Below are 57,671 nucleotides of genomic sequence, written 5' to 3'. Positions count from 1 at the left end.
AAGCCGGAACGGACTACCGAGCAGAACGGTACGGCCCAGTAGCCACTTGTAGAACTTTCGCGGGTACTGATACGTTGCTAACAACTGATCGGTACCCGTAGATTGGGTTTTCGGACGTTTATCAATTTCAGAAATACATACTTCTCGCGCCCGCAATGAGACAGTTAAAAATCAGCAAGCAGATCACCAACCGCGAAAGCCAGTCGCTGGATAAATACCTCCAGGAAATTGGTAAAGTGGATCTGCTCACGCCCGATGAGGAGGTGACGCTGGCGCAGCGCATCAAGGAAGGCGACCAGCAAGCGTTGGAAAAGCTTACCAAAGCCAACCTGCGTTTCGTGGTATCGGTAGCTAAGCAATATCAGAACCAGGGCTTATCGCTGGGTGACTTGATCAACGAGGGCAACCTCGGCTTGATTAAAGCTGCTAAGCGTTTCGATGAAACCCGTGGTTTTAAGTTCATTTCTTACGCCGTATGGTGGATTCGCCAATCCATCTTGCAAGCCTTGGCTGAGCAGTCGCGCATCGTACGCTTGCCCCTCAACCGAGTAGGTTCGCTCAACAAGATCAGCAAGTCGTTTTCGGAACTAGAGCAGAAATTCGAGCGGGAACCCTCGCCTGAAGAAATTGCCGAAGTACTGGAACTCACCACTTCGGAAGTGGTAGATACCCTGAAAATTTCGGGTCGCCACGTGTCCGTTGACGCACCATTCGTGCAAGGCGAAGAAAACCGCCTACTCGACGTGCTGGAAAATGAAGACGAAGAGTCGCCGGACACCGGACTGATGAACGACTCGCTCCGCAAGGAAGTGCAGCGTGCCTTGAGCACCCTCACCAAGCGCGAAGCCGACGTTATTACGCTCTATTTCGGTTTGAACGGAGAGCACTCGCTCACGCTGGAAGAAATCGGGGAGAAGTTCAACCTTACTCGGGAGCGGGTTCGTCAGATCAAAGAAAAGGCCATTCGCCGTCTGCGCCACACTTCGCGCTCCAAAGCGCTGAAGCCTTACCTGGGGTAGTTATTTTTACCCCCATCACTGAAAACCCCGGCCCTAGCGTTGGGGTTTTTTGTTGGGGAATGCCAGCTTGTCGGCAATGAGTGAAAACTCGTCTGAGAGCTGACTTCGATACCGCAACCAGTTAGTTGAATCCGGCTGCTAGGTGTCACTCTGTTTTACTCGATTACCTTTGCCATCCTATTTCATCCTTTTACGGCACGGGCGCAAGCCTGCGCTACTTTTACCCTCATGGAGAATACCACCCCAGAACACATAAAGTGCTTGATTATCGGCTCCGGCCCGGCGGGGTATACGGCGGCCATCTACGCAGCCCGCGCCAATCTGGCCCCCGTAATGTACCAGGGGCTGCAACCCGGCGGCCAACTCACCATCACCAACGACGTAGAGAATTTTCCGGGTTACCCCGACGGTATTATGGGGCCGGAAATGATGGAGGATTTGAAAAAGCAGGCTGCCCGTTTCGGTACCGATATTCGCTATGGTATTGCCACGGCGGTTGACTTCTCGGGCCACCCGCACAAGGTGACCATTGATGAAAAGCTGGAGCTGACGGCGGATACGGTGATTATTGCCACTGGTGCCTCGGCTAAGTGGCTGGGGCTGCCATCGGAGCAGCGCCTAAATGGTTCGGGCGTATCAGCCTGCGCCGTATGCGACGGATTTTTCTACCGTGGCAAAGACGTGGTGATTGTGGGCGCTGGCGATACAGCGGCCGAAGAGGCTACTTACTTGGCCAACCTGTGCAGCAAAGTGTACATGATTGTGCGGAAGGGAGAGATGCGCGCCTCGAAAATCATGCAGAAGCGCGTAACCGACAACCCTAAGATTGAGGTGTTGTGGAACACGGTAACCGACGAAATCCTGGGCGAGCACGCCGTGGAAGCTGTGCGGGTGAAAAATGCCCTGACCCACGAAACCCGTGAGCTGGCCGTTGATGGTTTCTTCGTGGCTATCGGCCACGAGCCGAACTCCAAGATATTCCAGCCCTATTTGCACCACGATGAGCAGGGCTACCTGAAAACCCTACCCGGCACGGCCAAAACCAACGTGGATGGGGTATTTGCCTGCGGCGACGTGCAGGACTACACCTACCGCCAAGCTGTAACAGCGGCCGGCTCAGGCTGTATGGCTGCTCTGGATGCGGAGCGTTACTTAGCCGCTCTCGGCGACCATTAGAAGTGAAATAGTGAAATGGTGAGTTAGTGAATTTGCGATTCGATTTACGCTATATGCGCAGATTGCATCGTTACCTCACCAAACTCACCATTTCACCACCTCACTATCTCACCACCTTATTGTTTTGCACTTGCTGAATTTTGTGAAACACTGGCTGCTGCCGCTGCTACTGATCGGGCTGTTTATTGGCTTGCCCGGCCAGCTGCACGCCCAGCGTCGTCCGGTGCCGAAACCAAAGCCTGGTACTACCAAAAAACGGAGCGACTTTTTCCGCATCAAGTCGCCTATTATCCGCTACGTGCGGCCCGATACCACCATCCTGATTGAAACCCAGGAATTGCCTGATGATGGCTCCGACGCGGCCAAATCCATCTTCTTCAACCCAGCTAAAAAGCTTTCCATTGTCAGTGAGGATACGTCGTCGCTGAACGAAGGGGGGCAGCACATTGTGGAGGTGAAAGAGCAAGTGAAGATTGATTCTTCCTGGATTCAGGTGGCCGGGTATTATGCCATTTGGGACACGCATAACATCAACCCGTACCGCGTAGACGGGCGCCGCATCAAGGATACGCTCAACTTAAAGCTTACGGAGCCCGAGCGGCAGCGCTTTGCCAAAATGCCGCTGGTAAAGACGCCTATGACCTCGGACTTCGGCTTCCGAGGTTCCCGGTGGCACTATGGTGTGGACCTGGACTTGGAAACCGGCGACTCGGTGAAGGCTGCTTTCGACGGCGTAGTGCGCATCAGTAAGTGGGACGGTTCGGGCTACGGCAACTACCTGCTGGTGCGCCACTACAACGGCATTGAGACGCTGTATGGGCACATGCAGAAGGCGCTGGTAACGCCCGGTACCTTCGTGAAAGCCGGGCAGCTGATTGGATGGGGCGGGAGCACCGGCCGCAGCTCCGGCTCGCACTTGCACTTCGAGGTGCGCTACGAAGGCAACCCCATTGACCCGGAGCGGATGTACGACTTCCCGGATTACCGGCTCATTAAGGATAACTTCCAGATTACTTCCGCGCTGTTCAACTACTACAGCCGTTCGTTGAAATACCGGGGCGGCAGTGTGCCGGGCGCAGCCACTCGTAGCAGTAGTAGCCGCAGTCAGCCCTCAGCGGCGCGGCGGGTGGTTACGCACAAAATCCGGAGTGGAGATACGCTGTCGGAAATTGCTGATAAGTACGGGGTGTCACAGGCCCAGCTTCGGCGCCTGAACGGTGGTACGGCCGTGCTGCGTATCGGTCGGTCACTGCGGGTGAAGTAACTTCAACGCAATATCTCTGAATTGGTACATGGTTGGCCGTTCTTCATTCATGCTGAACAGCCAACCATGTACCAATTCAGGGACATTGCAATCAACAACGCAATCTGAATGAAACTTGATATTCTAGCCCTTGGGGCGCATCCGGATGATGTAGAGATGTCGGCGGCAGGTACGCTGGCCGCGGCCGTAGCGGCTGGCAAGAAGGTAGGTATCGTGGACTTTACGCGGGGGGAGCTAGGTACACGTGGTACCCCAGCCATTCGAGCGCAGGAGGCCGAAGCCGCCAGCCAGATTCTGGGCCTTAGCGCCCGCGAAAACCTGGGGCTACCCGATGGCTTCTTCCGCAACGACCGGGAGCATCAGCTGCCGCTAATTGCGGCTATCCGCCGCTATCAGCCCGAGGTAGTGCTTTGTAACGCCATTCATGACCGGCACCCCGACCATGGCCGCGGCGCGCAATTGGCTTCTGAGGCTTGCTTTCTGGCTGGCCTGCGCATGATCGAAACCCTCGGCGACGATGGCCAGCCGCAACCGGCTTGGCGTCCCAAGCACGTGTACCACTACATCCAGGACCGCCAGATTCCGGCCGATTTTGTGGTGGATGTCACCGCGCACTGGCCTACAAAATGGGCTTCCATTCAGGCCTACCAGACCCAGTTTTTCAACCCTAACAGTCAGGAGCCGGCCACCTACCTTTCAAGCCAGGAATTCAGCAACTTTATGGAGGCGCGCGCGCGCGAGTTCGGGCACTTGATAGGTGTGGAGTTCGGGGAAGGTTTCACGCGCGAACGAACTTTGGGCGTGCGCCAGATAACTGATTTTATCTAATAGTTCAGACAGCTGAAAGTGGTGTAATAAGCAAAAAGCCTGACCATCCGGTCAGGCTTTTTGCTTTGTAAGGACTGAATTTAGGCAAATTGAAAAGTCTAATTCTGTGTCAGTATTATATGGCTAAAAGCTTGCTGAGTGCCAATTTCAGTAAATATTGAAAAGTCTGATAAATGAATTATTTAATCAGGTAAACGCGCATTCTTGATGGTACTTCCAGCATCGATTCACGGTGACGCCTCTACTGGCGCGCCTTGGTTTGATAGCCAACCACTAAGACGCTACTCTTATGAAAAGCCAGCCTGCCCGTTTGCCGCTAAAACTGAAATTACTCTTCACTGCATTTCTAGCCGTTATGGTGCCCGTGTACTGGGCGAATTACGGGCCCACCAACTTCCTGTACTTCTGTGATATTTCGTTGCTGCTCTGTTTGATCAGCCTCTGGACGGAAAAGAAGCTGCCGGCTTCGATGGCTGCCGTTGGTATTCTGCTGCCGCAGGTGCTGTGGTGCGTTGACTTTCTGGGCGAGCTGTTTGGGGTGCACCTAGTCGGCATGACGTCGTACATGTTCGACCCTAACCGCTCGTTGTTTCTGCGTGGGCTGTCGTTCTTTCACGGCTGGTTGCCCTTCCTGCTGGTGTTTCTGGTGAAGCGCCTGGGCTACGACCGGCGCGCCCTCTGGGCCTGGACCGGGCTGGCGTGGGGGCTCTGCTTAGTGGCCTACTTCCTTCTGCCGCCTGCTGGCACCATCCTGCCCGACTCCAAGATTCCCGTCAACATCAACTACGTATTCGGCTTTGATGATGCCCGTCCGCAAACGTGGCTGCCCGCCCCGGTATACCTACTGGCCTGGATGGCTGCGCTATTTCTGGTAGCGTATCTGCCCACCCACTTGGTGTTGCGCAAATGGTTAGCTCCGCGCAAAGCCACTCCGGTACTGCCGGCCACTACCGCAGGCAAGCTGGTGTGGGAGTAGCGCAGACCATCGGTACTTTCCCGATGAACTACTATCTTGGAATGAAAATGCCGCGTTTCGTGGCCTGTATTATCCGGTTTAGTCTGATGTCTCTCCCCGGTCCTGAGCAGTTGCCCGATGCAACGCCGCCTGCCGCGCCCGGCCGCCGCAAGCGCCTAGCTGCCACCACTGCCACCCAACTGCTGCCGCTGTTCAAGCTGCTCGATACCATCCAGCCCCAGGTCGCCAGCGACTCGGTGTTTCACCTGCGGCGGCTGAAGATTCAGGCCCACTTAACCGAAGTGCGCCAGGAAATGCGGGCCGAGCGGCCTCGGCAGCAGGCGTTGCAGTTTGCCTTTCACGCCCTAACCGAGCTAGTGCGTGAGGAAGTGCGCGACATCAGCCGCGACGAGCTTCAGCAGGCCGCCAAGGAAGTGGTGCTGGCCACCCTCAAAAATGCGCCGGCCCTGCTCAACGCAGCCCATCAGGCGCGACTGTTGGTGTAGCTGCTTTCCTACCATGTGAGCCAGCCACGGACTTCACAAAAAGCAAACCGCTCGGCTAACTAGCCGGGCGGTTTGCTTTTTGTGGTTTATTATCGTGTGCCCAGCCGGTTGCGTTTCCAGGCCGAGGCAGTAGCGGCCGGCTCTGCGGAAGCTACGGCAGCGGGCTTCTTTTCGCTGACTAGCATGGCGCCTAACACGGCGGCCAACTTGGCCATGTCTTCGCTGAGAGGGGCGGGTTTGAGCGCATCAGCGGGGAAATGGTCCCGGATGAAGTTGGTGTCGAAGTGGCCGCTCACGAAAGCGGGGTGTTGCAGTACGTAGCGCCCAAAGGCCAGTGTGGTTTCGATGCCGGTAATCTGGTATTCCTCAATGGCCCGCAGCATGCGCGCTATGGCCTCTGTGCGGTCCTTGCCAAACGTGACCAGCTTGGCAATCATGGGGTCGTAGTAAATCGGGATTTCCATGCCCTGCTCGAAACCGTCGTCTACCCGTACGCCGGGGCCTTGGGGGCGTACGTAGGTGGTGAGGGTGCCAATGTCGGGTAGGAAGTTGTTCTGTGGGTCCTCGGCGTACACCCGTAGCTCCAGGGCGTGGCCGGTGATGGTAAGGTCGTCCTGGGTGAAGCTGAGCGGCTCGCCTTGCGCCACCTTAATTTGCTCTTTCACTAAATCCAGACCCGTAATCTGTTCGGTTACGGGGTGCTCCACCTGGAGCCGGGTGTTCATCTCCAGGAAGTAGAAATTGTGGTTCTCATCGAGCAGGAATTCCACGGTACCGGCACCGGTGTAGTCGCAGGCACGGGCCACATCCACGGCGCACTGGCCCATAGCGGCCCGCAGCTCGGGCGTGAGCACCGATGAGGGCGCCTCTTCAATTACCTTCTGGTGGCGGCGCTGAATGCTGCATTCCCGCTCAAACAGATGCACAATGTTGCCGTGCTCATCGCCCAGCACTTGTATTTCGATGTGGCGCGGTCCAGTCACGAACTTCTCAATAAACACCGCGCCGTCGCCAAAGGCCGAGGTAGCCTCGTTGATGGCCAACTGCATTTGCTCCTCAAACTCCTCTATGTTGTGCACTAGCCGCATGCCCTTACCACCCCCGCCGGCTGAGGCCTTAATCAGGATGGGAAAACCTACTTGCTGTGCAATCTGCTTGGCCTCGTTTACATCGGAAATGGCTTCGTCGGTGCCGGGTACCAACGGGATGTTGTAAGCTTTAACGGCTTGCTTAGCCGAAAGCTTGTCTCCCATAATGTCCATGGCTTCGGGCGAAGGACCCACGAAAATCAATCCGGCCTCTTTCACCATGCGGGCAAAACCGGCGTTTTCGCTTAAGAAGCCATAGCCGGGGTGAATGGCATCAACCTCCAACTGCCGGCAAACCTCCAGAATTTTGTCGCCGCGCAGGTAGCTTTGGGCGGAGGCCGGCGGGCCTACGCACACGGCCTCGTCGGCGTAGCGTACGTGCAAGGCGTTGCGGTCGGCCTCTGAGTAGATAGCCACGGTTTTGATGCCCATTTCCTTGGCGGAGCGCAGTACGCGCAGGGCAATTTCGCCGCGGTTGGCAACTAAGAGCTTGCTTATTTTCTTCATGGGGGAGGGATGGGACGGTTGTTAGTTGCTAGTTGTGGGGTGCCGGTTATTAATTAGCTACTCGTTTGAGTAACAACAGACGCCCCACGACTGATATTTCAGCCAAAGAAACGCCTTTCCGGCGGCTCCGTAAAGCTTGTTAGCTGGTTTGCTGAGTGAAGCAGGAAGTTGGAAGCCACGCGCTGAGCCACTACTTTTGCAGATTGCCATAACTTTGTACATTATCGGAGGGTTAAGTGCACGCTTAACGGCTCGTTTTCTTTTTCACTTTTAATCTGTTCCCGCGTGGATCTTTTCGAGAAAATTGCCGCCAACCGCGGTCCGCTGGGTATTCACTCACATTATGCACACGGCTATTTTGCTTTCCCTAAGCTGGAAGGCGAAATCAAGCCGCGCATGATTTTCCGCGGTAAGGAGGTACTCACCTGGAGCCTCAATAACTACCTGGGCTTAGCCAACCACCCCGAAGTGCGCAAAGCCGATGCCGACAGCGCGGCTGAGTACGGTATGGCCCTGCCTATGGGTGCCCGCATGATGTCGGGTAATTCCAATCTGCACGAGCAGTTGGAAAGCGAGCTGGCCGACTTCGTGCAGAAGCCGGACTGCATGCTGCTCAACTTTGGCTACCAGGGCGTGGTAAGCATCATTGATGCTATGGTGAACCGCCACGATGTAATTGTGTACGACGCCGAGTCGCACGCTTGCATCATTGATGGGGTACGGCTACACCAAGGCAAGCGCTTTGTATATCCGCACAACGACATGGGCAGCCTGGAGAAGCAGTTGCAGCGGGCCAAGCGCATCACCGACGAAACCGGCGGGGGTATCTTGGTTATCACCGAAGGCGTTTTCGGGATGTCGGGCAACATGGGCGACCTGCGCGGGGTGCTGGCTTTGAAAGAGAAATACGAGTTCCGTTTGTTCGTTGACGACGCCCACGGCTTCGGTACAATGGGCGCCACGGGGGCCGGAACTGGCGAAGAACAAGGCGTGCAGGATGGCATAGACCTATATTTTTCGACGTTTGCGAAGTCTATGGCCAGCATTGGTGCCTTCGTAGCGGGCCCTGAAAACGTAATTGAATATTTGCGCTATAATATGCGTAGCCAAATCTTCGCCAAAAGCCTCCCAATGCCGCTTGTAGTGGGCGCAATCAAGCGTTTGGAGCTACTCCGGACCCGTCCGGAGCTGAAAGACGACCTCTGGACCGTGGTACGGGCCCTGCAAAGTGGTTTGCGCGAAAAAGGCTTCAATATCGGTACTACTAAGTCGCCGGTGACGCCCGTGATGCTGCAAGGGCAAATATCCGATGCAACGCAAATAACCTTCGATTTACGCGAGAATCACGGTATTTTCTGCTCTATCGTGGTATATCCGGTGGTGCCGAAGGGCGTAATTATGCTCCGTCTCATCCCTACGGCCTCTCACACGCTTGCCGACGTAGCCCAGACCATTACGGCCTTTGAAGCAGTGGCTGATAAGCTTAGCAAGGGCCTTTACTCCAAAGCAGAGGTACCAGCCGGGCTCTAAGCATAGCCAAGACTGATAACAGGCAAGGTCAGGATTCCGAAAGGGTCCTGACCTTTGTTTTTTGTACTAAGCTAATAATTTGGGGGGAGTTCGCTGAGGGTAAATGCAAAAAAGTTCGGCGAAAATGTGCCTCTCGGGCTGAATTAGCCGTATTAGAAAAAAAAACGGGGACTTGCTTGTATTTGAAATCCCTGTATATTAGACCCCATCAAACCCATTGTTTCACTCCTCTCAACCCCATCAAACATGAGTAATTTCAGTGAACTAAAGGACCTCGTAATGGGCCTGGAAGGCGACTTCGAGAAGTTCTACGACAAGAAGAACTCGGCCGCTGGTACCCGCGTGCGTAAAGGCATGCAGGAACTGAAAAACCTGGCGCAGAGCATCCGTACCGAGGTTCAGAACGCTAAAAACAGCGCTGCTGAGGCTCCAGCTGCTAAAGCTGCACCAGCCAAAAAGGCTGCTGCTCCTGCTGCTGCTAAGAAAGCTGCTCCAGCAAAAAAGAAGTAATTACGAAGTCAGGCGGCTTTTCTGAAACCCCTGGCTTTCCTGATTGCCTAAAAAGGCCCTGCCGATACTATATCGACAGGGCCTTTTTCTGTTCTGGGGGGATAGGCAGAAACTATACTAGCTTAATCAGGAAGTAGTTTTTCTTGCCACGTTGGGCCACGAAATATTTATCCAGTAACAACGGCACGTCAAGCGCCATTTGGTCGGGGATTACTTTCACCCGGTTTAAGCTCACCCCACCGCCCTGAATCATTTTTTTCGCTTCGCCTTTGGAGGAAAAAACGACAGCATTGGTGGCTTCACTCAGTAGTGTAACGGCGTTCAGCTCGGGGAGCAGCGCGCGGGATACTTCCACGTGAGGCACGCCAGCAAACACGTCAAGCAAGGTCGCCTCGTCGAGGCTGCTTAGCTCGCCACCACCGAACAACACTTGGGAAGCCGCTAGGGCCGCTTCGTATGCTTCCTCGGAGTGCACCCGAATGGTTACGTCTTTGGCCAGGGCCTTCTGCAACACGCGCAGGTGCGGCGCCTGGGCGTGTTCGGCTTCCAGAGCTTCAATTTCCGCTTGCGGTAGTAGCGTGAACACCCGAATCAGACGCGGGGCATCGGCATCCTCGGCCCGCAGAAAGAACTGATAGAACTGGTACGGCGAGGTCATGGTGGAGTCGAGCCAGACGGTGCCAGTTTCGCTCTTGCCGTACTTGGTGCCGTCGGCTTTGGTGATGAGCTGGCCAGTGAGGGCGTAGGCTTTGCCCTCGCCGCCGCTCATGCGCCGGATTAGCTCGGTACCGGTGGTGATGTTACCCCACTGGTCAGAGGCGCCCATTTGCAGGGTAGTGCCCAATTCCTTATAGAGGTGAAAAAAGTCGTAGCCCTGGAGCAACTGGTAGCTGAACTCGGTGTAGCTCAGGCCCTCGGCGCCCGATTCTTCGTTGCCGCTGATGCGGCGCTTCACCGAATCCTTGGCCATCATGTAGTTCACGGTGAGGTGCTTGCCTACTTCGCGCAGGAATTGCAGAAAGCCGAACTCCTTGAACCAGTCGTAGTTGTTGACCACCCGGGCGCCGGTGGGGCTGTCGTTGAAGTCGAGGAACTTCTCCAGCTGGGCCTGAATACCGGCCTGGTTGCGGCGCAGGGCCTCTTCATCAAGTAGGTTACGCTCGGCCGACTTACCCGACGGGTCGCCAATCATGCCGGTGGCGCCGCCTACCAAAGCCAATGGGCGGTGCCCGGCGCGCTGCAAGTGTACCAGCAGCATAATAGTAGCCAAGTTGCCGATGTGCAACGACGAAGCCGTAGGGTCGAAGCCGATATAGCCGGTGATAGGGGCGTTTTGGCGTAGGTGTTCGTCGGTGCCCGGCATCATGTCGTGAAACATGCCGCGCCAGCGCAGTTCTTCTATTAAGTTCAAGTTGTGAAGTTGTGAAGTTGTGGAATCGTGACTGAACAGGCGGAGAGTACGTGGTCAACTCACGCATGAGAGGTGTAAAGGTAGAAAGGGCGGTGGTACATTTGTAGGTGGAGTGGCTGTGGTCTGCCGAATAGTGCACTCCCTAGTACTCTCAACTTCACCATTTCACCACTTCGCTCTTGACCCTCACCGCCGACGAAATTCTGAAGCAACTCCAGCAGCGGCAGTTTCAGCCCGTGTATTTTCTGCAAGGGGAGGAGCCGTACTATATCGACTTGGTAGCTGATATCTTGGAGAAAACTGTGCTTCAGGAGCACGAAAAGGGTTTCAACCAAGTGGTGCTGTACGGCAAGGATGCCGACGTAGCCACGATTCTGGGGCAGGCGAAGCGCTTCCCGATGATGGCCGAACGGTCGGTGGTGATTGTGAAGGAGGCGCAGGCTGTGGCCGACCTCGAAACTGAGAAGGCGTGGCCGTTTCTGGAGGCATACCTCAAGAACCCGCTGCAAAGCACGGTGCTGGTGTTTTGCTACAAGCACAAAACGCTAGATGCCCGCAAGAAGCTCGGTAAGCTGCTCACCGGCGATAAGAAAGAGCCCAGCCCGGCCGGTACGGTGCTCCTGACCAGCAAAAAGCTCTATGACAACCAGGTAGCGCCCTGGCTGACCAGCTACGTGCGCAGTAAGCAGCGCAACATCACGCCGCAGGCCACGGCCATGCTATCCGAGTACATTGGGGCCGAGCTGGGCCGGCTCACCAATGAGGTAGACAAGATGCTGCTCAACCTGGCGCCCAGCCAGCCCATCGACGAGGAGTTGGTGCAGCGCATGGTAGGTATCAGCAAGGAGTACAACATCTTCGAGCTGCAAAGCGCCCTTATCCGGCGCGACGTACTAAAGGCCAACCGGATACTGCTCTATTTCGAGGCCAACCCCAAGGCCAACCCACTAATTCCGAACCTGACGCTGCTGTTCAACTACTTTTCCCGGCTGCTGGCCTTACACCAATTAGCCAACCCCACCGAAGTGGACTGGAACCGCCTGAACCTGCGCAGCACTTTCGCCCGTAAAGACTACCAAACCGGCCTGAAGGTGTTCGACTTCTACAGGACTCGCAATATCGTGCACCTCATCCGCCGCGCCGACGCGCAGAGCAAAGGCATTGAATCGGGCTCGATGACCGACGGAGAGATTCTGCGGGAGCTGGTGTGGCTGATTCTGCACCCTGTGCCGCTGCACGCAGTGGTAGGGAGCTGAGAGAGTGAGAGTGAGAGTGAATGATGCTGAAACAGGAGGAGCCAAGGTGGCGGCTTCCTGGCTTATGGCGCCATACTTACTGTCACAGGCGGGGGCAAATCAAGTGGCTGGTGCGTGAGTCAGCAAAATTCCATTCAGTCTACTTGGTATAGTTTCCAGGAATTATGCATGCTTAATGCTCGAATTATACCAGTCACGACATTGCACTGCTTGGCCTTTATAACGGTAAAACAACCACTGATATTTGTATGCTGCAATTAGCCAAACAGCCAACGGCAGTTTCTACAACAACGCTTTTCCACGTTCCAGCCTCCTTTCCACAACCAACGCCGAAGGGTCGAAGAGTAATCTTCGGCCCTTTATTGTTATAATAGACTGGTGCGGAGCTAGATTGAGGTCCGAGGATATAATTGCCCGGTTCACCATAACCTCATGGCTTATCTGGTACACTTGTTGCAAACACATCAATAAACCCAGACAACTCCCATGAACGAAATTGAAGTAGCCTTCCGAGCCGCACTGCACGAAGAAAAATTTTCCACGGCGGCGGTGTTGCTGGCCCAAGTGGTGGAAGCGCGCTACGAGCAGCAACGACATTTAACGCCGGTGCAGATTCTGCGCTTGCAAGCTGGCTGCCATACGCTCCTAACGCAGCGCGCCGAAATAGGAGCTGTTGCACTCATTCAGGCAGCGACGGGTTATCTGCCACAACCGGTGCATTTCACTGTGTAGTAAGGAGCGTGTGGGAGAGTGAGGCTTTAGTTTTGATGGTGTAGAGCTGTTTAGCTGAGCAACACGGATGCTTTCTGGCTATTATGTTTCAATAAAAAGCAGGCCTTTTTTCTTAGCCGTTCGTTATAGATTTGCAAACAGGTGAAAGTCACCTGTTTTTTTTTCACAGTATGCATCATCTCATTTACAGCAGTTCCGCTACCGTCCCATTCACGGACGCCGCTTTGCAGGAGCTACTAACTACAGCCCGGGCAAACAACGAGCAACTGCAGGTAACAGGAGTCCTGCTTTATCACGAAGGTCAGTTCATGCAGTTGCTGGAAGGAGAAGCATCTGTAATAAAGAGCTTGTACCAGCTGATTGAGCAGGATACCCGGCATACCAGTATTTTCAAATTAGCCGACAAGCCGATTGAAGCACGTAGCTTTTCGGAGTGGGCTATGGCGTTCAAGCCAATCGATGCTGAAGCATTTGCGCAGCTGAAAGGATACCAGAGCCCCGATGCCCTCGATACGGCCCCGCAAGGCCTGAGCGGCGCCGATGCGCTGTTGCTCAACATCATGCGTACTTTTATGGTGTCGGAGGAGGAATAGAATGCGCTTGCTGTAACGTAGCGCTAAAACCATTTAGTCGCAGAGTGTTGGCTGGTTGGGGTTGCGGGCAAACTCGAACAGCGTGTAGAGCTGAGACGCCGTATTCCGGTCGACCGACAAAGACAGCCCGGCAATTTGCTCTTCGCTGAACCAACGCGCGCCTGCTGTTTCGGGCGTGTTTTCCAGCAAGCTCCCGCCTTCGATTTCGCAGTGCACAAAGGCCTTGTAAATGTACCAGGGCTGGGGCGGGTGCGGATGCTGCTTTTTGTCGAGGAGAGCCAGCAGGCGCACGGCGCGCACCACTAGGCCGGTTTCTTCGTGCGCCTCCTTCACGGCCACCTCAAACGGGGTGTAGCCCACGTCGGCCCAGCCACCGGGCAGTGCCCACCGGTTACCATCGATTTTCTCCTGTACCAGCAGAATTTCTTTCTGGCCCCGAAACAGCACGGCCCGCACATCTACCTTAGGGGTTTGGTAGCCGGTTTCAGAGGCAAATAGCTGAGTTAGTTTCTCTAGTGGTTCATCGGGTGCTAACTGCTGGAGCAGTTGTACGCTGATGGCCCGGATTTCTTCGTACCGCTCCACGTCGTAGGCAGTGGAAGGGTAGGCGAGGCCGGCTTGGGCCAAGGCTTGCAGGCGCTGGGCGTGCAGCAGCAGGGTAGAGGCAGTCATAAGGCAGCGTTAGCAGGAGTTGGGTGCAAGATAACGCGCGGATAGCGGCCCGCCGCCCTAGCAAGGTAGCGGGCCAGGAAACAAAAAGAAAAATTTCCGCGTTAGATAGAAAAATTTCTGTAGCTTCAACTCTGCAACCTACCGTACTGCCATGAGCACCATAGCCGCCCCCAAAGTGAAAGTAACCACCACGCTACCCGCACCGCTGCGCAAGAAGTGGGCCGCTTGGAGCCGGACGGGGCAGGATTCGTTTGCTTTGGTAATGGCCGCCCGCAAAGGACTGCCGGCCGCTACGGCCTTCGAGGTGGCCGATGCGTTTCAGTTGCAGGCCAGCCAGCTAGAGGCCATCTACGAGCTATCCACCAAAACGCTCCGCAGCTACACTCAGGAAAACCGCAACTTGAGCGCCTCTAGTAGCGAAAAGACATTCAAGATTATTGCGCTCTACGAAGCCGGGGTAGAAGTATTTGGTGATGCCGCCGCCTTTCTGCGTTGGCTCAGCAAACCCGCCCACGGCCTCGACGGCGAGTTGCCGCTGCGCCTGCTCGAAACCAGTGGCGGTATTGACCTAGTAGAAGAAGAGTTAACCCGCATTGCCTACGGCGACCTATCGTAACCGATGCAGGTATACCGCATCTGCCTGGCCAAGTACGCCGACGACCTGTTTGCCTCCGGCCGCCGGGCCCGCTGGAACACCCAAGATAAGTTTGTGATTTACACCGCCGCTTCCCGCGCCCTAGCCTGCCTCGAAAACGTGGTGCACCGCAGCGGCGAAGGCCTCAACGACCAGTTCCGGGTGCTCGTTATCGACATTCCCGACGATGTAGTGGTGGAAGATATACCAGCAATTCAACTGCCTGCTGACTGGGAAAAAGCCAGCCGCTACAGCGTCTGCCAGCCCCTCGGCGACGCGTGGTACGAGCGGCGTAGCGCGGCCGTGCTGCGGGTTCCTTCGTCCATTGTGCCCCAGGAGTTCAATTACATCCTGCACACCCGTCACCCCGATTTCAAGCGCATCAGTATTGTGGCGCGCGAAGAGTTTATGTTTGATGCGCGGATAAAGTCCGCGGATGTAGGATGAGCCTCTAGCCTACGCCATTCTGTACCGCAACCTGTCTCAATCCGTTTTCCTGAATCCAACTTTCCACCTTAATGCAAGTCCTCGACATTATTGCCTTATCCCCGCAAGAGACCTTTATTGTTGGATACCCAGAAGGTCTGGTGAAGGCCGGCACCTGGGAGTTGCGTGTAAACGGCGCAACAGTAGCAACAGTGGAGGTAACCGGCGAGGCAGAGTTGGAGGCTGGCCGCAAAGGCAAACTGACCCCGCCCCGCGCCCTGGTTTGTCGCGGCCCCGTAGACAAGCGTACCATCGACTTCACCCGCGACGAGGTGACACTTGTGCGGCTGGGCTAAGACTAGGCTACCAAACCGTTCCCAGTTCTCACGGTACCAGAAAATACCCCGGCATCTGAGAAAGCCGGGGTATTCTAAGGATGTTGGGTGTGCTGCCTACGTTGAATAGGCAGTTCCTTCACATAAGCCGCACTGACGGCCGTGATTCCGCCCGGTCGTGTACATGGCTGGTTCTAAGGCGAGCCTAGGTGTGGGAGTTATTTCACTACGGTGGCTTCTAGCTCTACGGTTAGACCGGCAAACAGGCCCCGCACTTCCAGTAGCGTAGTAGCTTGTTTGATACCGTGGCCGGCAATCCAGGCTTGATATACGTCGGTGCAGGTTGTGAAAAACTCCGTCACGGAGGTGGTGTATACATTCAGCCGCACAATACCTGAGCACTCGTATCCTGCCTCCCCGATGAGTTGCTCCAGGTTTTGGAAGGTTTGCAGTAGCTGGCTTCTCATGTCGGCGGTGCTGGGTTGGCCGTTGGCGTCGATGGCTACCTGCCCGGAGCAATAGAGGGTACCCGCAACTTGTTTCACTTCTACTGCCTGCACTGAATTGGTGTGTTCTCCCCATTTCCAGGGGTCAACGGTTTGCTTTTCCATCTGTTATTGAAGGTTAAGTCAAGAGGTTGGTTTCTTGACTCTGCAAACTTCGGGGCCGCCTCTGACAGCCTTATGTCAGACCTGCGGCGGGGTGCAAAAAAAATCGTGGGCCTGCCGCGCCAGTTCGCGCAGGTGCTCACGTAGCGCCAGCGGCTCATGCACAATAACGGCCCCCGCGTAGGGCAGCAGCCAGGTGGCCAGGTAAGACAGCGAGCCAATAAACAAAGTCATTTCCAGTTGGCCATCGGGCAAAGGCTGCTCGTGGGCCCAGCCGTACTGGTGCTTGGTATCGTGCAGGTGCTGGGCTAGGGCGGGCAGCAGGGCTGCCATCCGAAGGTGAAGTACCACTTTCTCTTTCTGCCGCCGCTGGGCCTCGGCCGTCCAATAGTCCTGCAAGGTTTCGGGGCGGGGAGTAAAGCCAGCGACGCTGACTTCCAACGCCTGAATCCGGTCGAGCCGAAAGTTGCGGAAAGCCTGCCGCAGCCGACAGTATGCCACTACGTGCCATTGCCGGCTCAGGTAGAGGCCAATAGGCTCCACTTCGCGCGTGGTAACCTCCCCGGTTTCGGCGGCGGCGTAGTACAGCTGCACCACCCGTTGCGTAGCCACGGCCAGTGCCAGCTGCTGGTAGGCACTCGGGCGGGCAGCCTGGGCGGGATGGGGAGGCAGTACCTGAATGTGCGGGGCCAGCGTAGCCAGATGGTCACGGTCGGAGCGCCGGAGGGCGGCTCGCACCTTGTCCATGGCGGCGCCGCTACGCTGTGCGGTAGGAGCGTCGGTGAGTTGGGCGGCCAACTTCTCGGCCGTGAGTAAGGCAAAGGCTTCGTCCCGCGTAAACATGACGGGCGGCAGCCGATAGCCTTCCAGCAGGGTATAGCCTTTTCCTTCCTGCGTAATCACCGGAATACCCGCCTGCTCCAGAGTCCGAATGTCGCGGTACACGGTGCGGGTGCTCACCGAAAAGCGCTGCGCCAGTTCGGTTGCCGTCAGCAGCCGTTTGGTTTGCAGCAGCGTGAGCAGAGCGACGAGCCGGGAAAGACGAGTTACTTCGGAGTCCATTAGTAGGGGCAGTAGATAAGCAAACGGAATACTCAGTATCGTTCCTCATTTCGAACGGAGCTTAAGTTGATAAGATACTCGCAAGCTTTGCGGAAACCATCATTTTCGTTGGGGCTATGCCGAAATACCATATGGTAGCCGCTGGCTTGGTGGGCTTCTAGCAGCCAATTGGACCCATCTAGTAGGCCTGGAACAGGTTTGCAACTAGGTAATTGCCAGAATTGAGCTTTTTGGAGTAACTGCTGAAATTCTTGGTATTGCTCCAAGGTGATAGAAATAGTGGTTTCCTCTCCGAAAACCTGTACGGCTCGGCGCTTACCCTCTGCGACTTCCGCAAGGAAAGCCGGGTCAGCCATTGTTTCTGCATAATACTTTCTTGCGTAAGCCTTTGCTTTAGCTGAACTATTTGCTGGTAAACTGTCTGGGTGTTGAACGCCTAAAATGTAAAACCCAGGAGACTTATCTAAAAGCTGTGTGCGAAGAGACGTGCCTGTAGAATCGTGGCAAAGAGTAAGCAAAACCGGCCGGTGGAAGGAGCGGAGCCAAAGAAAACGGAATATCTCGGCGCCCAAATAATAATTGGATAGTACAGGCGCATCGAAGTACGTAAGAGCGTAAGACGCATGTTCAAGTTCGTATGCGCAATTAGTGTATTGAATATCAAAGATGTTACGAGAGGCGGGCCACTCATTCTTGGGCACATACTTAGCATGTAGTGAATCTGCTGCCGGGAAGTAGAAGGTGGTAGTATCCCGCGGATGGCCCTGAGCGTCGGAAACGGCCGGGTTTTGCGGATAGGGCGAAGTTGACTTTGGCTGCGAACAGGATGCGCTAATAAGTAGGCTGGCAGATAGTAGGAGTAGATTGAAGTGGTGCATAACAACAAAGCGGATATAAAGGAAGGCAAGCTACCAATCCTGTTGGGCTTACACCAAACCGGCTTGTTAGCACGTTACGAAGATTGAAAAGGCCTTTTTGCCGCAACCCAACGGCATTTTTAACTACTTTTGGCTATTCCGGCCTTTCCAGGCCGCTTCCCGTAACGCCGAGCAATGAAGTTTATACCCCGGATTGCGCTGGTCGCCACCCTCAGCGCCACTGCCCCGCTTGCCGCCCACGCCCAGCAAACCCAGGTTTTCGCCTCCGACGAGCGTTCCTTCCAGGAGGGCCTCGAACTATTCGACCACGGCAAGTATGGCGCTGCCCAGCAGGCCTTTCAGCGCTACCTAGAGCTAACCCAGCGCCGTAATGGTGAGCTGGCCCCCGGCCGTACCGTCGATGCCGAGTACTACTACGCCGTGTCGGGCCTGTACCTGTTCCATCCCGACGCCGAGGACCGGATTCTGGCCTTTGCCTCGCAGAACCCGGCCCACCCCAAGGCCGCCGTGGCTTTCTTTGAACTGGGTAAGTTCTATTTCGACAAGAAAGACTACGCCAAGGCCACCGACTACCTGCAACGGGTAGGCGCCGATAATCTGTCGGGCGAGCAGCGGGCCGAGGCGGAGTTCAAGCTGGGCTATAGCTACTTCGCGCAGAAGGAGTTCGACAAGGCCAAGCTGCAATTCGACCGTAACAAACAGGGCCAGCACGAGTACCGCTACGCCAGCTCGTACTATGCCGGCTACCTAGCCTACCGTGCCGGCGACTACGCCGGAGCCCGCAAGGACTTGGCAGTAGCCGAGCAGAACGACGCCTACCGCCCCGTAGTGCCGGCCGTGATGAGCCAGATTTACTACAAGGAAAGCGACTTCGACGGCCTCATCACCTACGGCACCAACGCCCTGGCCCAAACTCCGCCGCCCCAGTCGGCCGACGAAATTCAGTTGCTGGTGGGCGATGCGTATTATCAGAAGCAGGATTTCAAATCGGCGGCTACCTATTTCGATAAGTATGCCGCGGGCCGCAAGAAGATCGAGCCGGCTGTGCAGTACAAAATTGGGTACGCCAATTACAAGCAGGGCGACTTCAAAGGCGCTATCGGCAGCTTCAAGACCGTGGCCATTCGCCGCGACTCGCTGGGGCAGAATGCGGCCTACCACATGGGCCTGAGTTACCTGCAAACCAACCAGAAGCAGCTGGCTTTGAACTCGTTTGATGCCGCCCGCAAGCTGGGCTACGACCGGAATATCAGCGAAAATGCCGCCCTCAAGTATGCGCAAGTGCAGTACGAGCTAGGCAACACGCCCGAGGTAATTGCGGCGCTGAAAGACTTCAACAAGAAGTTTCCGCGCTCCAAGAACCGAGCTACCGCCGACGACATCCTGAGCGAAAGTTTCCTGAATTCGTCGGACTACGTGCAGGCCCTCAACTACCTCGACAACCTCGACGACCGGAGCACCAAGCTCAACGGCACCTACCAGCGCGTGGCCTACTTGCAGGCCGCCACGCTCTACAACAACGCTCGCTATACTGAGGCCCTGCCGCTGCTCGATAAAAGTCTGAAATACCCGCAGGACGACGCCCTCCGCGCCGCCGCGCAGGTGCTGAAAGGCGAAATCTACAGCGTCGGTCAGAAGTACCCCGATGCCATTACGGCCTACACCGCCGCCGCCCGCACCGCCCGCCAAGGTGGTGTAGATGCCGACGAAAAGGACTTCGAGCAGAAGGCGCGCTACGGCCTCGGCTACGCCTACTATAACACCCAGCAGTATGAGCGGGCCCGGCCCCAGTTCCAGGCCTGGCTGCAAGACCCGGTAGCCAAGCCCGCCGACCCCAACTACTACGACGTGACCCTGCGCCTGGCCGATACCTACTACGTAGCCAAAAACTACCAGCAGGCCCTCGACCTCTACAACAAGGTAATTACGGCCAACGCTGCCGACAAGGACTACGCCTACTACCAGAAGAGCGTAGTGCTGGGCTTGCTGGGCCGCCGCGATGAAGCCAACAGCACCCTGAGCACGTTGCTCAAAACGTCGCCCACCTCGCGCTATGCCGATGATGCCGTGTACCAGCAGGCGCAGCTGGATTTCGAGGCGGGTAGCTTCCAGCCGGCCATTGATGGATTCAGCAAGTTGATTACCAACCGGCCTAATTCGGCGCTGCTGCCGCAGGCGTTGCAGAAGCGCGGGGTAGCCTACGCCAACCTGGAACAGTATGAAAAAGCCGTGGCCGATTTCAAGCAGGTGCTGAGTGCTTATCCCCGCACCAAGGCCGCCAGCAGCGCCATTTATAGCTTACAGGAAAGCCTGTCGGAGTTGGGGCGCACCGAGGAATTCGACCAGTACCTGGCGCAGTTCAAGCAGCAAAACCCCGATAATAAGGCCACTGAAAGCGTAGAATTCGAGGCGGCTAAATCGTTGTATCTCGCTGAGAAATACGCCCAAGCCATCCCACGGTTGGAGTCTTACTTGAAGCAGTATCCTGATAATTCACTGGCGGCCGATGGCCGGTATTTCCTGGCGGATGCGTTGCTGAAAACCGGTAAGAAAACCGAGGCGCTGCCCAAGCTCAAAGCCGTGGCGCAAGAAGGCAAATCGGAGTTTGTGAACCGGGCCGTGGGCCGGGTGGCGGAGTTGGAGTTTGAAAACAAGAACTACCCCGAGGCCATCAAATACTACACCCGTCTGCGCGAGGTGTCGCAGAACAAGCGCGAGGTAGCCAACGCCGGCCTCGGCCTGATGAAGAGCTACTACGAAAGCGCCGACTACGAAGGCACCCGCCGGGTAGCCGCCGAGTTGCAAACCCAGGCCGCTTCGCCCGCCGCTACTAACGCCGCACTGCTCTACCTAGGCAAAGCCAGCCTTAAAACTGGCAACCTCGACCAAGCCATTACCGAACTCAACACCGCCGCCACTACTGCCGCGGCCGATGAGAACGGGGCCGAAGCGCTGTACCTAGTAGCCGATGCGCTGTTCCAGCAGAAGAAGTACCCTGAAGCGCTGGATGCGGCCTACAAAACCAACGCCTCCAACTACGAGCTGTGGCAGGGCCGCGGCTTCCTGCTGATTGCCGACATCTACGCCGCGCAGGGCGAAACCTTCCAGGCCCGCGCTACGCTCAACTCCATCATCGACAACAAATTCCCAGTAGCAGAAATCATTGAGGGAGCCAAGCAACGGCTAGCGGCTCTGCCTGTTGAAGCCCCCGCCGGTGGCACTAAATCGACCACGCCGAAGCCTACTACCACCAAGCCCGGTAGCACTAAAACCACACCGACTACCAAAGGCAAAACTGCCGGCCGTAGTGGGTTGGTGCCATCTACCGAGCAGCCTTCTGATACCGTCACCAACCGCACCGATGGCCCGATTGGCAAGGAAGAGTAGGTAGGGGCTTGGTTGCTCCATTGAAAATAAGAAGCTGAATCACAAGAAATTGTCAAGGGTTGTTTAAACAACAGCCTGCATAGCATTCAAATCCCGAACTATGACGCTTCACCCGTCGAAATTGCTGGCGCTGGCTGGCCTGCTGGCCGCCGTGCCGGCAGCCGCTCAGGCGCAGCCCACCCGCCCAGGTACCCGTGGCAAGATTGAAGAGGCCGAAATTGAGATTGTAAAAGAGCGGGTCAACCAGCTACCGGAAGCGGCCCGCAACTTCGAGAAAATCAAGATCAGCCCGCCGGCCAAAACTGCCGGCAACGTCAACTACACCTACCCGGACTTCCGGCTGCCTGCCGATCTGCTTAACCCCTCGGTGCGGGTCCTCACCATTCGGCAGGAAGAGTTGGCGCCGCAGACGGGCAACTACCTGAAGGCGGGCGTCGGCAACTACGGCACGTTTCTGGGGCGGGCGCACCTGCACAACACCCGCAGCACTACGGCTTCGTACGGCATCGACCTGAACCATCTGTCGTCGGCGCGCGGGCCCATCGACAAACAGAACTCTGGCCAAAGCCGCACTACCCTCGACCTCAACGGCGAAACCTACAGCGGCACTACGGCGCTGGGCGCGAAGGTGGAGCTGGGCCGGGAGCGGTACAACTTCTACGGCTACAACCGCGACGTAGCACGCCTGCCCATTGCCGACACGCTCAAGCAAACCTTCAGCCGCGCCGGCATCAAGGTGTACGCCCGCAACCGCGCCACCGATGCGCAGGTGCAGTACGACGTGAGCCTGGGTTTCCGGCACTGGAACGACAATTTCAACGCCAAGGAAAACAACCTCTACGGCGAGGTGCGCACGGCTTATGTGCTAAGCGAAACCAGCAAAGTGAGCGTCAACGGTGACTTCTCGTTTATTTCCTTCGAGGATTCGCTGAAGTACAACCGGCCGTTTTTTCAGGTGACTCCGGCCTATGAGCTTACCCTAAACCGGCTGGCGGTTTCGGTGGGCGCGGCCATCGGCTACACCGGCGACACCATTCGGCAGGCGCCGCAGTTCAAGGTGTATCCGGCGGTGCGCGTGGGCTACACGGTTACGGAAGACAAGTTTGTGGTGTTTGCGGGCTTGGGCGGTGGTATCCAGCGCGTAACCATGTACGACCTAACCACCGAAAATCCGTGGCTGGCTCCCAACCAGCGCGTAGCCGATACCCGCCGCGGCCCAACGCTGTACCTCGGTTTCAATGCTACCCCGGCCCGCAACTTGGAACTCAACGCCCGCGTGACGCTGAGCAACGACCGGAATCTGTACTTCTACAACAACTCCCGGCGCGACTCCACTAAGTTTGACTTGGTGTACGATAAGAAGTCAACGCAGCTGTTTAACGCCCACGGCGAGGTTATCTACAACGCCGCAGAGAAAACCCGCATTGGCGTTAAGCTCGACTACAACGGCTATAATGTGAAGACCTTAAACGAGGCCTTCCACCGGCCCGCTTTCCAGTCGGTGCTCTTCGCTACGCACAACGTGTACGACAAGCTACTGCTCGGTGCTGAACTCTACACCTACAGCTCCAGCTACGGCTCGTCGTACCGCCGGGCAGCAGGCAGCACCTTGCTGACGAAGCGCGAATACGTGCGCCCCACCGACTCGGTAATCGACCTCAACCTGCGTGCCGATTACCGGATTATGGAAAAACTATCCATCTTTGCTATGGGTAATAACCTAATTGGTGGCCAGTACGAGCGGTTCCTGAACTATCCGGTGAAGGGAGCCAACGTGCTATTGGGCGCCACATACGACTTCTGATTTAGAGTGCTTAGTTGTTGATGCTTAGTGCTTAGTCCGTTCAGATGCCAACTGAAAGAACGGCCTTAGTACCAAACACCAAGTACGAAGCACTACGCACCAAGCACTACAAAATGCCGCTATCCGCTCATATCCGCACCCTGCTTCGGGACCACGACTGCGTAATTATTCCTGATTTTGGGGGGCTGATTGCCGATTACGCGCCGGCCCGGATTCATCCGGTGCGTCACACGCTGGCCCCGCCCTCAAAGCGAGTGGCCTTCAACCAGTCGTTGACCCGCAATGATGGGCTGCTGGTAGATGCGCTGTGCGTGCAATTGAACCTGAGTCCGGCACAGGCCCGGCAGATGATTCGGGAAGCCGTAACGCGGATGCAGCAGGAACTGGAGGCCAGCCAGCGCACCGAGCTAACGGGCGTAGGCATCTTCCGCCGGTCAGCCGGTCGGGGCTTGGAGTTTGAATACACCGGCACCGACAATTTGCTTACCACCAGCTTTGGGCTGCCCGAACTGGTAGCGCGCCCCGTGCGCGCCACTGATGCCCTACTTTCGCGCGAGCGGCAGCCGGCTGCGCCGCAACTGGCCGCTGGCCGTGTTACTCGTGCCGGGCGGGTGCTCCGCGGGGCCGTAACGGCCGTATTGGTGGGGCTGGTGTTTTCGGCCAACTACATGTTTGCCGACCAGCAGGGCTATCTGCCCGAAGCGCTACGCTTGCCTAGCTCCGAGCCAACACAACACGCCAGCCAGCCGGAACCAAACGCGCCGCGCATCAGCCGGCAGCAGGCGGCCCTGGCTACCACCGATAATTTCGAAACGGCGCGCCCCGAGCCTAAACTAATAGCTGCGGCTCCAGCGGTGGCAGTAGCCACGCCCGCTCCGGTAGCGAAGGCCGCTGCATCCGCGAAAACTGTACTGGATGGGCAGGGCAAGAAAGGAGTGGTTGCGAAACCAGCCGCCAAACCCGCTACGAAAGCGCCGGGCTGGGAAAAAGCCGCCGCCGGCAATGCAACCCCCGCCACCGCCGCCACGACAATTAAAAGCCGGACCGGCCGTTACTACGTCATTGCGGGCTCTTACACCACGATGGTAAATGCCGAGAAAGGCCGGCAGGCGTTGGTACGGCTCGGGCATCCAGCGCGCATTATCACGCCGCCTGCGGGTAGCCGTCAGTACAAACTGTCCGTGGCTGACTTCACCGACCGGACTTCGGCCGACCGGCAGGCTACTATTCTGCGCAAGCGGATGGGCAACACTCTTTGGGTTCTCAATTATTAAGTTGTTCGATTGTGGTTGTTAGTTGTCAGGCGTCTGCTTTGCATCTGGCTAACAACTAACAACGGACAACTAACAACTACCTGCACACCTAAGCATGACGTTTTTGTTTTCCCTGCTGCTTCAGATGCAAGTCGGCAGTGCCCCCGCCGCTGGTGCGGCTGCCGCTGATTCTACCGCCCAGGCTGCCGATGCTGCCGCCAACGCCGTAGCCGGCGACCTGTCCCTGATTGACTTGATTGTGAAAGGCGGCTGGATCATGGTTCCGCTGTTTTTGCTGTCGTTTGTGTCGCTATACATCATCATTGAGCGCTATATCACTATCCGCAAGGCGGCGGCCGTGCCAGAGTCGTTTATGCCTGGCATTCGCAACCTGATGGTGAAAGGAGACCTGCAAGGTGCTAAAATGTTGTGTGCTCAAACTGCCACGCCGTTGGCTCGCATGATTGAGAAAGGTATCCGCCGCATTGGGTTGCCGCTCAAAGACATTGAGGCCAGCGTGGAAAACGTAGGAAAAGTGGAAATTGCCCGCCTCGAAAAGAACATCAGCATATTGGGCATCATTGCTGGTATTGCGCCCATGTTGGGTTTCGTGGGTACCATTATCGGGGTAATTAAGATTTTCTATGCCATTTCCGCCACCGGCGACTTTGGTATTGCCCAGATTTCGGGTGGTTTGTACACCAAGATGGTAACGTCGGCTACTGGCCTCATTGTGGGTATCATTGCCCACATCGGCTACCACTGGCTCAGCATCATGGTAGAACGCCTCGTATTCCGGATGGAAAATTCGGCCATCGAGTTCATGGACATCTTGCAGGATAACTAATCTTGGCTGTTAGCTGCTGGCTAGTAGCTGTTAGCTTTTCGGTACAACAGTGCCGGTGGGCAAACAGAAAGCCAACAGTCAGCAGCTAACAGCCAACAGCCAAAAAATGAATCTAAGCCGTCGCCGTAAGCTTTCCTCGCACGTTGAGACCAGCTCGATGAACGACATCATGTTCTTCTTGATGCTGTTCTTCCTGATTGTGTCGACGATGGTGAACCCCAACATCATCAAGCTGATGCTGCCTAGTGCCAAAAGCAGCAAGCAGATGATGAAGCAGCCCATTACCATATCAGTGGACGGAGCCGGGCAGTATTTCATCGACCGGCAGCCTACCACGGCCCAGCAGTTGGAAAGTGAGCTACAGCGCCGTGTACAAGGGGCTGAAAGCCCTACGGCCGTGTTGCGGGTAGATGCCTCCCTGAACGTGCAAAAGCTGGTAGATATTCTGGAAATTGGCAACCGCCTCAAGATCAAAATGGTAATGGCCACCCAGGCGCAACAAGCTGCTGGCAAGTAATTTGTTAATTGTTCGATATGCTGATGTGCTGATTGATGTGTAATCCGTAATTACCTCAGCATATCAATTATCATCAAGTAGCAATTAATAAGTAGCCTATCAACCATGGAATACCGCGAAGAACACCGCAAAGAAGCCATTATCGGAACCGTGGCGTTGCATGGCTTGCTGGCACTGCTGTTCTTCCTGACCGTGTTTAAAGGCCCTGATCCGCCGCTTGATGCTATGGGCGGCGACGGGGTAGAGCTGAACTACGGCGTGGACGAAGCCGGCTCGGGCGACATTCAAAGCTTAGCTACAGCCAACGCCTCCCAAAACCGGGAAGACAGCCGCCCACCCGCCTCGAACCCTAATCCGCAGCCTACGCCGCCACAGCCCACGGCTCCCGCTTCACCACCCGCGCCGCAACAGGCCGCCCAGGAGCGTGTCATTACCAGCGAAGCCGAGGAAAGCCCCGTTACGGCCCCGCTCGTAACCAAGCCAGCGCCGGTAAGAGTGGAAAGAACCGAGCCTACTCCGGCCAAAGAGGAAGTTCGGGAGGCACCCAAGCCAGTGGAGCGCCCCCGCACCTTGTACACGCCTAAAGGCAGTGCCAATGGTGGCGGCAACGGCGTGAACGGGACCAGCAACGCTGCCACCGGCAACAACAATGGCGACCGGCCCGGCTCAGTAGGTGACCAAGGCGACCCGAATGGTTCTTTGGATGCCAAAGCGCTGTACGGCCAACCCGGTAGCGGCGGCAGTGGCAGCAGCCCTGGCTCGGGTGGTTTGGAAGGCATGAGCGGCTGGGCTTTCGTGAACCGTCCTAGCGCTCCGGCCATTGATAATACCTCGGGTTTCGTGCGTTTCCGTATCAAGGTGAGTGCCGATGGCGAGGTGGAAGCTGTGACTAAGGTATCCGGTAACGTATCGGCGGCGCAGGAAAAGGTCTGCCGAGACGCTCTGCAAAACGCCGAGTTCCGCCGTACCAACTCGGCTAACGGGGGTGCTTCGGGGTTCTACACGTTCCGCTTTACTGTTCGCTAGATTTCGCTATTTCAGGCCGCCGGTCGGATTTCTCCGGCCGGCGGCTTTCTTTTGCGCATGAATTACCAGGAAACGCTCGACTTTCTTTACAACCAGCTGCCCATGTTTCAGCGGGTGGGTGCGGCCGGCTACAAGCCCGGCTTGGGCACCACCGAGAAGCTGGCTGCTGCCATGGGCAACCCCGAGCGGCAGTTACGGTGCGTGCACGTAGCGGGCACCAATGGTAAAGGCAGCAGCTCGAATCTGCTGGCGGCCGTGCTTCAGGCCGCGGGCTACAAAGTAGGGCTGTACACCTCGCCGCACCTGCGCGAGTTTACGGAGCGCATCAAGGTGAACGGGCAGGACCTGGCGCCCGCCTATCTGGTGGAATGGGTGGCGCGTTGGCAGCCGTTGTTTGCTGAGGTGCAGCCGTCGTTTTTCGAGATGTGCGTGGCGCTGGCATTTTCCTACTTCGCCGAGGAGCAAGTAGACGTGGCCATTGTGGAAGTGGGCCTGGGCGGGCGGCTGGATTCCACCAACATCATCACGCCGCTGGTTTCTCTGATTACCAACATCAGCTTTGACCACCAAAACCTGCTGGGCGATACGCTGCCGCTGATAGCGACCGAAAAAGCTGGTATCATCAAGCCCGGTGTGCCCGCCATCATCAGCCAGACCCAGCCGGAAGTGGCAGCCGTATTTCAGCAAAAAGCCGCCGCCGAACAAGCCCCGTTGCTGTTCGCCGACCAACACTACCGCGCCGTGCAGGAAACCTCGCCGGCCCCCGATCAGGACACGCAGGTGCTCACAGTCCTGCGTGACGAGCAACAATTGCTCGAACAACTGGAGCTGGGTTTGGTAGGCGACTATCAGCAGCTGAATTTGCCGGGCGTGTTGGCCGTACTGGACGAACTGCGGCAACAAGGTTTTGTGGTGCCGGAGGCAGCCGTGCGGGAGGGGCTACGCAACGTGCGGCAGCTTACCGGCTTTCGGGGGCGCTGGACCATCCTAGGGCGTCGTCCGTTGGTAGTATGCGACACGGGGCATAACGAGGCCGGGTTGCGCTTTATAACCGCTCAGCTGGTCCGGCTACCGCGGCGGCGGCTGCACTTCGTGTTGGGTGTCGTCAATGACAAGGACGTGTCGAAAATGCTGCTGCTGCTGCCGACGGATGCTACGTACTACTTCTGCCAGGCCTCGATTCCGCGGGCGTTGCCGGCTGCTGAGCTGGCGGCGCAGGCGGCGGCAGTCGGGCTGCGTGGTGAAGCGTACGGGCCAGTTCCGGCGGCCGTGGCGGCGGCGCGGGCTGCCGCTACGGCCGAGGACGTAGTGTTCATTGGGGGCAGTACCTTTGTGGTTGCGGATCTGGATGAACTGTAAACCGACGGCTGTTTCTAGGCCATTGGCTGTTCAGTTAACTGCCTGACCGCACCAACGAAAATCGACAACGAAAAACGTACCCCTTGAGCAGAATCAAGCTAAAGCGTTTCGCGGAAAACGCAGAGCGCCCCGACATTGTAGAGCCCGGCAAATCGACCTACGAGCAACTGGGCGGCCACTGGCGGCCCGACTTCTTTGCCAACGACCACAGCATAACCTTGGAAGTGGGCTGCGGTAAAGGGGAGTACACGGTAGGGCTGGCGGCCCGCTACCCGGAGCGTAACTTTCTGGGGCTCGACATCAAAGGGGACCGAATTTGGCGGGGGAGTACCCGCGCCGAGGCATTGGGCTTGCGCAACGTGGGCTTTATCCGGATGCGGGCCTTAGATTTACTGAAGCAGTTTGCGCCCGGCGAGTTGAGCGAAATCTGGATAACGTTTCCCGACCCCCGGCCCCGCGACCGGGACATCAAGCGCCGCCTCACTGCTCCACGGTACCTCGATTTGTACCAGCAGCTTTTGCAGCCCGGCGGGCTGGTGCACCTGAAAACTGACAACGAGAGCCTGTTCGACTATACCCTGGAAACCCTGCAACAGCGCCCCGGCGTCACGATTCTGGCCTTCACCAAGGACCTGTATGCCACCCCCGAGTTGCTGCCCCACGCCGAGGACATCGAAACCAACTTCGAAAGCAAATACCGCGCGCTGGGCGTCCCCATCAAGTACGTGCAGTTCCAGCTAGGGTAATATAGGCTGTAGAGAAGCTTCCCATATCGTAGAACTGCTGGCGTATAACGCGGAACTCAGCAACGATACGCGAAGCACAGCTTCGCGCTACAGCCGCTGGAATGGCCGGATAAAAACAACGCCTCCTGCAGTTTGCAGGAGGCGTTGTTTGTTTATAACCAAGCTAGTGGCAGAAGCTACACCAGCTTATCGGGGGTGATGGGCAACTCGCGCACCCGTTTGCCGGTAGCGTTGAAAACGGCGTTGGCAATGGCTGGGGCTACGCCGATGGTGGCAATTTCGCCGATGCCTTTGGTGCCCAGCTGGTTGACGTAAGGGTCGGGCTGGTTGACGAAAAACACCTCTATGGCGGGAGAATCGGCGTGCACGGGCACGTGGTAGTCGGCCAGGTCTTTGGTGACGTAGCGGCCGAACCGGTCGTCGATGATGGCGTGCTCCATTAGGGCCATGCCGATGCCGCCCACGGCGCCGCCTTTCATTTGGTTGCCGGCGGTTTTCTCGTTGATAATGGTACCAGCATCGGCGCAACTAATCAGCTTGCTTACCCGCACCTCGCCAGTCAGCTCATGCACCCGTACCTCGGCAAAATGCACCGAAAACGAGTACATCGAGAATTTCTGGCCTTCACCGCTGGGCTTGGATTCCACCGTTACCGCCTTGCCACCGGCCTGCCGTACTAGGTCGGCGTAGGTGGCGCGGGCCGTGGAGTTACCGGCTAGGGTGAGGTGGTTGTCGGCAAAGGATACGTCCTCCTTTTTGGCCGTGGCAAAGGCGCCGTTGCTAGTAGCCGCCAGCTCACGCAGCTTGTCTTTCAGAGCCATGCAAACTTCTTGCACTGCTGGCCCCACGGTGTTTACAATGGCTGAACCACCTTGGGTAGGCGCCTGGGCGAAGTCGGAATTACCCCACTCGAAGCGAATTTTCTCGGGAGGTAGGCCCAGGGTGTCGGCGGCAATTTGGGTCATGGCTGTGCCGGTGCCGGGGCCAATGTCCGTCACGGCGCTTTGCAGCAGCACGGTACCGTCGGGTAGGAGCTGGGCGCTGGCTTTGGAGGAGCCCCGGTGCGCTCCGAAAGTGCCCACGCCCATACCGTAACCGATGAACCATTCCCCGTCGCGCAGGGAGCCGGGCTTGAGCTGGCGCTTGTTCCAGCCAACGCGTTGCGCGCCGGCTTGGTAGCACTCTTTCAGAAACTTGCTACTCCAAGGCCGGTTTTTCTCGGGGTCCTGGTCGGTGTAGTTGCGCAAGCGGAACTCCATTGGGTCAATGTTCAGCAGGAAGGCCATTTCATCCATGGCCGATTCCAAGGCAAACGCGCCGGTAGCCTCACCGGGGCCCCGCATCCAGATGGGGGAACCCACATCCAAGGCCGCCAGCCGGTAGCGGGTGGTCAGGTTCGGCGACTGGTACATCATCTTAGTCTGGCCCAGTGTTGCTTCAACGAATTCCTCGTAGGTGGAAGTCTGGCCGATGCTCTCGTGGGTGATGGCCGTGATTTTGCCGTCGGCGGTGGCGCTCATCCCGATTTTCTGCCAGGTGTGGGGTCGGTAGCCTACCATGGTAAACATCTGCTCCCGCGTGAGCATCAACTTGACGGGGCGGTTCACCACCTTGGCGGCGATGATGGCCGCCGACTCGTGGGGCCAGCTATGCAGGGCATTACCAAAGGCGCCGCCTACGTAGGTGGCAATGACTTTTACGTTCTCTTCGGGCAACCCCCACTGCCGGGCAAAGTCGCGGCGGGTGGCCATGGTGCCTTGGGTTTTGTCGTAGAGGGTGAGCCGGTCAGGAGCTTCCCAGTGGGCCGTAATGGCTTGCAGCTCCATGGGGTGGTGCACCTCCGTAGGTATCACATACTCGGCTTCCAGCTTCAAGGCACCGGTTTTGTAGGCGTCCACCTCACCGCGCTGGTAGTCGGCCGCTGGTGACTTCGGGTTTTTCTTGGCCTGCGTGGGCAGGAAAGCGTTGGCTTTGTTGGCTTCCAGGTTGGTTTGGTGCTTTTCCTTGGCGTACTGCGCCCTCACCAGCCGCGCTGCAAAGCGGGCCCGTTCCAGCGTATTGGCTACTACCACGGCAATGGGCTGGTCGTTGAAGCGGATTTTGTCGTCCATGAACACCTGCAAGGCGCTGCCCACCGTTTGCGGCTGCGAGGGGTCTTTGCCCGTTGGCTTGACGCCGGGAGCTTTGGGTGCGTTGAGGTGGGTAATAACCGCCAGCACGCCCGGAGCCCGCTCGGCGTCTTTGGTGTCGATGCTGCTGAGGCGGCCTTTGGTAACGGTACTGCCTACCAGCACGGCATACGCCATATTGGGCAACTCGTACTCGGCCGAGTATTTGGCCGCGCCGGTTACTTTTTGGCGGCCATCCACCCGGTTCATCGGCGCGCCGATTTTCTTTTCTGGTGCGTTCATCGTTGGTCGGGGTTAGGCAGCGGCGGCGGTTTTGAGGGCCTGCACAATGGCATTGGGGCCCAGGCGCAGCTTGTATTCGTTGTACTTAAAGGCCTTGGCACCTTGCATGGCCACGGTAGCTGCTTGCCGGAAGCTTTCTTCGGTGGCAGGCTTGCCTACCAACACTTGCTCGGCGGCCGTGAGGCGCCAGGGCTTGTGCGCCACGCCGCCCATAGCCAGCCGCGCCGCTTTTATGGTTCCGCCGTTGTCGATGTCCAAAGCTGCCGCTACTGAAAGTAAGGCGAAGGCGTAGCTGGCCCGCTCGCGCACTTTCTGGTAGTGCACGTGCTTGGTGAATGGGTTATCGGGCACGTCTACGGCTGTTATCAGCTCGCCGGGCTCTAGGTTGGTGTCCTTTTCGGGCGTGTCGCCGGGCAGGCGGTGGAAGTCGGCGAAGGGGATGCTGCGGTTGCCTTTCGGGCCGCTCACCTGCACCGTGGCATCCAGCGCTACCAAGGCCACGCTCATGTCGGAGGGGTGCACGGCAATGCACTTGTCACTGAAGCCGAAGATGGCGTGCATGCGGTTGACTCCTTCCAGGGCCCCGCAGCCAGTGCCGGGTTGGCGCTTGTTGCAGGGCATGGTCACGTCGTAGAAATAGGCGCAGCGGGTGCGCTGGAGCATGTTGCCGCCTACGGTGGCCATGTTGCGCAACTGGGGCGAGGCGCCGGCGTTGAGAGCCAACGCCAGCAACGGCTGCCGCTCCCGCACTTGCTTGTCGTCGGCCACGGTGGAGTTCAGCGCCAAGGCCCCGATGCGTAGGGCATTGTTTTGACGCTCGATTTTGCGGAAATCCAGGCGGTTGATGTCCACCAGCTTTTGTGGGGTCATCACGCCGCGCTTCATCAAATCCACAAGGTTGGTGCCGCCGGCAATAAAGCGGGCGTTGGCGTCCTTGGCTACCGCATCAATGGCGGCCTGCGGCTTTGTGGGCCGCACGTACTGGAACTGGTTCATACCTTTTGCCCTCCCGATTTTACGTCCTGAATGGCGGCTACAATATTGGAGTAAGCCCCGCATCGGCAGATGTTGCCGCTCATATACTCCCGGATTTCCGTTTCCGAGCCAGCGTGACCTTCGCGCACACAAGCCACGGCCGACATAATCTGGCCGGGAGTGCAATAGCCGCACTGAAAACCGTCGTGCTTTACGAAAGCCTCCTGCATGGGGTGCAGCTTGTCGCCCTCAGCCAGGCCCTCGATGGTGGTGATTTCCTGGCCGTCGTGCATTACCGCGAAGCTCAGGCAGCTATTCACGCGTTGCCCGTCTACGTGCACGGTGCAGGCGCCGCATTGGCCATAGTCGCAGCCTTTTTTGGTGCCGGTGAGGTGCAGGTTTTCGCGCAGTAAGTCCAGCAGGGTGGTGCGGGGCTCTACTTTCAGCTTCAGCTTCTTGCCATTGACTTTCAAGCTCAGCGGAATCTGCTCAATAGCCTCGGCTACCCGCTCGTCTAGTTTGGCTTCGGCGGCCGATACCACTGGGCCGGGCACCAGGGCTAGGGCCGTCAGCAGCGACGACTGCTTTAGAAACGTACGGCGGTTTTCGTTGTGGTTGGCCGGCACGTCCGGCTCGTGGTTCGTGGCCATAGGAGGCAAAAATTAAAGTGATTGTAGAAGTTGAAACAGCTTGTTCGCCACAGACCCTAGCAGGGTAAGTGGGGCACCAGCAGCACTTTCATAGAGTACCCAACACAAGGCGGCCCCAGAGGTTACCGGTAGCTGTTATATTCTTTATCCGTTACGGGATTCAGCCACGTCACGATGCCTTTTTCGGTATTCACGTTGAGGGCAATGTGGGTCATGGCCTGCTTGGGCGAAGCGCCGTGCCAGTGCTTTACGTTGGGCTGGGCCTTCACCACCTCGCCTTTGTGGAGCAAGCGCACCGGCTGGCCTTCCTCCTGATAGTAGCCCAGACCGTCGGTGACCATCAGAATCTGACCGGCGGGATGCGAGTGCCAGTTGGAGCGTGCCCCTGGCTCAAAGGTGACGTTGCTGCTCGCGCAGTTGAACGTAGGCTCGTCTTTCACTAGTGAATAGACATACACGGTGCCCGTAAAATTGGTGGCCGGCGCCCTATTGCCTTTTGGGAAGACGGGACCTTGGGTGCTGGCTGGTTTAACCGCAACCGAGGCGGTAGGAGTGGTTTGAGCATAGCTTGTGAAGCTAATTCCGGCGGCTAGGGTAGCCGCAATAACAAGGATACGGACCATGGTAGGTGATGGAAATGAAGGTGAAAACGCGGTAGAAAAAGGTGTAGCAGAAGCTACAAGTGCTTTACCACCCGGGCCGGCACTCCCGCCACAATACTGTTGGCGGGCACATCTTTGGTGACAACGGCCCCGGCACCCACAATGGCGTTTTCCCCGATAATCACGCCAGGCATCACCGTGGCATTGGCCCCAAGCCAGGCCCCTGCTTTTACAACGATGGGCCGTGAATACGTAGCGCGCCGCTGGCCGGGCTCGGTGGGGTGGTTGGTGGTAATCAGGTTCACCTTGGGCCCTACCAGCACGTTGTCTTCCAGCGTGATGCCGCCCCGGTCCATGAACGTGCAAGCGTGGTTGACAAACACGTTCTTGCCAATGCGGATGTTGTGGCCGAAATCGGTGTAGAAAGGCGGAATCAGGAAAAAGGTGGGGTCCACGGGCTGGTTGATCAACTCACTGAACACGCGGTTCACCTGCTCGTTGTCGTCTACTGGCATGGCATTCAGCTGGGACGTAATACGGATGGCCTTGCGGATGATGGCGTAAATCTGCGGGTACTCCGGGTCGTCGAGAGAAATGACTTCGCCGGCCAGTTCCCGCTCGAAAATGGTTCTGGGTTGAGTTTCCATAGTGTCTGGTAATAAGTGGTTTAGCGTATCAGTACAGCGGCCTTGCTACGCAGTGCAGCCTTCGATGCTAGAAAAACCAAGCCCCACTCTCGGCACGCCGGGGCGCGGGTTGGGAGTGGGGCCGGTAGGCGCTAAGTGGCGCCGGTTATAGCGTGGCAATATCCAGCACGAAGCGGTAGCGCACGTCGCCTTTCAGCATCCGCTCGTAGGCTGCATTGATGTCCTTGAAGTCGATTAGCTCGATGTCGGATACGATGTTGTGCTCGGCGCAGAAATCGAGCATTTCCTGGGTTTCGGCAATGCCACCGATGCTGGAACCCACCACGCTCTTGCGGCCAATGATCAGGGCGAAAGCGGCCAGGTCGAGCGGCTTGGGTGGCGCCCCCACGATGATGTGCGTGCCATTGGTTTTCAGCAACGACAGGTACAGCCCCAGGTCGTGCTGAGCCGAAACGGTGTCGAGGATGAAGTCGAAGGAGCCTTTCACAGCTTCCACCTGCGCTTCATCCTTGGTTATTACGAAATGATGGGCGCCGAGGGCTTTGGCGGCTTCGGCCTTGTCGGGGGAGGTGCTGAGCACGGTTACTTCGGCCCCAAACGCCACGCCCCATTTCACGGCCATGTGGCCCAGGCCACCCAAGCCCAATACCGCCAGCTTATGGCCTTTGCCCACTTTCCAGTAGCGCAGCGGCGAGTACGTGGTAATGCCGGCGCAGAGCAGCGGCGCCACCGCCGCCAAATCCAGCTTCTCCGACACGTGCAGCACAAACTCTTCGCGCACCACAATGGTGTTGGAGTAGCCGCCGTAGGTGGGCACGCCGCTGCGGTCGAGGTTGTTGTAGGTCTGGGTGTTGCCTTCCAGGCAGTACTGCTCTAGGTCGTCCTGGCAGTTGGCGCACACCTGGCACGAGTCCACGAGGCAGCCCACCCCGGCCAAGTCGCCGGTCTTGAACTTCTTTATATGGTCGCCGACCTTGGTGATGCGGCCCACTATTTCGTGGCCGGGCACCATGGGGAAGAGGCCGGGAAACCAGTCGTTCTTGATTTGGTGGTAATCGGAGTGGCAAACGCCGCAGTAGGCAATTTCAATTTGCACGTCGTGCGGGCCCACTTCCCGGCGCTCGAACTCCCAGGGGGCGAGGTCGGCGGTGGGGCTTTGAGCGGCGTAGGATTTAGCTGGAATCATGGTTGGGGCAGCGCTGAATTGAGAATACAATACAAAGCTACCCGCCGGGTATCCGCTATTTCTACAGATTTCAAACCGATGATTACACTTTTCAAACGGCCCGCCGGAAGGCAAGGGGCGTGCTGCCGGTGTGCTTCTTGAAAAAGTTGTTGAAGTACGAGGCATACTCGAAGCCCAGCCCGTAGCCAATGGCGGCCACATCCCAATCGGTGTGGTGCAGCAGGGCCTTGGCTTCTCCTACCACGCGCTCCGCAATGTGGGCCGTAGTGGACTTGCCGGTTATTTCCTTCACCGCCCGGTTCAGGTGGTTGACGTGAATGGACAAGCGGTTGGCGAAGTCCTGGGCGGTTTTCAGGGGCAGGACCTGCTCGGGGCTTTCCACCGGAAACAGCCGCTCCAGCAACTCCAGAAACAGCGCCGTGATGCGCGCGGCGGCGTTCTGGTGCTTCACGAAGTTCTCGGCCGGCTGCATGCGCAACGCCTCATGAATGACCAGTTGAATATAAGTGCGAATCAGGTCGTGCCGAAACAGGTAATCGGTGCTTTGCTCGGCCAGCATCTTCCGGAAAACGCCACTGATGTAGGCGGCTTGCTCGTCGGTGAGCATGAAAATGGGGGTGCCCCCAATCTTGAACAGCGGCGACTGTTGCAGGCTCTCGGAACGGTCGGTGGCCTTCACAAACTCCTCGGTAAACAGGCAGGCGTAGCCGGAATGCGGCTCGCCATGATGCTCAAACGAGTACGGAATGTGGGGGTTGGTGAAAAGCAAATAGGTGCCGTCCAGCTCAATAACCTTGTCGGCGTAGTAGATGGTGCACTGGCCTACCAGCAAACTCACCTTGTAAAAGTCGCGCCGGCGGTACACCAGCGCCGGGCCCACCGGCGCGCCCACTTCGTACACCTTGAAGCCCGTCAGCTTCAGGTCGTTCACGTTAGAGTCGGCACAGGGGTCTACGTAGGTGGTATTCATCAGCGGGCAAGGAAGTAGGAAGGGAGGGAACACAAGGTATAAGACCAGCCGGCACAACCGACGGCAAAGTGGCCCGCTTCAATCGTTGAAATGGCATCTGCCACAGCAACCCGCGAGCGGCTTTCCTTACGGTTCTGCCGGCTGGTCTTACGAGAACCCGTAGGTTACCCTTGCAGCTGCTTGATTATCCCGCGCTCCATATTGGCGTGGTTAGCCAGGAACTCGGCGTGCTGTTCTTCGGTGCGCTTAGTACCAAGGCTGGCCAGGTGCTCGCGCAACTTGTCGGCGGGCATATCGGCGCCGTAGGAGGGGGTGCCGGGCTGCTGCCGCCACGACTCGTGCAGGCTGCCGTCGTCTACGGCGTCGAAGCCGAGTTCTTCCACCAGGGCCATTACTTTTTGCTTGGCGGCGGCATCATCACTGGCCACGGGCAAGGCAATACGGCCAGGGGTACCAGCGGGCTTCCCGTTCTTTTCCAGGTGCTCGGCGTGAATGTTGTTGAACACCTTCACCACCGGGCGGCCTAAGTGCTGCTGCACCCATTCGCTTTCGGTTAGGTCGCCGGTTTCCAGCTCCGGCATCTGGCCGTCGCGCAGCAGCGGGTAGTAGTTGCTGGTATCGATGATGGGCACCTCGGGAGCCACGCCGTCGAACAGGTCGTTGGGCAGGTCGGGAATGTTTTTCAGCGGAATGGTCACCACGATGATGTCGGTGCCGCGCTGGGCCGCCTCCTGGACCGTAACAGGCGTAGCGCCGGTTTTCTGGGCCACGTCTTTCAGGGTTTCGGGGCCGCGGGAGTTGGCAATGTATACCGAATGGCCAAGGCTGGTGAGTTGCACGGCCAACGCGCTGCCGATGTTGCCAGCACCAATGATTCCAATGTTCATCTTAGAAGTATATTAAAGCGTTTTTGCAGCTATTTCAGGTTGCTGCATAGGCCTAAACAGCTTAAACGCAGAATTGCTTTTTGCAGTCGGTACGCCCCTGAAACCGCCAACAGAGCACTATGCTGGCTCGGCGGGTTGCAGCTGCTTTTCGCGCAGCTTGTATTCTTCTAAATCCAGAATGGTGAGGTACTTGCGAATCACCTCCTCATCGAATTCCATGTGATGGTTCATTTCGTGCAGCAGGGAGCGCTGCCTCTCAAGCAGCTCCAAATAATGCTGGTGGAAATGGTGCAGCGTGCTTTCCGAGGCACTGGCCGGGCCATCTAGCTCGTGAGTGAAAAACGCCGTATCGAGCTGGAGGCGGGCTTGTAGGTTTTGCAGGTAGTCGTTGGGCGAGCTGCCGGGGCCGGCCGCCGACTCCACGTAGCGCAACGCTTGTAGTGCCAGCTTTTTCTGAAGAATCAGCTCCTGGCGCTCCTCCGGAATGGATTGGTGCCGGTTTTCCGGGTTCACCTTCCGAATCAGCCAGGGCAGCGTGAGGCCCTGGAAAACCAGCGTCACGAGGATAACCACGAAGGTGATGAACAGAATCAGGTTGCGGTACGGAAACGGCTGCCCCTGCGGCGTAAGCAGCGGAATAGACAGCGCCGCCGCCAACGACACCACCCCGCGCATCCCCGCCCAGCCCAGAATAAGTGGCCCGCGCCAGCCTGGATTGGCGTCGGCCACGGTGATGAAGCGGCTGGCAAACATGGTAAACAGCACCGCCCCAAACGAGCACAGCAGCCGCGCCACCACTAGCGTAAACGAGATAAGCAGCCCGTAGCCAATGGCTTGGCGCAAGCCCACGCCGCCAAGTTGCTGGGTGATAGTGGGCAGTTCCAGCCCGATGAGCAAAAACACCAGCCCGTTCAGCACGAAACTCAGCACCGACCACACATCCACACTCTCGATGCGGCTGCGGTAGGTGAGCATGGTGTTGCGCTTGCTGGAAAGCAGTAGCCCGCCGCTTACCACCGCCAGCACCCCCGAGTAGTGGAAATGCTCGGCGGCGTAGTACAGGCAGTAGGGCGTGAGCAGGGTAAGCACCGTGTCGATGCTGGGCGTAGTGGGCAGCCAGCGGTGAATGGCGTAGAATACCAGCCCCAGCCCTACGCCAATGGCGGTACCCAACACGATAACCAAAAAAAAGCTGCCTACTGCCTCGCTGAACACAAACTGCCCGGTGAGTACCGCCGCCAGCGCAAACCGAAACACAATCAGCGACGACGCATCATTGAGCAGACTTTCGCCTTCAATAATGCTCACCATCATGCGCGGCACTTTCACTTGCCGCATGATGGTGGTGGCCGAAATGGCATCGGGCGGCGACACGATGCCGCCCAGCAGAAACCCCAGCGCCAGCGTGAAGCCCGGAATCAGGGCGTGCGACACCACCGCCACGATGCACGAGGTGATAATGACCACCGGAAACGCGAAGCTGGCAATGACGCGCCGCCACTTCCAAAACTGCTTCCACGACACCTGCCACGCCGCCTCGTACAGCAGCGGCGGTAAAAACACCAGAAACACAATTTCCGGGTCGAGCTGGATGTTGTCGAACAGCCGCGTGAAGCTGAGGGCCAGCCCGCCCAGCACCAGCACAATAGGGTAGGCCAGGCGCAACCGGCTGGCCATCATCACCAACGCCAGCACAATCAAGACCAGAAAGACGAACTCAAAGAACAAGTTTTGCATAAGACTACGCCGGCAGTGAAACAACGAAAGCCCGCTACTGAGCTTGCGCAAGGTACTTTTGCAACTCGGGCTTCCAACTCACGGAGCTATAGTAGCTGACCCAGATTAAACGATAGACGCAGCCAGCCAGTAGAGCTGTAGCGTAGCAGTGCGAGTCGATGCGCTACGGCCACTGGCTGCCTGTGTTTTAGCGATTTATCATCTTCTGCTGCGCAGGGGCGTACCGGTCGCCTTGCACGGTAATCTGCGCGGCAGCTTGCTCCAGCTCCTGTAGCGTGTCAGCTGAAAGCTCCAGGCTGGCGGCGGCCAGGTTTTCCTCTAGGCGGTGCAGCTTGGTGGTGCCGGGGATGGGGGCAATCCAGGGTTTCTGAGCCAGCAGCCAAGCCAGCGCCACCTGCGCCGGGGTGGCGTTTTTCTCTTGCGCAATGCGGCCTAGCAGGTTTACTAAGGCCTGGTTGGCTTTGCGTGCTTCGGGAGCGAAGCGCGGCACGGTGTTGCGGAAATCCGACTTGTCGAACTCGGTATGCTCGTCGATTTCGCCGGTCAGGAAGCCTTTACCCAGCGGGCTGAACGGCACGAAACCGATACCCAACTCTTCGAGCGTCGGTATAATTTCCTGCTCCGGCTCGCGCCACCACAACGAATACTCGCTCTGCAAGGCCGCTACGGGCTGCACGGCGTGGGCCCGGCGAATAACGTCTACCCCCGCCTCCGACAGGCCGAAGTGCTTCACCTTGCCCGCTTGAATCAAGTCTTTCACCACGCCCGCCACGTCCTCAATCGGCACGTTGGGGTCTACGCGGTGCTGGTAATACAGGTCGATGTAGTCGGTGCGCAGCCGCTTCAGCGAGGCCTCCACCGCTGCTTTAATGTGCTCGGGGCGGCTGTCGAGGCCGCCGCGGTTCTGGCCCGTTGCCAGGTCAATATCAAAGCCGAACTTGGTGGCAATAGTTACTTGCCCGCGGAATGGGGCCAGTGCTTCGCCTACCAACTCCTCATTAGTGAACGGGCCGTACACCTCGGCCGTGTCGAAGAAGGTGACGCCCCGCTCCACTGCCTTTTGAATCAGTTGAATCATTTCCTGCTTGTCGGCGGCCGGGCCCAGGCCGAAGCTCATGCCCATGCAGCCCAGCCCCAAAGCCGATACTTCGAGGCCACTGGTACCTAATGCGCGTTTTTCCATGTTGTGGTCCGTAATTACTTGAAGGTGAATGTTAACTGAGTACGGCAGCGGCCGGCTAATCGTGGATTTTATAGCCGGCCAGTTGCTGTACTATAGCCGGGTCGCGGTGGTCGAAGAAGGCGCTGGTTTTGGTGTCCAATGTGGTAATGGCCGCCATGTCCTCGGTGTTCAGCTCGAAGTCGAAGACGTTGAAATTCTCCACGATACGCTCCTGGCGCACCGATTTTGGGATGGCCACCACGCCGCGCTGCAACAGCCAGCGCAGTACCACCTGGGCAATGCTCTTGTGGTATTTCGCGCCTAGCTGGCCAAGCAGCTCGTTCTTGAACAAATCGTTGCGGCCCTCGGCAAACGGCCCCCACGATTCAATCTGTACCTTATGCTCGGCCATGAACTGCTGCTCAGCGGTTTGCTGATGAAAAGGGTGGGTTTCCACTTGGTTTACGGCGGGCACCACCTGATTGTGCAGGATCAGGTCGAGGAGCCGGTCGGGGAGGAAGTTGCTGACGCCAATGGCCTTAATCCGGCCGGCTTGGTGCAGCTCTTCCATAGCCCGCCAAGCCCCGTACACGTCGCCGAAAGGCTGGTGAATGAGGTACAAATCCAGGTAGTCCAGCGCCAATTTTTTCAACGACTTTTCAAATGCCTGCTTGGCGCCCTCGTAGCTGGCATCTTGCACCCATAGCTTGGTGGTAATGAACAACTCCTCACGGGGCACGCCGCTGCGCTTGATAGCCTTGCCCACGGCTTCTTCGTTGCCGTAGGCGGCGGCTGTATCAACCAAGCGGTAGCCGGCTTGAAGGGCTTCGTACACGCTGTTCTCACACTCAGCGGCGTCGGTTACTTGGTACACGCCAAATCCCAGCAAGGGCATTTCAACGCCATTATTCAACTTGGTAGTTAGCATAGTAGTAGTGTGGTTAAATGAAAGTGCAGCCAGTCCGTTTGGTGGCAACAGGCTGGCGTTTGCTGATGGTATCTGCCTACGCAACAGGCTCTATAGAGCTGAAAGCAAGCAAACGCAGCGGCCTCACAAAGGTCTGCGTGCTATCTGCCGCCACAAAGCACGAATCAAACCAATACTTACACAATTCAAACAGTGGTCCGGTCTCATCCAAGGCCGCTTGCGCTACCTGTTGCGGCTCGTGCACTTCAGAGTGCCGCCCCGCGTAGCGCAGCTACTGCCCGGTTCTTCGCCCGCGGCCATCCAACGCAAAAACCTTAGTTTTTAAACGCGCTGGCGGGCTGCTGACCATTTTAGGGTGGGTGATTGACCGATTTTTGCCCTTCGGCGCGCTGGCTATTCCTCTACTTTTACTGAACCGTAGTTTCCGGCTATTCCCACGTTTTCTGCCGCTTTATGTTCAAACCGTTGCTCGCCCTTACTGCTGCTCTTACCCTTGGCTACAGCCGGGTTTCGGCCCAAACCAGCAAGCAAGACCAACTGCTCTACGGCGTGGCCTACTACGATGAGTACTCGCCCTACGAGCGGCTCGACAAGGATATTGCCATGATGAAGGCGGCCGGCATCAACGTGGTGCGCATTGCCGAATCGACGTGGAGCACGTTGGAGCCGCAGGAGGGAGTATTTGACTATTCACACATCGACCGGGTGCTGGATGCCATGCACAAGGCGGGCATTCGCGTTATCATCGGGACGCCCACCTACGCCGTGCCCACGTGGCTGGTGCGCAAGTGCCCGGCGGTGCTGGCCATCACCAACCGGGGCCCGAACCAGTACGGCCCACGCCAGAACATGGACATCAGCAACCCCGACTACCGCCGCCATTCCGAGCTGGTGATTCGGGCGCTGCTGGGGCACGTGAAGAACCACCCGGCCATCATTGGCTATCAGGTAGACAACGAAACCAAGGCCTACGGTACGGCCGGGCCGGCGGTGCAGAAGTTGTTTGTGGAGCACATGAAGCGCAAGTTTCCGTCGCTGGACGCGCTGAACAAGGCCTACGGGCTCGATTACTGGAGCAACCGCATCAACACCTGGGAAGACTTTCCGTCGGTGGTGGGCACAATCAACGCCAGCCTGGGCAGCGAGTTCAGTGCGTTTCAGCGCCAGCTCGTTACCGATTTTCTGGCTTGGCAGGCAGCGCTGGTGCGCGAGTACAAGAAGCCCAACCAGTTCATCACCCAAAACTTCGATTTGGGCTGGCGCGGCCATTCCTACGGCATTCAGCCCGACGTAGACCACTTTGCCGCCGCCAAAGTGCTGGACGTGGCCGGCATCGACATCTACCATCCCAGCCAGGACCAGCTCACGGGCACCGAAATTGCCCTCGGCGGCGACCTGACCCGCGGCATGAAGGGCGGGCAGAACTACTTCGTGCTGGAAACCGAGGCTCAGGGCTTTCCGCAGTGGGTGCCGTACCCGGGGCAGCTGCGCCAGCAGGCGTTCAGTCACTTGGCTTCGGGCGCCAACATGGTGGAGTACTGGCATTGGAGCTCCATCCACAACTCGGCCGAAACCTACTGGAAGGGTTTGCTCAGCCACGACTTGCAACCCAATCCCACCTACGAGGAGGCCAAAACCATCGGGCGCGACTTTCAGCGGCTGAGTCCGAGCTTGCTCAACCTGAAAAAGACCAACAAAGTCGCTATTCTCTTCAGCAACCAAGCCCTGACGGCCGAAGGCTGGTTTAGCAGCGGCCTGGACTACAACCAAGTGCTGCGCCCGTTCTACGACGCCCTCTACCGCCAAAACGTGGGCTGTGACTTGGTAGACCCCAGCAGCCCCAACCTGGAGCAATATTCGCTCATCATTGTGCCCATGCTGTATGCCGCGCCCACCAGCCTGCTGGAGCGCCTAAACCAGTTCGTGCAAAAGGGCGGGCACCTATTGTGTACCTACCGCAGCGGCTTCTCCGACGAGAACGTGCAGGTGCGTACCACCGTGCAGCCGGGCGTGCTGAGCGCGGCTTGCGGCGTGACGTATAGCCAGTTCACCGTACCCGACCACGTAGGCTTGCAAGGCGACACCTACCAGGCCGGGCGCAACGACAACCAAGTAACCACCTGGATGGAGCTGCTCACGCCCACCACGGCCAAGGTGCTTGCCCGCTACGACCACCCCGTATGGGGCCAGTACGCGGCCATCACTGAAAATCAGTACGGCAAAGGGCTGGCTACCTACGTGGGCTGCCACACCTCTGATGGCGTGGTGGAAAAACTGGTAACCAACACCGTGCGCAAAGCCGGCCTGTGGGGCGCCGACCAGGAGCTGCGGTTTCCGTTCATCACCCGCTCGGGCATCAACCAGCGCCGAAAAGCGGTGCATTATTACTTCAACTATTCGGGCACGCCGGGCACGGTGCGCTACCCCCACGGGGCCGGCAAGGAGCTGCTGGCCGGCACCGCCGTCAGCCAGGGGCAGCAGTTGCAGCTGGCGGCCTGGGGCGTGCAGATTGTAGAAGAGAAATAGCCGCACAGCTTCATTGTCACCCTGATTAACCCTCTCCATTCCTCCAATTTCCACCCCGCGCATCATGAAAATTACCTGGTTGACTACGCTGAGTTGCGTGTTGTTGCCGCTGGCTGTAGCGGCCCAAAAGGCGGGCCCGCCGCCCATTCGTCAACATGTGCCGCTGGATTCCATCGGGCTGAGTGACCCGTTTATTCTGGCCGACGCGAAAACGCACAAGTACTACATGACCGGCACGGGCGGGCTGCTGTGGAAGAGCACCAACCTGAAAACCTGGGAAGGCCCGTATTCAGTAGCCAAGCCCGACCCCACTTCCTGGATGGGCCCCAAACCCATGATTTGGGCCGCCGAAATCCACTCGGTTAAGGGCAAATACTACTATTTCGCCACTTTCACCAACTCGGCTATCAAGGTAGATACCGTGGCTGGCACGCCCCTGGAGCGCCGGGCCAGCCACGTGCTGGTAAGCAACCAACCCGACGGCCCGTACGTGCCCATGCAGGACGCCACCTACCTGCCGGCCAACAAGCTGACCCTGGACGGTACCTATTGGGTGGACAGGGACGGCAAGCCCTACCTGGTGTACTGCCACGAGTGGCTGCAAAACATGGATGGGACCATCGAGAAGATAGAGCTGAAGCCCGACCTGACCGGCACCATTGGCACCGGCAAAATCTTGTTCCGTGCCAGTGCCGCGCCTTGGAGCCGCGAAAATCCCCGCAACAGCCCGCCCCGACCCAACAAAGTAACCGACGGCCCCTGGCTGTTCCGCACCGGCACCGGCCGGCTGGGCATGCTCTGGACCAGCTGGGTGTATGACAACTACACGCAAGGCGTGGCCTATTCCACCAGCGGCACCCTCGATGGCCCCTGGATACAGGAGAAAGACCCGATTACCCCGTCCAACTACGGGCACGGCATGCTGTTTCGCACGTTTGAGGGCAAGCTGCTCATGTCGGTACACAGCCACAAAGACATCAACGGCAAATACCGCCGCATCCCGCACTTGTTTGAGGTGGATGTAACGGGCAATAAGCTGGTGCTGGGCAAGCCGTACCGGCCCTAGCAGCTTACGGCCAGCCTTAAACGCTGAATGGATATCTAAAATGATATAGCACGTCATGCAGAGCGTAGCGAAGCATCTCGCGTGCTGAGGTTGTGGTAGTAATCCTGACGTCAGCACGCGAGATGCTTCGCTACGCTCTGCATGACGTGCTATTTTAAACAGAAAGTTCTCTACTGTCTATGTGCGTTAAGGCAGGAGCGGCGTGCTAGGGCTAAGCTGGGGTGAATGTCGTTTTCAAGTAACCATACCCTTTTTGCAAACCAATTGTGCTGCTCGGGCGTATTCCGGCTCCTTACTAAGCCTTCTAAACTACATGCCGGCCGAGGCTTTCCCTCAGTTTCATGCCCCTGCGGGGACCATTATCGGATGGTCCGATGGCGCCGTGCTGCGAGCCAGCGGCATCCGGTACGCCCGTGCCGCCCGGTTTCAGTTTCCGGTAGCGGAACCGGCCGCAGCAGCTCCCATCTATGCTACCACGCCTGCTCCGGCGTGTCCGCAGGCTGCTGATCCGCAACTGGCGCAAGCCTTCGGCGACTTCCATACGGGGGCCACTTTCGATGAGGACTGCTTGCGGCTTTCCATCACGCTTCCCGCCGACCGACAGCCGGGCGAGGCGTTGCCCGTCATCGTGTGGGTGCACGGCGGCTCCTACGTGAGCGGGGCCGGCGACCTGCCCCTCTACGACCCGGCCACGCTGGTGCAGGAGCAGCGCGTGGTGTTCGTAGCCGTTACGTACCGGCTCGGGCTATTGGGTTTTATGGGTGGCGAAGGTGGCCCGCCGCCCAACCTGGGGTTGCTGGATCTGTTGGAAGCGTTGCGCTGGGTGCAACGGAATATTCGAGCATTTGCGGGCAACCCTGACCTGGTAACGCTGCTGGGGCATTCCTCCGGGGCCGATGCCTTGGCGCACCTCATGGTGGCGGAAGGGGCAGCCGGCCTGTTCCGGCGCGTTATTCTGCACAGCGCCCCATTGGGCCTTGCCCGCAACCGCCACGCCATGACCCGGGCCATGGTAGCGGCCGCCGGCGCGTTTCCCGCCGCCGCTACCATTAATGAAGTGCTGGTGCGGGAAAGCGCCGTGTACAAAGCTGTGCGGCGGTTTGGGTTGAAAAGCGGGATGCCGTTTGGCACGCAGTACGGCGCCTATCCGTTGCCAGCCGAAGCCGAGCTTGACCGAGCGTGGGCGGCCGTGGCATCTAGGGTGGACGTATTGATTGGCGCTACCGCCGAGGAAACGCGTTTTTTCGCAGTCATCGACCCAACGTTTCGGTGGGTGGGGCGGGTGCCCGTGGTGGGGGAGTTGCTGCTGCGCCTGTTGGTGAGGATTACCTCCGGGCTGATTTACTTGAAGCCCGCCCTGGCCTTTGCCCGGCGGCATGCCCGCGCCGGAGGCCGCGCGTATCACTTTCTGATGCAGTTTCAGCCCGTTGGTCGTACCCTAGGCGCGGCGCACACCCTCGATTTGCCGCTGCTGCTGGGCACCCAGGCCGGGTGGCAGGCAACGCCGCTGCTAAGTGAGGTAAAGTGGGCGGCCATCCACGAAGCCGGTCGGCCAGTGCGGCAGTTGTGGATGGATTTTGCGCGTACCGGCGAACTGCCCGCGCCAATAGTTCTGCCGGGAGTGTTGCGCCTAAAGCAGCTCTAGGGCGTTGTTCTGCACGGCAGCCGTTAATAAGAGTGATGCCGAATAGGGAAGCCAGCGGCGCGTTGTTCAAGTGAAATAGAATGCGCAATTTGAGCGGTTACTCTCCTGTTTCGCCGATGCAGCCGCTTCCCATCCTGCCCACTGCCCACCTGTTTCCGGTGCTCGACCAGCATTTGCTGACGTTGCTGCGCGCTCTAGAACCCGCCGATTGGCTGAAACCAACTGTCGCTCCGCAATGGCGCGTGCACGACGTGGCCCTGCATCTACTCGATGGCTCGTTGCGCACCCTGTCCATGCTGCGCGATGGGCATTTTGGCAGTGGTGGTCCGGCCAGTCCGGCCCACGAGGATGTGGTGCAGTACCTCAACCAACTCAACGCCGACTGGGTACGGGCCGGTCAGCGGCTGAGCCCGCAATTGGTTACCTGGCTGCTGGAAGTTATTGGGCCGGCCTACAACACCTATATGGCGTCGTTGCCGATGCTGCAACCGGCCATGTTTTCAGTGGGTTGGGCCGGGGAAGAGCAGTCGTTGAACTGGTTCCACGTAGCCCGCGACTACACCGAGAAGTGGCATCACCAGCAACAGATTCGGCAGGCAGTAGGGCAGGAGGAGCCGTTGCTGACGCCGGAGCTGTATTATCCGTTTCTGGCTACCTGCGTGCGGGCCCTGCCACACCATTACCGGAATGTCCCGGCCGCATCCGGCACTACATTGCAGTTCACCGTAACCGGCGTGGGCGGCGGTACCTGGTTTTTGCAACGGCAGCCCACCCGCTGGGAGTTAGGCACCGACTACAACGGACTAGTAACGGCCACCATCACCGTTGATGGGAACGTGGCTTGGCGGCTCTTCACCAAAAGCCTGCCCCGCGCCGAAGCCCCGCACCACATAGCCACCACGGGCGACCCCCAATTGACGGACTCAATTTTCAGCCTAATCACCGTAATGGCCTAAGATTGGTGCGTGGTACCTAAGCCGTTCTATATAGTATAGAGGAACGGCTTAGGCACTACGCACTAATAACTATTCTTCCAAGGCTTCAAATACGGCTTCCATTTCCAAGAAGTCGCGCAGGCCGGGCTTGATTTCGTTGCCGCCTTCCAGGACGAGGCCGGCTGGCTGAACGGTAGCTAGTAGCGTAGGTAGCGTGTCGGGCGAAAAGTTGCCACTGAGCCAGAGTGGCGCCGCCGTGGCACCGGCGTCTTCGGCGGCAGTAAGCAGGGCGTAGCCGGCCGGAAACGCGGTGGCGGGCACAGCGTGCGCACTTTCTTCGGCATCAAAAGCTACCAGCGGCGACACTTCCAGCAGCGCCGGTACGGCCAGCGGCGGTACGGCGGGCCACGCGGCAAAGTCGCGCAAGAGCACCCGCGTCAGGTTGCACTCCTCAATCAGGCGGTTGATTTCCGAAGCAGGCAGCGTACTTCCAAACTCCCCAATGATTTCCACGCCCGACACCCAGCCCGCTAGTTCCTTCACAGTTGCTGCATCAACGGCACCAGGCAGGGCCGGGTCGAGGGTGAAAATCAGGCCATCGGCGCCCATGCCGGCGCAATAACGGGCATCGGAGAGGTTGTTGATACCGCGCACCAGCACGGAGGTAAGCAAAGCCATATGTAGTCGAAATTGAGGGCGGCAGCACCAGAAACAGGCGGCCTGTCAGAGCGCAAAAGTAAGGATTCCGACGTAGCCGAGGCCTTGTTGTTTCATTCTGCGGCCATTTCGGAAACCAAAGCAAGCTCCAGGAAACCTATAGCTGCACGGCAGGTGTTATCTTTGCCACGCGGCCGCGGACCTTGACTCCACGGGCGCTTTTCTTTATGACGCAATTTGCATCTTCCACGCCGCCTGTTACCAAGGGCCGCGTCCTCGTCGCCATGAGCGGCGGTATTGATTCATCGGTAGCGGCCGTGCTCTTGCACGAGCAAGGCTACGAAGTGGTCGGAATGACCATGAAAACTTGGGATTACGCCTCGGCGGGCGGGTCTAAAAAAGAAACCGGCTGCTGCTCGCTCGACAGCATCAACGATGCCCGCCAGATTGCCGTGGACCTCGGCTTTCCGCACTACATTATTGATATTCGCGACGAGTTCGGTGACTTCGTAATCTCCAACTTCACCGACGAATACTTGGCTGGCCGCACACCTAATCCGTGCGTGCTCTGCAATACCCACATCAAATGGGACGCCTTGCTGCGCCGGGCCGACCAGTTGGGTTGCGAGTTCATTGCCACCGGACACTACGCCAACGTGCGCCTGGAAAACGGCCGTTACGTGGTCAGTAAAGGCCTCGATGAAAACAAAGACCAAAGCTATGCGCTCTGGGGCGTGAGCCAGGAGAGCCTGAGCCGTACGCTGTTTCCGCTGGGCCACATGCGCAAAACCGAAATCTACGACGAGGCGCGCCGCCGCGGCTTCACGGAACTTGTAAACAAGCCCGAGAGCTACGAAATCTGCTTCATTCCCGACAACGACTACCGCGGTTTCCTGCGGCGCCGGGTACCGGGCCTGGAAGCGCGAGTAGCGGGCGGCCGGTTTGTGCTGCGCGACGGTACATTTGTGGGCAACCACGAGGGCTACCCGTTCTACACCATTGGCCAGCGCAAAGGCCTGGGCGTGGCGCTGGGCTTCCCGGTGTACGTAACCGAAATCCGGCCTGATACCAACGAAGTGGTACTGGGCAATTTCGACGATTTGGCCAGCAGCCGGACCACGGTAGGGCAGTTGAACATGGGTAAATTTGCGTCGTTGGAAGGGCGCGGGTTGGTGCCGAGTGTCACCAAAATCCGCTATAATCACGACGGCGCCCCGGCGTTTCTGGAGCAGATTGGCGACAAAATCCATATCTACTTCGAGGAGCCGGTGCACGCCGTTACGCCCGGCCAAGCCGCCGTATTCTACGACGGGCAAGACGTGCTGGGCGGCGGCTGGATTGAGCGGCATACGATTGGCGAAACTCCCGTATCTTCGGCCGTTACTGCCACGCTATAATCCTAGTTTTATGTTGCGCTATCTTCTTAATGAAAGTTGGATTTCGTTGTCGCGCCGGTTCGCGGCGGCCGGGCTTTTGGCACTGGCTGTAGCCGGGTGCAAAAACGAGTCGGTGAAAGTGGAACCCGCCGATACCAACTACTACCCGTTGGCCGTGGGCGACTACCGCATCTACAACGTGGTGGATACCATCTGGACGCGCAACGTAAAGACCTACAACCGCTTTCAGTTTCGGGAGCAGGTAGCGGAGCAGTACACCGATAACGCGGGCCGCGAAGCCTTCCGCATCATCCGTTCCCGCCGCGCCACCGCCACCGACGTTTGGCGCGCCGATAGTGTGCTGGTAGTGAGCACGGCTGCTACTAACGTGCTGGAAACGCGCAACAACAACCCGCGGGTAGAGCTGATTTTTCCGGTTCGTGAAGGCTACTGGAACGCCAATGCTTTCAATAACATGAACGGCATCAAAGACGAAAACTTGCATTATACCCGCGTGGGTGAGCCGTTTACTGTCACCTCGGGTACTGTCAGTAGCACATATCCAAAAACCATCACCACATCCACACCCGATGGCTTAGAGGAAACCGAATATGTGAATGCCTTCTACTACCTGCGGGTGCGGCAGGTGTATGCGCAGGGAGAAGGACCCGTATATCGGAGCCGCCGCCGCTTTATTTACTGTGAGCCTGGCATCAACTGCGTTCCTTCGCCTAGCGTCATTTTCAGTGGTATAGCACATACCGAAACCCTGATAGAAAAAGGACGCTAGACGCTATTCACTAGTGGTTCATAAATTGAAAAACCGCCATCTGAAATTTCAGGTGGCGGTTTTTTTAATGAAGTAGCCGAAACTTGCGTCGTGCGTTTGTTAAGTGATGTCAACCCGGATTTAGTGCAAAATACGTACCTTCCAGCACGTCATTCATTGGGATACTTCTATGCGCTTTTCAATTCTACTTGCACTTACCGGCTTGATGGCGGCCACTAGCTTGGGCACTGCTTCGGCGCAAGGGGGCTCCGGCGTTACCACGGCGGCTACTGTGCGCAAGCACCTGGTGTACTTTCGCGACAAAGCGGGCTCGCCTTTCACTGTCAGCCAGCCCCAGCAGTTTCTGTCGGCGCGGGCTATTGCGCGCCGCACCCGCCAGAACATTGCCGTACAGCCCCGCGACTTGCCCGTGAACCCCAGCTACATAACCCAGGTGAAGGCCGTGCCCGGCGCTACGGTGTGGTACTCGTCGCGCTGGTTTAATGCGGTGGTGGTTGAGTGTGATTCCAGCACCTTGACGGCGGTGCAGGCGCTGCCGTTCGTGCGCACTGCCCAAACCGTGAACCGGCCTGCCCAGGTGGCAGGGCCTAGTAAGTACGAGGAAATACTCGATAATAATACTCAGCAGCGTACCCAGGCTAACCCGGTGTACGGCCAGGCCTACGAGCAAGCCCGCATGATTGGGGCTGTAGCCATGCACAATGCCGGCTTTCGGGGCGAAGGCATGCAGATTGCCGTGTTTGATGATGGCTTTCCGGGGGTAAATACCACTGCGCCGTTTGCATCGTTACGCACCGAAGGGCGCATTGCCGATACCTATAATTTCGTGCAGCGCCTGCCCGACGTGTACCGGATTGCCAGCCACGGCACCCAAACGCTGTCTACCATGGCCGCCAACGAGACCGGCGTATTTGTCGGCACGGCCCCCAAGGCCACCTACCGGCTGTATCTGACCGAGCAGTCTTTCACGGAAAACCCGATTGAAGAAGTGAACTGGCTGCTGGCCGCCGAACGGGCCGACTCGGCCGGGGTGGACGTCATCAGCTCGTCGTTGGGATATCTGGACTTTGTGGTGCCCTACGGCAACTATACCTACGCCGATTTGAACGGCCGCACGGCCATTTCCACGCGGGCCGCCACCATTGCCTCCCGCGTAGGCATGGTAGTGGTGAACTCCATAGGCAATGATGGTCGATTTACGGGCCCGAGCTTGCTGGCACCGTCTGATGCCGATTCTATTCTGACGGTGGGCGCCGTAGACTCGCTGCGCAATTACGCGAGCTTCAGCTCGAAGGGCCCTAGTGCCGATAACCGCATCAAGCCTAACCTGGCCACGCAGGGGGCACAGGCGGCCGTGGTAACAATGAGCGGGCAGGTGGTGCGTGGCTCCGGAACGTCGTTTTCGTGTCCGATACTGGCCGGGATGGTAGCCGGTTTCTGGCAGGCTAACCCCACGCTCACGGCTCAGCAGGTTATCAGCTACTTGCAGCGCTCCGGCTCGCAGTACACCACCCCCGACAATCTGCTGGGCTATGGCGTCCCCAATTTTGTGCTGGCTTACAATCTGGCTAACCCCAGTACGCCGTTGTCTACGGCAGGGCCAGTTAGCAGCGCCAAGCAGCTGGTAGTGTACCCTAATCCGCTGGACGGCAATGAACTTAACCTGCAACTGACGCCCGCTTTGCGGGCACAACCGTTGCATATTCGCTTCTATGATGCTCGCGGAACGCTGGTGCTGGAGCAGCGCCTAGCTGCTACCACGGCCGCCGAAGTTCAACTGCCCACCAACACGCTTACCCAGGGCATTTATACCTGCGCCGTGCAGGCTGGCACCAAGGTGCAGCGCAGCGTACGGTTTGTGAAGCTGTAGCGAGTGATGGTTGTATTGCTGATTTTTGATTGTCAGGGCAGCCTTGTCTGTCAATCATCAACTATCAGCAAATAACAACCATTACTTATTTGTCAATAATATTAGCAAGAAAAGCGAAAGAAGTTAGTATCTTGTTCCAGAATTCAACGAGGTGAATTCTTTTCTTCTTTAACGCGGGTTATATAATCCAAAACAACAGTAGCATGCTACAAATGATGATTTCGAAGCGCCTGGGGCGTCGCCAGTTTCACTTCACTGTTCAGGGGGCAAACCTTCACGAGGTAGTTACCGAGTATGAGCGGTTGAGCTTTCCGGATGTAGCCAAGTGCGGCATCTGCGGTTCCGATAACCTCGACCTGACAGCCCGCGTGGCCCAGGATAAATTCAAATACACCTCGCTCCGCTGCCTGGATTGCCGCTCCGACGTAACGTTCGGCAAGCGCCAGGAAGACGACCAAACTTATTTCCTGCGCAAAACCGAAGATGGCAAGCTCGACTGGAAAGCCTGGAACAAAGACGAAGCCACCAAGTAACCTTTCGCCCAACATAAAATAAGCTCAGACAAGCCCCGGCTAGCGTTAGGCATCGGTTTTCCGACGCCCTGCTAGCTGGGGCTTATGCGTTGCTAGCCTCTCAGGAGGCGAGCTGGCAATAACCTTCGGTCTTCTTTTACGTGAATGTGCAGTTAGGTGCCCAACCTCAAAGGTGCCTGAGCAGTTGAGGTCTTTGCGGCAAGGGCGGTAGCTTTGGCGTTCTTACCTGTTGTGTCTTCGCCCGAACGCCCGCCCGCCCAACCTACATGAGTCTACCATCTTCCGCCGTTTCTGGCATTTTGCAGCGGCTCCGCACCGAAACCCGCCCGTACCACGACGCGCTGGAGCTAAACCAGTTCAACCAGAACCTCGAGGCGGGCACCTTATCCGAAGCTACCACCACGCACTTTCTAGCGAAGATGTACGGTTTTTTGAAGCCCTATGAGGACCGACTGCGGCACTATACGCTGCCGCCAAGCTGGCAACAGGAGCAACGCTACCGCGCCCACCTGATTCTGGAAGATTTAGGGACGGATGCCGCTGCGCTGCCGCTGTGCCCTGCGCTGCCGCCACTTGATACGCTGCCTCAATTGCTGGGCGCCATGTACGTAATGGAAGGCTCTACGCTGGGCGGGCAGGTGATTGCGCGGCAGTTAGTTAAAGCAAATATTCCCACCCGCGCCTACTTCACGGGCTATGCTGAGCGTACCGGCCCCATGTGGAAGTCGTTCTGCCAGCAGCTAAGCGCAGCCGCTGCTCCCGAAAATGAAGACGAAATAGTGCAGTCAGCCAGCCGCACGTTTCAGCACCTGGAAACCTGGCTTAACAAGGCATGAACAACACCGACGAAAGCCTGCTGAACGCAACTATTGATACCACCAACTGCGACCGGGAACCCATTCATATTCCGGGCCTGGTGCAGCCATACGGGTTTTTGCTGTGCCTCAATGAGGCCACTATGCGCGTGGTGCAAGCCAGTGGAAACACGCTAGAGCTGCTGGGTATCCCGGCCGAGGAGTTGCTGGGGCAGCAGCTGAGCCGGTTGCTGGCCCCCGAGCCGTTGGCGGCCATCGAGCAGATGCTGCCCTCGCTGACCACCACGCCCCGGCTGCTGGGGGCACAGCTTGGCAACGTGGTGGGCCAGCCGTTCTACAAAATCATCCTGCACCGCTACGACCAGCTGCTGTGGCTGGAGTTCGAGCCGGTAACGGAAGCGCCTGCCAGTACGCTGGACCTGCCGTTTCTTAACGAGGCAATGGGCAAGATGCTGGCCGCTACGCAGGTGCTGCAATTTTGCCAGGATGCCGCCGACCAGGTGCGCGCCATCACCGGCTTCGACCGGGTGGCCATCTACCGGTTTGGGGGCGACGAGAGCGGCGAGGTGATTGCCGAAGCCAAGCACGAAGAACTGGACCCGTGGCTGCATCTGCGCTATCCGGCCTCCGACATTCCCAAGCAGGCGCGGGCCATGTATCTGAAAAACTGGCTGCGCTTTATTCCGGATGCGCACTACGTGCCCGTCCGGCTGGTGCCCACCAACAATCCCGCTACCAACCGCCCGCCCGACATGACTTATTCGGTGCTGCGGAGCGTGTCGCCGATTCACTTGCAGTACCTGCACAACATGGGCTCGGCGGCCACCATGACCATTTCGCTGATTCGGGAGGGGCAGTTGTGGGGCATGATTACCTGCCACCACCGCACGCCGCGCCTGGTAAGCTACGAGCTGCGCGATTTGTGCCAATTCATCGGCAAAACGTTTTCGGCCCTCATTCGCACCAAAGAGCAGCACGACGAGCAGGACTACCAACTCCGCATCCGCGAAAACCAGGTCCGGTTGCTCGAGCACGTTTCCAGCAACGAAAACTTCGTGGAGGGACTTTACCGCCAGCAACCTACGGTGATGGATGTATTCGACTGCGGCGGGGCAGCCATTTGCTTCGATGGAGAGATTATCTTGCTCGGCCGTACGCCCACCACAGCCCAGGTGCAGGACGTGCTGGATTGGTTGCAGCAGCACGCTCCGCAGCAAGACGTGTTCCATACCAACTCGTATGCGCAGCTCAATCCGGCTGGCATCAGCCTGCGGCCCACGGCCAGCGGTATTCTGGCGGTGTCGTTGGCCGAGGCACCTGGCAATTATATTCTTTGGTTTCGGCCCGAGGTAATTCAAACCGTAACCTGGGCCGGGCAAAACCAAAAGGTGGAAACCCTGGCCGACGGGCAGCTTTTTCTGTCGCCCCGGCAGTCGTTCGAGGCCTGGAAGCAAACGGTGGAAAGTACCTCCGAAGTTTGGAAACCCCTGGAAATTGAAGCGGCCAAGGAAATTCGGTTGCATATTTCCGATGTACGCCTGAAAGTGTTCAACGAGTTGCAGGCCCGGGCCGCCAGCCTGAGCAAGCTCAACACCGAACTGGAGCGCAGCAACGACGAGCTGGACTCTTTCGCCTACGTGGCTTCGCACGACCTAAAGGAGCCGCTGCGTGGCATTCACAATTACTCGCTGTTTCTGCTGGAAGACTACGCCGATCAGTTAGACGCCGACGGCGTAAACAAGCTACAAACCCTGGTGCGGCTCAGCCAGCGCATGGAAAATCTGATTGAGTCGTTGTTGCAGCTTTCCAGGGTGGGCCGCCTAGATCTGGTGGTGGAGCCCACCGATATGAACGAACTGCTGGCCGAGGTGCTGGATTTAATTTCGCCCCGCCTCGAGCAAACCGGCACTACCGTAACAGTGGCCACGCCATTGCCCACAGTGCTCTGCGACCAAGTACGGATGCGCGAAGTATTCAACAATTTGTTGACCAACGCCATGCGCTACAACGACCGGCCCGCAAAGGATGTGGAAGTGGGCGTGGTGCTGGAAAACATGATGAGTCCGAAAGGTGAGGTAAACTCAACCGATTTTCACGTATTTTACGTACGTGACAATGGCATCGGCATCGACCCCAAGCACCACGAGAATATCTTCAAAATATTTAAGCGGCTGCACTCCCAAGAGAAGTACGGGGGCGGAACCGGAGCTGGCTTGGCAATCGTTAAGAAAATGGTGGAAAAGCATGGAGGTGCCCTATGGGTGCAATCAACTTTGGGTGCCGGCGCTACCTTCTATTTCTCGCTTTCAAAACACCTATAAACGTGTCTGTTTTCCCCCTCAAACCCATCCTCGTCGTGGAAGACAGCGTCGAAGATTTCACGGCCCTGGGTCGGGCGTTCCGTAAGCACGCGCTCCGCAACCCGGTGCTGCGCTGCGAAGACGGTGACCAAGCGCTGGAGTACCTGCAAGGTTACGGCAAGGCCGTAGGCTGGCCCCAGACGCTGCCCGCCATTGTGCTGCTGGATTTGAACCTGCCCGGCACCGATGGGCGCACCGTGCTTAGCAAGCTCAAGCAAGACAAGCGCCTGCATTGCATTCCGGTTATTATTTTTAGCACCTCGTCCAACGCCCGCGACATTGAGGACTGCTACCAGCTAGGGGCCAATAGCTACCTGACCAAGCCCATTGAGTACGCGGCCCTGGAAGAGAAAATCCGCCTTACTATCCATTACTGGCTGGAAGCCTCAGAATTACCGGTTGTGAATTAGTTTAGCTTGCCTAGTGAAAAAGATATTATTAGTTGATGATAACGAGCAGGACCGCATGCTTTATAAGCGGTACTTAGCCAAGCAGCAGGAATACGAGCGACTGGAGTTATTCGAGGCCACTTCGGGCGAAGAGGCCGTAGCTTTATTCGTAGACAAACAGCCTGACTGCGTGCTGCTCGACTATAATTTGCTGGATACCGATGGCCTTACCTTACTAGGGAAACTCAAGCAAATAGCCCCCCCCGACAGCTTGTGCGTGGTGATGATTACCGGGGGCGGTAGCGAACGGCTGGCCGTACGCGCCCTCAACAACGGCGCGCTCGACTACCTGGTGAAAGGCCAGTTCGACCAGGAATTGCTTTGCAAAACCGTGGTGCACGCCATTGAAAAAAGCGAATGGCAGCAACGGATGGCGCGCTACCACCAGCAGCTTACGTTGGCCAACACCAAACTGGCCGCCACCAATCAGCAACTGGCCCGTACCAACGCCGACCTTGATAATTTTGTGTACGCCGCCTCGCACGATTTGCGCCAGCCGGTGAACAACCTGCGCGGCCTCTTCGAGGAGTTGCGCCTAAGCGCCACCGTTGCCGACCCCGATGCGGCGCATATGTGGGAGCTGTTTGATAAGTCGTTGCAGGCCCTGACCACTACCATCAGTGACTTGGCCAACGTGGTGCAGGTAGCGCGCCAGCCCGGTCAGGAAACCACCGAAACCATAGATTTAGCGGCGTTAACCGAGGTGTTGCTCCAAACTCTTCACCCGCAGGTGCAGCAGGCCGCCGCCGCCATCGAAACTGATTTTGCTGGCCTGCCAACGCTTACGTACGCACCCAGCAGTCTACGTACCATTCTGCTCAACCTGCTTACCAACACCCTCAAGTACCGCCACCCCGACCGGCCGGCCCATGTACAGGTGCGCAGCTATCTGGTGGGGGAGCAGGCCGTGCTGGAAGTGCAGGACAACGGCCTGGGCATGAACCTGGATTTGCACGGCAACGAGTTGTTTCAGTTGTTCCGGCGTTTTCATCCCGAGGCGAGTGAGGGCACTGGCGTAGGCCTGTTTCTAGTAAACCGACTGGTACGCGCCGAAGGTGGCCATATTGAGGTGGAAAGCCAGGAAGGACAGGGTACCACGTTCCGGGTATTTCTGTGGGGCTCGAAATCCTAAGGCTAGCAAAAGCCAAAGTCGTTGCCAGAAGAATAGAGTGGAATGGTGCCGCGGTAGAAAACCTGCATAGTATTCCTGCTGTAGCCAATAAGTTGGGCGTTCAACACGTTCTGAAGGTAGTGCGCAGGCACTACTTTTATAGTATGCTATCCTGTTACTCAATTACTGTGTTACTCTCTACCTTCGCGGTATGACTTTAACTCGCCGCCCGGCGCCCTTGCTGGCGCCGTCCTTGCTTGCTGCCGACTTCGGCAATCTTCAATCGGAAACCGAGCGCCTCGCGGGTAGCGCCGCCGACTGGCTGCACTGCGACATCATGGATGGCCGCTTTGTGCCCAATATTTCGTTTGGGATTCCGGTGCTCCAGGCCATCCACCGCCACGCCAAGCAGCCCCTCGACGTGCATCTGATGATTGAGGACCCGCAAAATTAC

Annotated in this window: 53 protein-coding genes and 1 pseudogene (2 of these 54 cut by a window edge); 36 read left to right on the top strand and 18 right to left on the bottom strand. The window is 57.8% G+C overall.

Annotated features, from left to right (window positions below; translation table 11 throughout):
* From G536_RS0111540 to G536_RS0111510, 7 genes are all read left to right on the top strand, one after another.
* On the top strand, positions 1-42 hold the final stretch of the coding sequence (locus tag G536_RS0111540; protein ID WP_022823753.1) for a polyribonucleotide nucleotidyltransferase. 2,121 nt of this gene lie to the left of the window's left edge; the window shows 42 of its 2,163 coding nt (coding positions 2,122-2,163); its start codon lies off the left edge, out of view; the stop codon is at positions 40-42.
* 113 nt (positions 43-155) lie between these two features.
* The gene (locus G536_RS0111535) at positions 156-1,019 is read left to right on the top strand and encodes a sigma-70 family RNA polymerase sigma factor (RefSeq protein ID WP_022823752.1); all 864 of its coding nucleotides are present in this window, start codon (positions 156-158) and stop codon (positions 1,017-1,019) included.
* Positions 1,020-1,247: 228 nt separating this feature from the next.
* A complete protein-coding gene (gene trxB, locus G536_RS0111530) occupies positions 1,248-2,195 on the top strand; it encodes a thioredoxin-disulfide reductase (RefSeq protein WP_022823751.1) in 948 nt (315 codons plus the stop codon).
* Between the two features lie 142 nt (positions 2,196-2,337).
* Positions 2,338-3,459, top strand: a complete 1,122-nt coding sequence (locus G536_RS0111525) for a M23 family metallopeptidase (protein WP_245575813.1) — start codon at positions 2,338-2,340, stop codon at positions 3,457-3,459.
* 108 nt (positions 3,460-3,567) lie between these two features.
* Complete coding sequence (gene bshB1, locus G536_RS0111520) at positions 3,568-4,287, top strand: bacillithiol biosynthesis deacetylase BshB1 (protein ID WP_022823749.1); 720 nt, start codon at positions 3,568-3,570, stop codon at positions 4,285-4,287.
* 289 nt (positions 4,288-4,576) lie between these two features.
* Positions 4,577-5,263: a hypothetical protein gene (locus G536_RS0111515; RefSeq protein WP_022823748.1), complete on the top strand. Its 687-nt coding sequence runs from the start codon at positions 4,577-4,579 to the stop codon at positions 5,261-5,263.
* A gap of 41 nt (positions 5,264-5,304) precedes the next feature.
* Positions 5,305-5,748 carry a hypothetical protein gene (locus G536_RS0111510; protein ID WP_022823747.1) on the top strand — a complete coding sequence of 148 codons (444 nt, stop codon included), beginning with the start codon at positions 5,305-5,307 and terminating at the stop codon, positions 5,746-5,748.
* An 89-nt stretch (positions 5,749-5,837) separates the two neighbouring features.
* Here G536_RS0111510 and accC read toward each other — a convergent pair whose 3' ends face one another.
* Positions 5,838-7,343: an acetyl-CoA carboxylase biotin carboxylase subunit gene (accC, locus tag G536_RS0111505; protein WP_022823746.1), complete on the bottom strand. Its 1,506-nt coding sequence runs from the start codon at positions 7,341-7,343 to the stop codon at positions 5,838-5,840.
* A gap of 285 nt (positions 7,344-7,628) precedes the next feature.
* On the opposite strand from accC, the gene G536_RS0111500 reads away from it, so the two are divergent.
* Positions 7,629-8,873, top strand: coding sequence for an aminotransferase class I/II-fold pyridoxal phosphate-dependent enzyme (locus G536_RS0111500; protein WP_022823745.1), 1,245 nt, complete (start codon positions 7,629-7,631; stop codon positions 8,871-8,873).
* Between the two features lie 246 nt (positions 8,874-9,119).
* Positions 9,120-9,293 (top strand): annotated as a pseudogene (locus tag G536_RS32975) (histone H1); the annotation flags it as partial.
* A 202-nt stretch (positions 9,294-9,495) separates the two neighbouring features.
* Here the strand turns inward: G536_RS32975 and tyrS are convergent.
* Positions 9,496-10,794, bottom strand: a complete 1,299-nt coding sequence (gene tyrS, locus G536_RS0111490; RefSeq protein WP_022823743.1) for a tyrosine--tRNA ligase — start codon at positions 10,792-10,794, stop codon at positions 9,496-9,498.
* A 179-nt stretch (positions 10,795-10,973) separates the two neighbouring features.
* Between tyrS and holA the strand changes: the two genes are divergently transcribed.
* The 3 genes from holA to G536_RS27520 all read left to right on the top strand — a co-directional run bounded on the left by holA (position 10,974) and on the right by G536_RS27520 (position 13,375).
* On the top strand, positions 10,974-12,050 hold the full coding sequence (gene holA / locus G536_RS0111485) for a DNA polymerase III subunit delta (RefSeq protein WP_022823742.1): 1,077 nt from the start codon (positions 10,974-10,976) through the stop codon (positions 12,048-12,050).
* A gap of 486 nt (positions 12,051-12,536) precedes the next feature.
* Positions 12,537-12,782: a hypothetical protein gene (locus tag G536_RS0111480; protein WP_022823741.1), complete on the top strand. Its 246-nt coding sequence runs from the start codon at positions 12,537-12,539 to the stop codon at positions 12,780-12,782.
* Between the two features lie 170 nt (positions 12,783-12,952).
* Positions 12,953-13,375: a BLUF domain-containing protein gene (locus tag G536_RS27520; RefSeq protein ID WP_051166937.1), complete on the top strand. Its 423-nt coding sequence runs from the start codon at positions 12,953-12,955 to the stop codon at positions 13,373-13,375.
* Positions 13,376-13,408: 33 nt separating this feature from the next.
* Here the strand turns inward: G536_RS27520 and G536_RS0111470 are convergent, their stop codons facing one another.
* The gene (locus G536_RS0111470; protein WP_022823739.1) at positions 13,409-14,047 is read right to left on the bottom strand and encodes an NUDIX hydrolase; all 639 of its coding nucleotides are present in this window, start codon (positions 14,045-14,047) and stop codon (positions 13,409-13,411) included.
* A gap of 151 nt (positions 14,048-14,198) precedes the next feature.
* On the opposite strand from G536_RS0111470, the gene parS reads away from it, so the two are divergent.
* The 3 genes from parS (at position 14,199) to G536_RS0111455 (ending at position 15,463) form a co-directional block, all read left to right on the top strand.
* The gene (parS, locus tag G536_RS0111465) at positions 14,199-14,663 is read left to right on the top strand and encodes a type II RES/Xre toxin-antitoxin system antitoxin (protein ID WP_022823738.1); all 465 of its coding nucleotides are present in this window, start codon (positions 14,199-14,201) and stop codon (positions 14,661-14,663) included.
* Between the two features lie 3 nt (positions 14,664-14,666).
* Positions 14,667-15,128 (top strand): RES family NAD+ phosphorylase, encoded by a 462-nt coding sequence (locus tag G536_RS0111460; protein ID WP_022823737.1) that lies wholly within the window; start codon positions 14,667-14,669, stop codon positions 15,126-15,128.
* 71 nt (positions 15,129-15,199) lie between these two features.
* Positions 15,200-15,463 (top strand): hypothetical protein, encoded by a 264-nt coding sequence (locus G536_RS0111455; RefSeq protein ID WP_022823736.1) that lies wholly within the window; start codon positions 15,200-15,202, stop codon positions 15,461-15,463.
* 197 nt (positions 15,464-15,660) lie between these two features.
* On the opposite strand, the gene G536_RS0111450 is transcribed toward G536_RS0111455, so the two are convergent.
* The 3 genes from G536_RS0111450 to G536_RS27510 all read right to left on the bottom strand — a co-directional run bounded on the left by G536_RS0111450 (position 15,661) and on the right by G536_RS27510 (position 17,990).
* Positions 15,661-16,053, bottom strand: coding sequence for a RidA family protein (locus tag G536_RS0111450; RefSeq protein ID WP_022823735.1), 393 nt, complete (start codon positions 16,051-16,053; stop codon positions 15,661-15,663).
* 75 nt (positions 16,054-16,128) lie between these two features.
* Positions 16,129-17,112, bottom strand: coding sequence for a helix-turn-helix transcriptional regulator (locus G536_RS27515; protein ID WP_022823734.1), 984 nt, complete (start codon positions 17,110-17,112; stop codon positions 16,129-16,131).
* Positions 17,113-17,144: 32 nt separating this feature from the next.
* The gene (locus G536_RS27510) at positions 17,145-17,990 is read right to left on the bottom strand and encodes a hypothetical protein (RefSeq protein ID WP_033370096.1); all 846 of its coding nucleotides are present in this window, start codon (positions 17,988-17,990) and stop codon (positions 17,145-17,147) included.
* Between the two features lie 174 nt (positions 17,991-18,164).
* Here G536_RS27510 and G536_RS27505 point away from each other — a divergent pair, with 174 nt between their 5' ends.
* The 8 genes from G536_RS27505 to trmB all read left to right on the top strand — a co-directional run bounded on the left by G536_RS27505 (position 18,165) and on the right by trmB (position 28,929).
* Complete coding sequence (locus G536_RS27505) at positions 18,165-21,377, top strand: tetratricopeptide repeat protein (RefSeq protein ID WP_022823732.1); 3,213 nt, start codon at positions 18,165-18,167, stop codon at positions 21,375-21,377.
* A gap of 100 nt (positions 21,378-21,477) precedes the next feature.
* Positions 21,478-23,181: a hypothetical protein gene (locus G536_RS0111425; RefSeq protein ID WP_022823731.1), complete on the top strand. Its 1,704-nt coding sequence runs from the start codon at positions 21,478-21,480 to the stop codon at positions 23,179-23,181.
* A gap of 44 nt (positions 23,182-23,225) precedes the next feature.
* The gene (locus tag G536_RS0111420) at positions 23,226-24,455 is read left to right on the top strand and encodes an HU domain-containing protein (RefSeq protein ID WP_022823730.1); all 1,230 of its coding nucleotides are present in this window, start codon (positions 23,226-23,228) and stop codon (positions 24,453-24,455) included.
* 94 nt (positions 24,456-24,549) lie between these two features.
* A complete protein-coding gene (locus G536_RS0111415) occupies positions 24,550-25,281 on the top strand; it encodes a MotA/TolQ/ExbB proton channel family protein (RefSeq protein WP_022823729.1) in 732 nt (243 codons plus the stop codon).
* Positions 25,282-25,387: 106 nt separating this feature from the next.
* Positions 25,388-25,798, top strand: coding sequence for an ExbD/TolR family protein (locus G536_RS0111410; RefSeq protein ID WP_026880077.1), 411 nt, complete (start codon positions 25,388-25,390; stop codon positions 25,796-25,798).
* A gap of 105 nt (positions 25,799-25,903) precedes the next feature.
* Entirely contained in the window at positions 25,904-26,824 is a 921-nt protein-coding gene (locus G536_RS0111405; protein WP_022823727.1) for a hypothetical protein, read from the top strand.
* A gap of 57 nt (positions 26,825-26,881) precedes the next feature.
* Positions 26,882-28,183 (top strand): bifunctional folylpolyglutamate synthase/dihydrofolate synthase, encoded by a 1,302-nt coding sequence (locus tag G536_RS0111400; protein ID WP_022823726.1) that lies wholly within the window; start codon positions 26,882-26,884, stop codon positions 28,181-28,183.
* Positions 28,184-28,266: 83 nt separating this feature from the next.
* The gene (gene trmB / locus G536_RS0111395; protein WP_022823725.1) at positions 28,267-28,929 is read left to right on the top strand and encodes a tRNA (guanosine(46)-N7)-methyltransferase TrmB; all 663 of its coding nucleotides are present in this window, start codon (positions 28,267-28,269) and stop codon (positions 28,927-28,929) included.
* Between the two features lie 176 nt (positions 28,930-29,105).
* On the opposite strand, the gene G536_RS0111390 is transcribed toward trmB, so the two are convergent.
* The 11 genes from G536_RS0111390 to G536_RS0111340 all read right to left on the bottom strand — a co-directional run bounded on the left by G536_RS0111390 (position 29,106) and on the right by G536_RS0111340 (position 41,084).
* On the bottom strand, positions 29,106-31,340 hold the full coding sequence (locus G536_RS0111390; protein ID WP_022823724.1) for a xanthine dehydrogenase family protein molybdopterin-binding subunit: 2,235 nt from the start codon (positions 31,338-31,340) through the stop codon (positions 29,106-29,108).
* A 12-nt stretch (positions 31,341-31,352) separates the two neighbouring features.
* Positions 31,353-32,336, bottom strand: coding sequence for an FAD binding domain-containing protein (locus G536_RS0111385; RefSeq protein ID WP_022823723.1), 984 nt, complete (start codon positions 32,334-32,336; stop codon positions 31,353-31,355).
* Positions 32,333-32,965: a 2Fe-2S iron-sulfur cluster-binding protein gene (locus G536_RS0111380; RefSeq protein ID WP_022823722.1), complete on the bottom strand. Its 633-nt coding sequence runs from the start codon at positions 32,963-32,965 to the stop codon at positions 32,333-32,335. The genes G536_RS0111385 and G536_RS0111380 overlap by 4 nt, the downstream gene beginning before the upstream one ends.
* 122 nt (positions 32,966-33,087) lie before the next feature.
* Positions 33,088-33,588, bottom strand: coding sequence for a (R)-mandelonitrile lyase (locus G536_RS0111375; protein ID WP_022823721.1), 501 nt, complete (start codon positions 33,586-33,588; stop codon positions 33,088-33,090).
* 53 nt (positions 33,589-33,641) lie between these two features.
* Positions 33,642-34,214, bottom strand: coding sequence for a sugar O-acetyltransferase (locus G536_RS0111370; RefSeq protein WP_022823720.1), 573 nt, complete (start codon positions 34,212-34,214; stop codon positions 33,642-33,644).
* Between the two features lie 145 nt (positions 34,215-34,359).
* Positions 34,360-35,400: an NAD(P)-dependent alcohol dehydrogenase gene (locus G536_RS0111365; protein WP_022823719.1), complete on the bottom strand. Its 1,041-nt coding sequence runs from the start codon at positions 35,398-35,400 to the stop codon at positions 34,360-34,362.
* Between the two features lie 91 nt (positions 35,401-35,491).
* Entirely contained in the window at positions 35,492-36,370 is an 879-nt protein-coding gene (locus tag G536_RS0111360; protein WP_022823718.1) for a helix-turn-helix domain-containing protein, read from the bottom strand.
* 164 nt (positions 36,371-36,534) lie between these two features.
* A complete protein-coding gene (locus tag G536_RS27500; RefSeq protein ID WP_022823717.1) occupies positions 36,535-37,257 on the bottom strand; it encodes an NADPH-dependent F420 reductase in 723 nt (240 codons plus the stop codon).
* A 117-nt stretch (positions 37,258-37,374) separates the two neighbouring features.
* Positions 37,375-38,994, bottom strand: a complete 1,620-nt coding sequence (locus G536_RS0111350) for a Na+/H+ antiporter (RefSeq protein WP_022823716.1) — start codon at positions 38,992-38,994, stop codon at positions 37,375-37,377.
* 187 nt (positions 38,995-39,181) lie between these two features.
* On the bottom strand, positions 39,182-40,177 hold the full coding sequence (locus G536_RS0111345) for an aldo/keto reductase (protein WP_022823715.1): 996 nt from the start codon (positions 40,175-40,177) through the stop codon (positions 39,182-39,184).
* 55 nt (positions 40,178-40,232) lie between these two features.
* Complete coding sequence (locus G536_RS0111340; RefSeq protein ID WP_022823714.1) at positions 40,233-41,084, bottom strand: aldo/keto reductase; 852 nt, start codon at positions 41,082-41,084, stop codon at positions 40,233-40,235.
* 453 nt (positions 41,085-41,537) lie between these two features.
* Between G536_RS0111340 and G536_RS0111335 the strand changes: the two genes are divergently transcribed.
* From G536_RS0111335 to G536_RS0111320, 4 genes are all read left to right on the top strand, one after another.
* Positions 41,538-43,610 (top strand): beta-galactosidase, encoded by a 2,073-nt coding sequence (locus G536_RS0111335; RefSeq protein WP_022823713.1) that lies wholly within the window; start codon positions 41,538-41,540, stop codon positions 43,608-43,610.
* A 64-nt stretch (positions 43,611-43,674) separates the two neighbouring features.
* Positions 43,675-44,676, top strand: coding sequence for a glycoside hydrolase family 43 protein (locus G536_RS0111330; RefSeq protein WP_022823712.1), 1,002 nt, complete (start codon positions 43,675-43,677; stop codon positions 44,674-44,676).
* Between the two features lie 313 nt (positions 44,677-44,989).
* Complete coding sequence (locus G536_RS0111325; RefSeq protein ID WP_022823711.1) at positions 44,990-46,321, top strand: carboxylesterase family protein; 1,332 nt, start codon at positions 44,990-44,992, stop codon at positions 46,319-46,321.
* A 116-nt stretch (positions 46,322-46,437) separates the two neighbouring features.
* A complete protein-coding gene (locus G536_RS0111320) occupies positions 46,438-47,277 on the top strand; it encodes a maleylpyruvate isomerase N-terminal domain-containing protein (protein WP_022823710.1) in 840 nt (279 codons plus the stop codon).
* Between the two features lie 69 nt (positions 47,278-47,346).
* Here G536_RS0111320 and G536_RS0111315 read toward each other — a convergent pair whose 3' ends face one another.
* Entirely contained in the window at positions 47,347-47,934 is a 588-nt protein-coding gene (locus G536_RS0111315) for a hypothetical protein (protein WP_022823709.1), read from the bottom strand.
* Between the two features lie 206 nt (positions 47,935-48,140).
* Between G536_RS0111315 and mnmA the strand changes: the two genes are divergently transcribed.
* The 9 genes from mnmA to rpe form a co-directional block, all read left to right on the top strand.
* The gene (gene mnmA / locus G536_RS0111310) at positions 48,141-49,310 is read left to right on the top strand and encodes a tRNA 2-thiouridine(34) synthase MnmA (protein ID WP_071837712.1); all 1,170 of its coding nucleotides are present in this window, start codon (positions 48,141-48,143) and stop codon (positions 49,308-49,310) included.
* Positions 49,311-49,320: 10 nt separating this feature from the next.
* Positions 49,321-50,079, top strand: a complete 759-nt coding sequence (locus tag G536_RS0111305) for a hypothetical protein (RefSeq protein ID WP_022823707.1) — start codon at positions 49,321-49,323, stop codon at positions 50,077-50,079.
* Positions 50,080-50,248: 169 nt separating this feature from the next.
* Positions 50,249-51,949 (top strand): S8 family serine peptidase, encoded by a 1,701-nt coding sequence (locus G536_RS27495; RefSeq protein ID WP_071837711.1) that lies wholly within the window; start codon positions 50,249-50,251, stop codon positions 51,947-51,949.
* A 212-nt stretch (positions 51,950-52,161) separates the two neighbouring features.
* Positions 52,162-52,482 carry a hypothetical protein gene (locus G536_RS0111295; protein WP_022823705.1) on the top strand — a complete coding sequence of 107 codons (321 nt, stop codon included), beginning with the start codon at positions 52,162-52,164 and terminating at the stop codon, positions 52,480-52,482.
* A gap of 266 nt (positions 52,483-52,748) precedes the next feature.
* Positions 52,749-53,318, top strand: coding sequence for a biliverdin-producing heme oxygenase (locus tag G536_RS30610; RefSeq protein ID WP_157530574.1), 570 nt, complete (start codon positions 52,749-52,751; stop codon positions 53,316-53,318).
* The gene (locus tag G536_RS0111285) at positions 53,315-55,618 is read left to right on the top strand and encodes an ATP-binding protein (protein WP_022823703.1); all 2,304 of its coding nucleotides are present in this window, start codon (positions 53,315-53,317) and stop codon (positions 55,616-55,618) included. Before G536_RS30610 ends, G536_RS0111285 begins: the two co-directional genes overlap by 4 nt.
* A 2-nt stretch (positions 55,619-55,620) precedes the next feature.
* On the top strand, positions 55,621-56,067 hold the full coding sequence (locus G536_RS0111280; RefSeq protein ID WP_022823702.1) for a response regulator: 447 nt from the start codon (positions 55,621-55,623) through the stop codon (positions 56,065-56,067).
* A gap of 13 nt (positions 56,068-56,080) precedes the next feature.
* The gene (locus G536_RS30605) at positions 56,081-57,238 is read left to right on the top strand and encodes a sensor histidine kinase (RefSeq protein ID WP_022823701.1); all 1,158 of its coding nucleotides are present in this window, start codon (positions 56,081-56,083) and stop codon (positions 57,236-57,238) included.
* A 190-nt stretch (positions 57,239-57,428) separates the two neighbouring features.
* On the top strand, positions 57,429-57,671 hold the beginning of the coding sequence (gene rpe / locus G536_RS0111265; protein ID WP_022823699.1) for a ribulose-phosphate 3-epimerase. The gene runs 462 nt beyond the window's last position; only the first 243 of its 705 coding nucleotides appear in the window; the start codon lies at positions 57,429-57,431; its stop codon lies off the right edge, out of view.

It is taken from the genome of Hymenobacter norwichensis DSM 15439, from assembly GCF_000420705.1.
In the GTDB taxonomy this organism is placed as follows: Bacteria; Bacteroidota; Bacteroidia; order Cytophagales; family Hymenobacteraceae; genus Hymenobacter; species Hymenobacter norwichensis.
This window is presented reverse-complemented; position numbering and strand designations above follow the sequence as displayed.

Bases quoted from the DNA above. Each gene is read 5' to 3' on its own strand.
- G536_RS27515 (WP_022823734.1), bottom strand. From the start codon at position 17,112: ATGGACTCCGAAGTAACTCGTCTTTCCCGGCTCGTCGCTCTGCTCACG.
- G536_RS0111400 (WP_022823726.1), top strand. From the start codon at position 26,882: ATGAATTACCAGGAAACGCTCGACTTTCTTTACAACCAGCTGCCCATG.
- G536_RS0111320 (WP_022823710.1), top strand. From the start codon at position 46,438: ATGCAGCCGCTTCCCATCCTGCCCACTGCCCACCTGTTTCCGGTGCTC.
- G536_RS0111385 (WP_022823723.1), bottom strand. From the start codon at position 32,336: ATGAACCAGTTCCAGTACGTGCGGCCCACAAAGCCGCAGGCCGCCATT.
- parS (WP_022823738.1), top strand. From the start codon at position 14,199: ATGAGCACCATAGCCGCCCCCAAAGTGAAAGTAACCACCACGCTACCC.
- G536_RS0111350 (WP_022823716.1), bottom strand. From the start codon at position 38,994: ATGCAAAACTTGTTCTTTGAGTTCGTCTTTCTGGTCTTGATTGTGCTG.
- G536_RS0111470 (WP_022823739.1), bottom strand. From the start codon at position 14,047: ATGACTGCCTCTACCCTGCTGCTGCACGCCCAGCGCCTGCAAGCCTTG.
- G536_RS0111405 (WP_022823727.1), top strand. From the start codon at position 25,904: ATGGAATACCGCGAAGAACACCGCAAAGAAGCCATTATCGGAACCGTG.
- G536_RS0111455 (WP_022823736.1), top strand. From the start codon at position 15,200: ATGCAAGTCCTCGACATTATTGCCTTATCCCCGCAAGAGACCTTTATT.
- accC (WP_022823746.1), bottom strand. From the start codon at position 7,343: ATGAAGAAAATAAGCAAGCTCTTAGTTGCCAACCGCGGCGAAATTGCC.
- G536_RS27520 (WP_051166937.1), top strand. From the start codon at position 12,953: ATGCATCATCTCATTTACAGCAGTTCCGCTACCGTCCCATTCACGGAC.
- G536_RS0111365 (WP_022823719.1), bottom strand. From the start codon at position 35,400: ATGATTCCAGCTAAATCCTACGCCGCTCAAAGCCCCACCGCCGACCTC.
- G536_RS0111295 (WP_022823705.1), top strand. From the start codon at position 52,162: ATGATGATTTCGAAGCGCCTGGGGCGTCGCCAGTTTCACTTCACTGTT.
- trxB (WP_022823751.1), top strand. From the start codon at position 1,248: ATGGAGAATACCACCCCAGAACACATAAAGTGCTTGATTATCGGCTCC.
- G536_RS0111510 (WP_022823747.1), top strand. From the start codon at position 5,305: ATGAAAATGCCGCGTTTCGTGGCCTGTATTATCCGGTTTAGTCTGATG.
- G536_RS0111380 (WP_022823722.1), bottom strand. From the start codon at position 32,965: ATGGCCACGAACCACGAGCCGGACGTGCCGGCCAACCACAACGAAAAC.
- G536_RS0111340 (WP_022823714.1), bottom strand. From the start codon at position 41,084: ATGCTAACTACCAAGTTGAATAATGGCGTTGAAATGCCCTTGCTGGGA.
- G536_RS0111360 (WP_022823718.1), bottom strand. From the start codon at position 36,370: ATGAATACCACCTACGTAGACCCCTGTGCCGACTCTAACGTGAACGAC.
- G536_RS0111415 (WP_022823729.1), top strand. From the start codon at position 24,550: ATGACGTTTTTGTTTTCCCTGCTGCTTCAGATGCAAGTCGGCAGTGCC.
- G536_RS0111285 (WP_022823703.1), top strand. From the start codon at position 53,315: ATGAACAACACCGACGAAAGCCTGCTGAACGCAACTATTGATACCACC.
- G536_RS0111425 (WP_022823731.1), top strand. From the start codon at position 21,478: ATGACGCTTCACCCGTCGAAATTGCTGGCGCTGGCTGGCCTGCTGGCC.
- G536_RS0111330 (WP_022823712.1), top strand. From the start codon at position 43,675: ATGAAAATTACCTGGTTGACTACGCTGAGTTGCGTGTTGTTGCCGCTG.
- G536_RS30610 (WP_157530574.1), top strand. From the start codon at position 52,749: ATGAGTCTACCATCTTCCGCCGTTTCTGGCATTTTGCAGCGGCTCCGC.
- bshB1 (WP_022823749.1), top strand. From the start codon at position 3,568: ATGAAACTTGATATTCTAGCCCTTGGGGCGCATCCGGATGATGTAGAG.
- G536_RS0111420 (WP_022823730.1), top strand. From the start codon at position 23,226: ATGCCAACTGAAAGAACGGCCTTAGTACCAAACACCAAGTACGAAGCA.
- G536_RS0111535 (WP_022823752.1), top strand. From the start codon at position 156: ATGAGACAGTTAAAAATCAGCAAGCAGATCACCAACCGCGAAAGCCAG.
- G536_RS0111305 (WP_022823707.1), top strand. From the start codon at position 49,321: ATGTTGCGCTATCTTCTTAATGAAAGTTGGATTTCGTTGTCGCGCCGG.
- G536_RS0111480 (WP_022823741.1), top strand. From the start codon at position 12,537: ATGAACGAAATTGAAGTAGCCTTCCGAGCCGCACTGCACGAAGAAAAA.
- G536_RS0111515 (WP_022823748.1), top strand. From the start codon at position 4,577: ATGAAAAGCCAGCCTGCCCGTTTGCCGCTAAAACTGAAATTACTCTTC.
- G536_RS27505 (WP_022823732.1), top strand. From the start codon at position 18,165: ATGAAGTTTATACCCCGGATTGCGCTGGTCGCCACCCTCAGCGCCACT.
- G536_RS0111345 (WP_022823715.1), bottom strand. From the start codon at position 40,177: ATGGAAAAACGCGCATTAGGTACCAGTGGCCTCGAAGTATCGGCTTTG.
- G536_RS0111410 (WP_026880077.1), top strand. From the start codon at position 25,388: ATGAATCTAAGCCGTCGCCGTAAGCTTTCCTCGCACGTTGAGACCAGC.
- G536_RS27500 (WP_022823717.1), bottom strand. From the start codon at position 37,257: ATGAACATTGGAATCATTGGTGCTGGCAACATCGGCAGCGCGTTGGCC.
- G536_RS0111370 (WP_022823720.1), bottom strand. From the start codon at position 34,214: ATGGAAACTCAACCCAGAACCATTTTCGAGCGGGAACTGGCCGGCGAA.
- G536_RS0111375 (WP_022823721.1), bottom strand. From the start codon at position 33,588: ATGGTCCGTATCCTTGTTATTGCGGCTACCCTAGCCGCCGGAATTAGC.
- G536_RS27495 (WP_071837711.1), top strand. From the start codon at position 50,249: ATGCGCTTTTCAATTCTACTTGCACTTACCGGCTTGATGGCGGCCACT.
- G536_RS0111450 (WP_022823735.1), bottom strand. From the start codon at position 16,053: ATGGAAAAGCAAACCGTTGACCCCTGGAAATGGGGAGAACACACCAAT.
- G536_RS0111315 (WP_022823709.1), bottom strand. From the start codon at position 47,934: ATGGCTTTGCTTACCTCCGTGCTGGTGCGCGGTATCAACAACCTCTCC.
- G536_RS0111325 (WP_022823711.1), top strand. From the start codon at position 44,990: ATGCCGGCCGAGGCTTTCCCTCAGTTTCATGCCCCTGCGGGGACCATT.
- mnmA (WP_071837712.1), top strand. From the start codon at position 48,141: ATGACGCAATTTGCATCTTCCACGCCGCCTGTTACCAAGGGCCGCGTC.
- G536_RS0111390 (WP_022823724.1), bottom strand. From the start codon at position 31,340: ATGAACGCACCAGAAAAGAAAATCGGCGCGCCGATGAACCGGGTGGAT.
- G536_RS0111460 (WP_022823737.1), top strand. From the start codon at position 14,667: ATGCAGGTATACCGCATCTGCCTGGCCAAGTACGCCGACGACCTGTTT.
- G536_RS0111335 (WP_022823713.1), top strand. From the start codon at position 41,538: ATGTTCAAACCGTTGCTCGCCCTTACTGCTGCTCTTACCCTTGGCTAC.
- G536_RS27510 (WP_033370096.1), bottom strand. From the start codon at position 17,990: ATGCACCACTTCAATCTACTCCTACTATCTGCCAGCCTACTTATTAGC.